The sequence below is a fragment of the Flavobacterium arsenatis genome (assembly GCF_031456785.1).
GTDB classification, from domain to species: domain Bacteria; phylum Bacteroidota; class Bacteroidia; order Flavobacteriales; family Flavobacteriaceae; genus Flavobacterium; species Flavobacterium arsenatis.
Window position 1 is genome coordinate 1 of sequence record NZ_JAVDVI010000012.1, and the last position, 57,671, is coordinate 57,671.

Below are 57,671 nucleotides of genomic sequence, written 5' to 3' on the forward strand. Positions count from 1 at the left end.
GATGCTGATCTCCCTCACATTATAACCGCTGAGGTCGAAATTGTCGTTCTTCTCATCGTTGTTAGGGGAGATACCTTTTTGGATCTGACAGCCGACATTGTTCACAGTGATTGGCTCTGTAACAGCACAGCCATCAGCGGTAGTAATTGTAACAGTAAACACTCCCGGTGCTTTAAGCACAATAGCATTTGGCTCGGCTGTGTTTTCAAAACTTGTGCTATTAGGCCCTGACCATGTGTATGTTGCTGTCAAAGGATCAAATGAACCGTTCAACGGAATTGCTACGAGGCGATACGCACCCATATCGCAACCTTGCTCAAAATCTACTTCAATTGCTGTTGTGTTTTCTCCAACAGTTACATCAAATGGAGATATACAACCAAAAATATCTACTTGTAAATTATATGTTCCTACTTCAGTAGCGCTGAATGTTGCTCCTTGTCCTGTTGTTCCACTTGGAGAAGTCCAAGTGTAAGTTGCATTTGGAGAATTAATGTCAAAATTAATCGCTGTAAAGGATAATGTAACTGCTTGGCTTGGACATATTATATAAGGCTCACCTTCAAATGTTATCTGCCAATCTGCAACACTATCTCCAACTGTAACTGTTTCTGGACCGCTGATACAACCTTGAATATCTACCATCACGGAATAGACTCCAGGTGTATCAATTAGGATAGAGTTGTTTGTTGAAACTACTTCACTTCCATCTGTTAAGGTATAGGTATAAGTAACTGGGAATCCTGATGGGTTATTAGTTACATTCACAGAAAGCGTTCCTGTTTCATCTGGACACAAAGTTGCAGGAGCGGTCAAGTCAAAGAACCATGTTGTATTTGCATTTGTAATCTCAAATGTTTGGGTAGCAGTACAACCTGAATTGTTTACCGTTACTGTATACGTTCCATAACCTGCTTCTCCATTGATGGTTAATGAACTTGATGTTGATGCAAGTGTTTCTGTACCAAATGTCCAACTATAACTAACTGCGCTTGGATCAAAACTATCATTGGTTGGAGCAACTGTAACTGTTGTACTTCCTTCCGGACAAAATTCTTTTGTTCCCAATACAATAAATTGTGGTGTAAGATCTTGGACAATTAATTGGAAATTAACGATCTGGAAACATGGAGTTCCTAAATAATTTACTCGGACATAAATAGTCTGACCATTTACACCTGGGAAATTCTCTAAATCTTCTGCTGGTATTGCATTCTCCAAAACATTGTTTTCAGCATCCTCAATTGTCAAGAAATAAAGAATTTCGTGAGTTCCTGGAGCAAAAGGCGCTAGAATTACAGGAGTGTTTAAAGCTAAATTGAAAACTCCATTTCCTGAAGCATTACAATCAACCAAATTTGACGGAGTTCCTGCAGGAAGATCTGTAAAGAATTCAACTTTTACTAAATCTGTTGCAAAACAAGTAGTGGTATTGAATTGTGCTTCAATAGAATAATCTCCTGGCTCACAAACTAACAAAGTAGGCCCTGTTTCACCTGGTATAATTTCACCGTTTAAGAACCAATTGATGGTATAGTCAGCAGGATCTAATTCAGAATCGATTGTTACGCAATCCCCTTCGCAAGGTGCGTTTCCATTAGCCTGAAGAAAATCTTCTCCAAGATCTACATCTCCAATTTTGAAATTTTCAATAAATACAGCTGAATCATAAGAACCATCTGATCTATCTGCAATAACCAATTTGATATGATATGTTGTTCCTGGTTCAACTTCTGAAAAAGCAGTTAGCTTTACAGTTACTCCTTCAAAATTAACTGGAGCTCCCAATGGATTTAACCCTCCAGGAAGAATCCCATAATATTCTCCAAATTGGTTTGGATTCATCGAAGGACAAGTCTGTCCGGCAGGATTAAACAGAGAATCTCTGACTGTTACAACTGAAATTGGATCACCTGCTTCTGTTATAGCCAAATTAGTTTTAACACCAGTAGCTGTATTTGTCAGGATAAAAGCAAATGAATCACTGTAAGAACATTGAAATTGTCCGTACTCTTCTGAAGCAAATATAAAGTCGAAACTAATTTCATCACTTAGAGGTACAAAATCGAATTCTAGTCTTGTGGCATTTCTGGAAATCATTGGTAATCCTGTAGCTTCAAGAATGATAGCTTCTAATTCTGCATCTCCTTGATTATACCACCCATCTGACGATTCACTCAAATTTGATGTATTAGGTCCTGGAGCACTGTTTGCATTTCCTGTAGATAAAACGATACCCTCAAATAATTCAAACTCTGAAGCATCTTTATTGAAATATCCTATTCCGTTTGGTCCTCCAAAATTACTTCCTGTTGAATAGGTAATGTTGCTTACGGTCGCACAATCAGTATCAAACAATATGTCTTGAACTAATTCCTGTACTGTATACTGAGTTGTACTTGTTACAATTGGTGGTGGGATTCTTCCGACACATAAATCGAAAGTAATATCTTCTAATCTATTTGAAACCGACCAAACTCTAATTTTGTAAGTCGCTCCGATCTCTAAATTATTTACAACTGTCTCATCATTATTATTACAAGCTACAAATACCATATTTCCACATTCATCACCTTTGTATAATGAACTATTCAAATCGGTTGCTGTTCCCTGAATGTTTGTAAATGATATAATTTGAATTGTACTGTTTGCCACAAATTCAAACCAAACATCATCGTCTTCATTTCCAGGACAAGAACTCGTCTGTGGAGATGCTGTAGCACCAGTAACACTAGCTGATACAAATAGGTTACAAATTACCCCATTATTAACAGGCACTTCTATTGCAGTAGCACATTCATCATTAGTAATCGGATCTGGAGTGGTGATACACAATGTAAAAGTTGCATTTCTAGGATTATTAGCAGTACCTGTTTCCCTGGTGTAAACCCTGATTTTATACATTGTACCAATATTTAAATTGTTTGCAACGCTAACATCTGGGTCACTGCAATACAGCTGGGTCAAATTATTGCATTCGTCTCCAACATATAATGCGTGATCAAGTGTTACTGGTGTTGCAGGTACATAACTAACCACATTGCTAAAAGTTATAATATGAATTGTTGATGTAGCTATAAAGCTATACCAAACATCGTCGTCTTTACCTCCAGTGCATGTTATTGCTTCTGCAGACAAAGTTGCTCCTAATGTGTTTCCTGTTACTGATTCGGCACAAACACGTGTAGGGTTTACCGGAACTAGTGTTGCGGCACTACACTCATCATTTACTGGTTTAGTTATAAATGTTCTTGGATTTAATATTGTCCAAGTGCTTATGTCTGTAGGTGAACAAATTGCTCTAACGTAATAGGTATAAGCAGTATTAGGTAATAATCCTTCAATTGTATAAGGGTTTTCCCCAACATCGGTTAAATAATAACCAGCAGCACCTGTATTTAGAGGAGTATAGTTTACAGGAGGAGTTGCTCCAATGGTTGGAACCGCATAAATTTCCCATTGTTGTTCAGATCCGCCAGCTGTCCAGCTAAGTTCAGCAGTTGTTTGAGTAACACTGCCAACCGTAACCAAAAGATCCGTAGGTTTCGGACAAGTTGGAGGCACACAATGTCCTAATATATCATCTGAATAAAGAACTGTCAATGGTGTTCCTTCACCCGGTAATTTTGTATAGACAATATCGGTAAATGGATTTTGGATCGAAACACCAATCGATTCAGGTTGAGTTCCTGCAATATTCCAATATAAATCAATTGGAACATCATTACATAAAAAAACTTGTACACCATTGGCATTGTTGACTAAAGAAGCTCCAAGAGTTGCAACAACGATTCCATTTTGTCTAACTTGCATTCTTGCCGAACTCCAGCTATTACCAATTGTGCTGGTCAATTTAAATCTGTATAAACATTTGTCTGTTTCGGCACAAGTAATAGTATTGAATACTATAGGTCCCGTCCAAGTACTTGGGTCATTTCCTCCACAGATAGCTCTTACATAATAATAATAGATTGTGGCTGGATCAAGATCTGTTGGTGTCAAGGACAATGCTCCTGTTAGCCCTGGATAATATTTATCGCCTGCCGCTAAAACAGGAACTACGCCTGGAGCGGCTGGAGCTTGTGCTTGAGGTCCTGCTTTTAATAATAATACTTCCCATTCTGTCGCAACACCACCTTCTGCCCATAATAGTTCCGCACTATTCATAGTTATACTTCCTGCAGTAACGGACTGGTTGATTGGTTTTGGGCAGGTTGGCAATGTTGTAAAAGTATGAATTGCCGACCATGGTGAATTGAACGGTGAACAAACTACTCTAACGTATACATCATAAGTTGTATCTGCGTTAAGTCCGTTTGGGATTGTATGCGAAAAAGGTGCCGCTGGTCCATTCACTCCTGTTTCCATCGGGGTTGACAAAGCTGTAGGAGCCGGTTGTCCTGTTGGAACATAGTAAATTTCATATCCTACATTCTCTGTTCCTGGAGCTGTCCAGTTTACAGTTGCACCAATCGTTGTTACGAATGTTGTCCCAACAGCCGTTGGTGCTATATCACATCTGGGTACATCACATTCTACTACACTGTTATAAATTACAGTTCCTGCACTACCAACTCCTGCTGGTTTTGTGAAGATTGTTTGCCCGAATGAATTAATAACCGATATGATACATTGTTGTGGTTGCGAACCTGCAGTTAGCCAGAATATATCAAATGGAACATCATCACACATTGTTACTGTAACATCAACTGGTCCACCTCCTGAAGGAAATGTTCCTCCAATCGTGTTTGGTGGCGTCGATGCTGGAAATATCGGAAGAACAATACCGTTCTGTCTGATCTGCATTCTTGCACCATTCCAACCATTATTAGCAGAATCGGTCATTCTAAAGGTATAAGTACATTGATCCTCAACGGCACAAATTGCAGTATTGAATACAAATGGTCCAGACCAAGCACTATAAACACCCGGAGAACATTCGGATCTTACCCAATATTGATAAAGATGTGCTGCATCTAAACCAGTTAGAGTCATACCTGCCACGCCATCGTTATCTAAGAATTCAATATATTGTCCTGGTGCATTTGGTATAGGCTGACCAGCATCTTGAACAGCAATCTGCCATGCGGTTGAAGTTCCTACTTCTGTCCATGTTGCTGTTCCTCCTTCAAGAGTAGCATTTGCTTGGTCAAAACCTAAAGTTGTTGGCTTCTCACAATTTTCATATTGTATAATAAGATTATAAGGAAATGTTTGAGTTGGTGCTCCTGAAGATATTACAATATAATAATCTTCTCCTGCAACAACAGGAAAGTCATCAATAACCCTTGCTGTTGATGAAGTACTTGCGGCACCTGCCATACAAGCAACACCTATGTCTGCACATTCATTATACACAAAAACGGAAGTTCTTGCCGCTCCTGGTGTCAAAGTTATGCTTATCATTGATCCAACCGGAGCATCAGAAGGAACTTCTAATCTATAAATAACATCGTTCCCCGTTAGATAATTCGTATTTGCTGGTGTAGCGCCACAACTTGTTCCTTGTGAAGCAGTGATGAAATTTTGAAAATTACCCGTATTTGCATCCGTTTCATAAGGAAGTGTAAGTATCGTGATAGGGTCATTACATACAGTACCAAAAGGGTAGGTATTAAAAAAGTACGGACCTGTCCATTCACTGAAAACATTTTCTTCACATTCTGCTCTAAGCCAATATTTGTAACCTGTGTCTTCTGTTAACCCTGTTGCAATAAAATTAAGTTCACCGCTTGAAGTATCTAAAACAAGTGGACTATCGTCTTCAGGTTGTGAAGCTTCCGCAGGTACTAAAGCATATTGATAGTTAATCGCACTTCCCTGATGTGCCCAAGTAAGATTTGCCGATTGTGATGCTATATCCGTAGCATCAAGTGCAGAAGGAGGAAAACACGTCGAAGTTACATTAACATCATCGATTACCCATCTATCTCCCCCTAGTCCACTTGTAGTTTGGGTATGAACTCTAACAAAAGCGATATATATTTCCTGATCGGTTGCCAATAAAGGGGTAAGATCCACGATTTTTTCTTCAAAATCATCAAAAACCACATTCATTTCTGGCTCTGTCCAGCTCTTTAACAATTGATACTGTGAAATATCACCTTGGCTTGCGACATCAGTATTAGTAGAATAACGCACCTCATATATAGTACCTTGGTTACCCTGAATGGTCTGATGAGCCTGAAAACGCAATTGTCCGTTTTCTGGAACGGTAATTAAATGCGTAATCAAGTAATCTCTGGAAGTATTGCCTTGACCAATTTCTTCGTTACTGATGAACATCGATTGAGTTCCATTTACAATAGCCGCCGAAGCATTAACCAATCTCCAACTTTGACCAGTACCCACACCATTATCTGCCCTAATCCAACCTGTGGGAAGTCCGCTAGGATAGGGGGTTATTTCATCGAAATTTTGCGGTAACTCCTGCGAAAACCCTATCAGGCAACACAAAAGAGTTAATAATAGAAAAGTAATTTTTTTCATAAAATGAAAATTTAGGTAGTTTAATATAGTTTCGTAGTTTAAGAACTTCAAATTTAACAAAATTTAAGAATAATCTAGCTTAAAATAGATATTTAACTAATTAGTTTTCAGTTGTTACAAATAAGGCTTAACCTTCTTGCATACTGTTAAAACGATTAAGATTCTTATTATGCCAAAATAGATTTCCATAAATGTTTTGAACATTTCCTATATTTGAATTTTAAAAAACGAATAATGCAATTACCCAAAAATAAGAAAATATATTTTGCTTCCGATCAACATTTTGGAGCTCCAACTCCCGAGATGAGTTTCCCCCGAGAACAACATTTTGTAATGTGGCTTGATGAAGTAAAAGTAGATGCAGAAGCCATTTTCTTATTGGGCGATTTGTTCGATTTTTGGTTTGAATATAAAACCGTTGTTCCAAAAGGATTTGTTCGCGTTTTAGGAAAACTGGCCGAAATCCGCGACAGTGGAATTCCCATTTATTTCTTCGTAGGCAATCATGATTTATGGATGTCGGATTATTTTGAGAAAGAGTTGAACATTCCTGTCTATCACGATAATAAGGAGTTTATTTTTGGAAACAAAACGTTCCTTATTGGTCATGGAGACGGAAAGGGTCCTGGCGACAAAGGCTACAAAAGAATGAAAAAAGTATTTACAGCTCCATTCTCAAAATGGCTTTACAGATGGCTACATCCTGATGTCGGTATGAAATTGGCCCAATATCTTTCGGTGAAAAACAAGCTTATTTCTGGTGATGCCGATGTGAAATTTCTAGGAGAAGAAAACGAGTGGTTGGTTTTATATGCCAAACGCAAATTGGAAACCAAACATTATAATTATTTTATTTTTGGACACCGCCATTTGCCGATGAAAATTTCTGTTGGAGAAAATTCAGAATATGTAAATCTGGGCGATTGGATTGGCTACTTTACGTATGGTGTTTTTGATGGTGAAAATTTTGAATTAAAAGAATATAAAAATTAATTCATCCCTACTCCATACATATATTCTTCTAGTTTTATTTTGAACAAAGTGCCTTCCACAAGGTCTTTAATTGAGTCGAGTTCTTTCATGGAAACGGCTAAATCAATTTGTGAAACCGGAGTTTTGAGCAAAAATTTGGCACAGCGGTATTTCATTTCGCAATTTTCGCAACAGCTGTTTCTTTTGCAACTGTCTTCAATTAAGACTGCAAAATTTTCCAATTCCGAAACTGTGAAATAGAAACCAGTTTCTTTGAAAACCAATTGAATCTTTTCTGATTTTATGGTGTTTTTTTCCTTCCAATAAAAGGACATCCCAAAGTTGTTGTAATAAATTTGCTCAATTCCTTTCATAACTACATTCAATTTGAAACAAATATAAGTTTTTATTTATATTGATTCTAAATAGAATTGTTAAAGTTGGATTTAGCAAATAGATTTATTTTGAAACTACTGATTCCAACGGCGAAGCTAGCCTTGATGGAAATGGAAATCCTTTTGCTTGAAAATGTATTTTTTCCTGACAGAAAAGAGCGACCAACGGAAGCTCCTTTTGTGTCTTGGAAAAAATACATTTTCAAGCAAAAGATTGTAATGGAAAGCGAGAAAAGCTCTTAAAATCAATAATGTTCTTTGATGTCTTTCAGTCGAAGTTGCAAGGAAACATTGCCGTTCCACTCATTCTCGTCGATGCAATAAACGGCCTGAAATGGTTGACGGTTTGTGGTAATGTCTAGTTTATTTCCGAGTCCGAAACCAATTCCGACAAGACCTTCGGAGTTATTTTGCTTGATAAAAAGTCGGATGTGTTCTTCGGCTTGACCTATTTTTTTTCCAAAGCCAGTGTCAATTAGATTTGTAGTAAGAAAAACAGGTGTCATATTCAAAGGCCCGAAGGGCTCAAATTGTTTGAGAATCCGGATGAATTTTGGCGTAATATCGGATAGATTTATTTCGGCATCAACCGATATTTCAGACGTCAAAGAATCTTCGTGAATGGTGTTTTTGACGATTTCTTCGAAGGCATTTTTGAAATTTTGATAATTCTCTTCTTTTAAGGTCAAGCCTGCGGCATACATGTGACCGCCAAATTGTTCAAGGTGTTCCGAACAGGCTTCGAGTGCATTATAAACATCAAAACCTTTCACTGAACGAGCCGATGCCGCTAGTTTATCGCCACTTTTAGTGAACACCAAAGTAGGACGATAATAGGTTTCGATGAGCCGGGAAGCGACGATTCCGATGACACCTTTGTGCCAAGATTCGTGATAGACAACTGTTGAGAATCGTTTATCTTCAGCATTATCCTGAATTTGATTTAAAGCTTCGATCGTGATTTGCTTGTCGAGTTCTTTTCGATCTGCATTGTATTTTTCGATTTCTGAGGCAAACTGAACGGCCTGTTCGAAATCGAATTCCGACAATAATTCAACCGCATGATTGCCGTGTTTGATTCTCCCTGCTGCATTTATTCTTGGTGCGATGATGAAAACGACATCTGTAATATCCAAAACTTTTTTCTTCACTTGATGAATCAACGCCTTGATTCCTGGTCGAGGATTGGAGTTGATGACTTCGAGTCCAAACTTGGCTAGAATCCTATTTTCACCCGTCATGGGAACAATATCGGCTGCAATTGCAGTTGCAACCAAATCCAAATAAGGCAATAAATCTTCGATAGATTCACCTCTGTTTTTGCCTAATGCCTGAATCAATTTAAAACCGATTCCGCAACCACACAATTCGTCATAAGGATAGTTGCAATCTTCCCTTTTTGGATCTAAAACAGCTACAGCTTCAGGCAAAAATTCACCTGGACGGTGGTGGTCACAAATGATAAAATCGATGCTTCGTTCTTTGGCGTAAGCCACGTGGTCGATGGATTTTATACCGCAATCTAATGAAATTATCAATGAAATTCCGTTGTCATCGGCATAATCGATTCCTTTGAAGGAAACGCCATAACCTTCGTCATAACGGTCTGGAATATAGGTGGCAACATTTGGATAATAGGATTTCAAATAAGAGGCAACAAGCGAAACGGCTGTTGTTCCATCAACATCATAATCGCCAAAAACCATAATATTTTCTTTGTTTTCGATGGCTTTTTCGATTCTTGAAACGGCCAAATCCATATCTTTCATAAGGTATGGGTCATGCAAATCCTCTAAGGATGGTCGGAAGAATTGTCGGGCATCTTCATAGGTCTCGATGCCACGTTGCAATAAAAGTGAAGCAATATTTTCTTCAACATTTAGGGCTTGAGCCAAGGTTTTTATTTGGCTTGTTTCTGGTTTTTGTTTGATTGTCCAACGCATTTTTGTATGGCTTTAAATTATTTATTTTCTATTGTTATTGTTTATTTCGGAATTTGAACCATTAAGGAATTAAGAAAAATTAAGTCTATGTTTGGCTTAATGAAACTTACTATCTTAATGGTTTAAAACAAGTGCTTCTCCTTCAAAATTGATTCCATCCCAACCGGTTTGCATAAAATTTCGGATGTTTTGATGGTCGGTTCCTACTGGATTTTGCAGAACATCTTCAAAATAATAGGCTCCGAAACAAGCCAATGTTGCATCTTTTGAAAGATTTTGAAGTTTTGCAAAGGCAAATATTTTACAAGAACCGTTATTTTCTCCTACCTTATTATATTGGTTTCCGTTTTGGAAAGCTGTTGGTGTAAAATTGTAGTTTCCCTCAATAACCTGAATCGTATCTTGAAAGTTTATTGATTTTGGATGTTCTTGAAGTTGGTTTAAAAAAGCGGTAATTGTCATTTAGGATTTCAAATAATTAATTTTCACTTCTACTTTTGCAAATTGACGGAACATTTCCATCACGCCACAATATTTATCTACCGAAAGAGAGACGACTTTTTGCAGTTTTGCCTCGTCTAAATCAGTTCCGAAAAAATTATAATTTACCCGAACGGTATGATAAAATTTTGGATGTTCCTCGGTCAAATCGCCTTCGACATCAATGGTAAAAGTATCGATTTCGACCTTCATTTTCTTTAGTAATGAAGCAATATCAATTCCCGTACAACCCGCCAGTGAAGCCAACATCATCGATTTTGGTCGCAAGCCATTGTTGTTGCCTCCAAATTCAGCATCAGAATCCATCTTGATTATTCCGCCAGGATTTGTAGCTTCGAAAGCCATTTCTCCCAGCCATTTTGTATGTACTTGATGTGTATTCATAATTTAAAGATATAAAGATTGAAGGATTTAAAGATTAAAAAAAAATCTTAAAATTAAAATCTGTTCTAATGCTTGAAATCTGTGTTGATTATTTAGTAGATTTTCCAGCAACCACCACAACAATCTCCCCTTTTGGCGGTTTGTTTTCAAAATGCGTGAGAACTTCTTTTGCCGTTCCTCGGACATTTTCTTCGTGTAGTTTTGATAGTTCCCTTGAAACACAAATTTGTCGGTCTTCGCCAAAATAGGTGATGAATTCCGCTAAGGTTTTCAATAATTTATGAGGCGAAACATATAAAATCATCGTTCGGGTTTCTTCGGCTAAAGCCAAATATCGGGTTTGTCTTCCTTTCTTTTCAGGAAGAAATCCTTCGAAAATAAATTTATCGTTTGGCAAACCGCTATTCACCAAAGCCGGGACAAAAGCTGTTGCACCAGGCAAACATTCAACGGTTATATTATTTTCGACACAAGCTCTTGTAAGTAAAAACCCAGGATCGGAAATCGCCGGAGTTCCCGCATCCGAAATCAAGGCAATGGTTTCACCGGCTTTTAATCTTGAAATTAAATTCTCAACCGTCTTGTGTTCGTTGTGCATGTGATGGCTGTGCATGTGTGTTCCGATTTCGAAATGTTTCAGCAGTTTTCCGCTTGTTCGAGTGTCTTCAGCCAAAATCAAATCGACCTCTTTCAAAATCCGGATTGCACGAAAAGTCATGTCTTCGAGATTGCCAATTGGCGTTGGAACTATATATAGTTTTGACATTTACTTATTTATCTTTTGCCACAGATTTCAAAGATTCCTACAGATTTCAAAAATCCTTTTTAATCCTTAAATCTGTGGCAAATAAATTAATATTTCTATTGATTATTTAAACTTTTGCTCTACCACTTCAAGAAAACGCTCTTCAAAATCTTCTTTTCCTTTCCAATCGTTATAATCTGGTTTTACCAAATCTTCGATGAAATTTTTGGCGTCTTGAAACGTATTGAAGGTATTCAATTGAGAGATAACTCTATTGAAATCCTCATTGCTCCCGCCAAAAAGCTGGCTAACAAATCCAACTTTATCATTTAATCCAAAAGTGATTCCTTTTGTGATTTTGATGCCTTCATATTGTGGAGCTTCTGGAAAATTTTTTTTGACCGATTGCTCCACTTGCACGTCTTTTGTTTCTTCAATTTCTGGGACAACTTTCGCATTTACTGGTTCTGGTTCTTCATCGCTTTTTTCGATTTCAGCCTTTACAAATTCTAATTCTTTGTAATCAGAACCCAAGAAATCTTCAAAAATAATCTGATGTCCAGATTCTTTGGCCACTTCTTCAACATCTTCTTTCTTATCAAAAGCCAATTCAAAAGTAGGTTCAAAAAGATGTTCTTTTTTCTCCTCTGTTTTGGTTTGTGCTGAAGTTTCAACTTGTTCTTCCTCTTCAACCGAGGTTTCTTCTTTCTCAGCCAAAGTTGGTTCTTCTTCGTCTTCACTTTCGGCAACAGCCTCTTTTTCTACTTCCGAAACTTCTTCTTCCGGAGTTTCCTCTTCGGCAAGTTCTGAAGGTTCTTCATCTTTATCTTCTTCAACAGAAGACTCTTTTTCTTTTTCAACCTCTATTGACTCTTCTTCGTCTTCACTTTCGGCAACAGCTTGTTTTTCTGCTTCCGAAACGTCTTCTTCGGGAGTTTCCTCTTCAGCAAGTTCTGAAGGTTCTTCACCTTTCTCTTCCTCTACTTCTTCTTCTGGAGTTTCATCCGCTGTTTCTGTTTCGTCTTCTTCTACTTCCGAAACAACTTCTTCGGGAGTTTCAGCTTCCATTGTTTCTTCCACTTCTTCATTCACAGACGTTTCTTCTGCAACAACTTCTTCTTTTTCATCAAAAGTCGCTTCCAATTTTTCTTCGACTTCCTTGTATCCGATAGTTGGCTTTACATCACCAAAATTTTCTTCCACAAACTTCAAAACCGATAATTTCTCATACAGTTTTTGTGTTTCTTGATGCAGTTGCACCAATTCTGATTTGTTTTTAAGCTTTAAAATTCGGTGTGCAATGCTGATTAATTCGGCTTCCAGCTTTTTTTTCATAACTTTTAATATTATAGTAAGTAAGGCGCTTCTTTTTTAATAAATTTGTTTTCATTACAAAGTAAAAAAAACTAATCCTTTTTAAGGCTGAAAAATACAAAATGTTTCTCGAAAATACAGTAAATCATAAAGAACAATTTGGTTGGATTGAAGTAATCTGCGGTTCGATGTTTTCGGGCAAAACCGAGGAACTCATCCGAAGGCTCAAAAGAGCTCAATTTGCCAAGCAAAAGGTCGAAATTTTCAAGCCATCTATCGACACAAGATACCACGATGAGATGATTGTTTCGCACGACACCAACGAAATCCGTTCGACTCCAGTTCCCGCTGCTGCAAACATCAGGATTTTGGCTCAAGGCTGTGATGTGGTTGGGATTGATGAAGCCCAGTTTTTTGATGACGAAATTGTAACGATTTGCAATGATTTGGCCAATTCAGGAATTCGAGTAATTGTTGCTGGTCTCGATATGGATTTTAAAGGAAATCCTTTCGGACCAATGCCTGCCTTGATGGCAACTGCTGAATATGTAACAAAAGTGCATGCTGTTTGTACTCGAACGGGAAACCTCGCCAATTATAGTTTTAGAAAAACAGATAACGACAAACTCGTCATGCTAGGTGAAACCGAAGAGTATGAACCTTTGAGCCGTGCTGCTTATTTTGAGGCGATGAAGAGAAATCAGGAGTAGTTTTTAATCTTCAAAAAAACAATCTTTATCTATTTTAATTTTATACGGATATATTTATTATATTTGTACGTATAAATTAATTCTTGTTTTTATGGATACCAAACTCACCTTAAAATTAGATAAAAACGTGATCGAAAGTGCTAAGGAATATGCTGCAAAACAAAAAGTTAGCGTTTCGTCTATTGTAGAAAGTTACTTTAAAACAATAATTTCTAAAGAAAACAAAAATGATAGTGTGCAAATTTCTGATTTTGTAAAAAGTTTATCTTTAGAAAATGGCGGAATTCCTGCTGATTTTGATTACAAAAAAGACAGACAAGAGTATTTGATAAAAAAATATAATTCTTTATGAGAGTTTTTTTAGACACTAATGTAATGATTGATTTAATTATTAAAAGAGAACCTTTTTATTATGAAATTGCAGAAATTACAACCAATGCCGAAAAAAACGAACTAACTTTATTTACCTCTTCGTTATCTTTTGTAAATACGTTTTACATAGCCTCTAAAGTAAATACAAAAGAATCTGTATTAGAAATTTTACGAAAATTTAGAATCATTTGTAATGTTTCTATAATTGACGAATTCAATATTGATAAAAGTCTAATTTCAGGTTTTTCAGATTTTGAAGATGCTGTTCAATACAACAGTGCATTGCATCATAATTGTGATTGTATCATTACAAGAAATAAAATTGGCTTTAAAAATTCTAAAATTAATGTAATAACTCCAACTGAATTTTTAGCTTCTCAACTTTAAAACAATCTTTTTGGCACTTTCAATCCAACATATAATTCCAAAAATCGGAGCCGAATATCACGGGAAAAATCCTGATGCAACAATAGACAACGTTTCAATCGACAGTCGTTCGTTGCAAAACAATCCATTAACCTTATTTTTTGCATTGGTTGGTCCGAATAATGACGCTCATATTTATATAGATGAACTCATTGGAAAAGGCATCCAGAATTTTGTTGTGACAAATATTCCGAAAGATTTAGGTGGCAAAGCCAATTTCTTAAAAGTAAAAAATACTACCGAAGCCTTGCAACAATTCGCTGTTTTCTACCGAAACCTCTATTCATTTCCGGTAATTGGAATTACGGGAAGCAACGGAAAAACCATCGTCAAGGAATGGCTGAATTTTCTTTTGAGCCCAGATTATAATATTATCAGAAGTCCGAAGAGTTACAATTCGCAAGTTGGAGTTCCACTTTCTGTGATTTCAATCAATGAAAAGCACAATCTTGGGATTTTTGAAGCCGGGATTTCCACCATTAACGAGATGCAGAAACTCGAACCTATCATCAGACCAACCATCGGATTACTGACCAATATTGGTTCGGCTCATGATGAAGGTTTTGCCAATTTGGGCGAAAAAATAAAGGAAAAACTCAAGTTGTTTGTTGATGTTGATGTGTTGATTTACAACAAAAATAAGACGATTGATGCCTTTATAAAAAACTCAAAAACGTTTACCTGGAGTTGCAAAGACAGAAATGCCGATGTTTTTATTTCGAAAAAAACCATTCTTGACAAGACACTTTTGCATATTGATTTTGGCGACCATCATTTTGACCTAAAAATTCCTTTTTTAGACGATGCTTCGATAGAAAATGCCATCCAGTGTATGATGATCCTGTTACATTTTGGCTACGACTATAAAACGATTGAAAGCAGAATGGAATTGCTCTATCCTGTCGAAATGCGACTGAAAGTCAAAAACGGCATCAATAATTCGACTTTGATTGATGACAGTTACAGCTCGGATTTTCAATCGTTGAAAATTGCCTTGGATTTTCTTGAAAGCCAAAAACATCACAAGAAAAAAACCTTGATCCTATCGGATATTTTTCAAAGCGGTTTGGACAAGGAAGAATTATATGCCAAGGTTTCGCAATTGATTATTTCCAATAAAATCAATCGTGTAATTGGCATCGGAAGTACGATTTCTGAATTTAAAAATAAATTTCTGAACAGCATCACTTTCAAAAATACCGAAGATTTCATCAATGCATTCGATACTTTATCTTTCGGAAATGAAACCATATTGATCAAAGGAGCACGAACTTTCGAATTCGAGAAAATCGTGGCTTTATTGGAAGAGAAAACACACGAAACGGTTTTGGAAATCAACCTCAACGCCATCAGTCACAACTTGAATTTCTTTAAATCGAAATTAAATCCTGAAACCAAATTAATGGTAATGGTAAAGGCTTTTGGTTATGGAAACGGCGGTTTTGAAATTGCAAAATTATTGGAACATCATAAAGTTGATTATTTGGGTGTGGCTTTCGCCGATGAAGGAATTTCGCTTAAAACGGCTGGAATCACGACGCCAATTATGGTTTTGAATCCCGAAAATACTAGCTTTCCTTCGATTATCCAATATCAGTTGGAACCCGAAATTTATTCTGTAAAAGGATTGAATGCCTTTTTGAAAATTTCAGAGCAAAAAAAATTGTATCATTATCCAGTACACATCAAACTGGATACGGGAATGCACCGTTTGGGATTTCAAGAAAATGATTTGCCTGAATTGATTGCGACTTTAAAAAACACACCTTCTATAAAAGTGAAAAGTATCTTGTCGCACATGGCAACAAGCGACGATTTGAATCAAAAGCAATTTGCCCTTTCGCAGATTGATTTGTTTGAAAAATTATCTTCAAACTTGATGCAGGAATTAAAGATAAATCCGATTCGACATATTTTGAATACTTCGGGAATTTCAAATTTTACCGAAGCTCAATACGATATGGTGCGTCTCGGAATTGGACTTTATGGCATTTCAAATGATGCAGAAGAACAACATTATCTTGAAAATGTGAGTACTTTAAAATCAATTGTCTCACAAATCCGAACCATTAATGAAGGTGAAAGTGTTGGCTATGGCCGAAGATTCATGGCTGAAAAAACCACAAAAATTGCTACAATTCCGATTGGCTATGCCGATGGAATTTCCAGAAGTTGGGGAAATGGACTTGGTTTTGTGACCATCAATCATCAAAAAGCCTATATCGTTGGAAGTATTTGCATGGATATGCTGATGGTGGATTGTTCTGAAATCAATTGCAAGGAAGGCGACCAAGTGATTATTTTCGGCGAAAGCCCAACTGTAAATCTGATTGCAGAAAAAACACACACAATTCCTTATGAAATCCTAACCAGCATTTCTCAAAGGGTAAAAAGGGTTTTCTATAGAGAATAACAGCAGTAAATTATGAATGTTAGTCGAAGGTTTTGAATTTTTAATTAAATTAGCTATCCAATTAACTTAAAACAAAAAATATTATGGGAATGATGTCAGAATTTAAAGCCTTTGCAATGAAAGGCAATGTGGTTGACCTTGCTATCGGGGTTATCATTGGTGCTGCTTTTAGCAAGATTGTTACTTCGTTTATTGAAGATGTAATTACACCACTTTTATTGAAACCTGCTTTAGAGGCTGCAAATCTAACGAAATTAGAAGAGCTTACCGTTTTTGGTTCGGTAAAATACGGTTTGTTCCTTTCAGCGGTTATTAATTTTATAATTGTTGCTTTCGTATTGTTTTTAGTGATCAAAGGAATCAATGCTTCCAGAAAGAAAGAAGCAGAAACTCCTGCTGCACCACCAGCTCCAACAAATGAAGAAAAACTATTGATGGAAATTCGTGATGCTTTGAAAAACAGACCTTAAATATTTCCGCTACATTATATATTCTAATTTAAACCACGTCTTTTGGCGTGGTTCTTCTTTTTGTAAATTTTTAAAACAATTTGTTATATTTTTTAAATTCGTTTTTTTAATTGTTTTATTATCTACTTTTGCATTCAGAAAATAAAATCATTTACCTTAATAAAATATCAATATGAAAGTTGCTGTGGTTGGAGCTACCGGAATGGTTGGCGAAGTAATGCTTGAAGTTTTAGCAAAAAGAAATTTTCCTGTAACCGAATTGATTCCAGTGGCATCCGAAAGATCTGTGGGAAAAGAAATCGAATTCAAGGGAACGAAATATAAGGTGGTTGGTTTGCAAACGGCAGTTGATATGAAGGCCGATATCGCTTTGTTTTCGGCAGGTGGAGAAACTTCTTTGGAATGGGCTCCAAAATTTGCCGATGCAGGAACTACTGTTATAGATAATTCTTCAGCCTGGAGAATGCATGCTGATAAGAAACTGATTGTTCCAGAAATCAATGCTGGTGAACTGACAAAAGACGACAAGATTATTGCAAATCCAAACTGCTCGACGATTCAAATGGTTTTGGCTTTGGCTCCTCTGCATAGAAAATATAACATTAAAAGAATTATTGTTTCTACTTACCAATCCATTACAGGAACTGGTGTGAAAGCCGTTCAGCAATTAGAAAACGAATATGCTGGAATTCAAGGCGAAATGGCATATAAATATCCAATTCACAGAAATGCCATTCCACAATGTGATGTTTTTGAAGACAACGGTTACACAAAGGAAGAGATGAAATTGGTTCGCGAAACCCAGAAAATTTTAGGTGATAAAACCATTGCCGTTACTGCAACTGCCGTGAGAGTTCCAATCGTTGGAGGTCATAGTGAAGCTGTAAATGTTGAGTTTTCCAATGATTTTGATGTGAATGATGTTCGCCAAATCTTGCACGAAACGGATGGTGTTGTAGTTCAAGACAACACGGATACTTATACCTATCCGATGCCAAAATATGCACAAGGAAAAGATGAAGTTTTTGTGGGAAGAATTCGTCGCGACGAAAGCCAGCCGAACACTTTAAATATGTGGATTGTTGCCGATAATTTAAGAAAAGGAGCAGCTACAAATACGGTTCAAATTGCGGAATATTTGGTGGCGAATGGCTTGGTTTAGGAAAATTAAATTTTATAAATAATGAAAGCTGTGATTGAGAAGTCACGGCTTTTTTATTTTAAAATAAATTCGAACTTCGATTATCAAGAAATGTGACCAAAAAAAGTGTATTATTTACGATTGAATAAATCAAGGAATTGACACCGTCAATTGAACATTTTCGATAACCAAAAAATTTAGACTCTGGACAAATATCGTTATTTGCTAAAATGTTCTCCAGCAAATTATCAACCCTATTTTCAAAATTTGTTATCTCTTTCAATGACCATTTTTCAAAAAGATAATCAATTGTACCTAAATATGAATTTAAAGCCGTTTCAGACTAGACAATTTCCATTAAGAAATTTTGCTGTTTATATATTCTCTGATTATTTGTTTTGCTTCAGCGTGAGAATATGTTTTACCATTAGAAATATCTTCTGAACCATCTTTAATGGATTGTTTTTGATTATCAGTCAGGTTAACTGACCAATCATCATCGTGTTCTGATTTATATTTTAAATAATCAACAAACTTATCCACCTCTTGAATCAAATCATCAGGAAGCAATTTTATTTTTTGACTTAATTTTAAGGCTATTGTTGAATCCATTTCAATTCATTTTTGAAATATTATTATATCAAAGATAGTGCTATTTATGAATAAAAAATAATTTTCATCTACCCTGAATCTTCTTAAAATATGTTAAAACAATACATTTTACTTTTCTCTTCCCTACCTTTGCATTTGGATGAAGAAAAAATTTGCCATACTAAATCTATCTTTGATGATAACCGTATTGTTCGCGATACTGTTTCAATCACTGCATTCGTATGAGCATATTTTAGAGGAAAAAGCAACGTTCACGCATCTTGATTCCTCCAAAAAAGATGTTCACGCAAACAATCACAACCACGAGAAATGTTTTGTCTGCGAATTTACTTTTAGCAATTTCATCGGAACAGAATTTACTTCTTTTCAATTTAAAACTTCTTTTGAAGCTATAGCTTATAGCTTTTTTTATACTGAAACACCTTCCGTTTTTTCAGGAAGCCAAGCTACTCTTCGGGGTCCACCTGCATCTATCTGCTAATTAATTTGGAGCATCTCGCTCTTTCTCGGACAGTTTTCTTCTGAAAATTAGTCCTAATTATCATTTTAGATTTTTCAAAAAACCAATGCGTTATTTCATAGCACTTGTTTTCCTATTTATTGGAAACCAATCGTTTGTATATTCCCAAAACAAAGTAAGCGGGAAAATTACGAATGAAAAAAACGAACCGCTTGCTGGTGCTCATATTCATGCAGGTCAGAACTTTACCGTCAGTAATCCCGCAGGAGATTTTGCGATCGATCTGCCTTTCGGCGAAAATTATATCGTGGTCTCTTATGTTGGATATAAAACGGTTACTGTTGTACAAGATATTGATGGAGATGTGGAGTTGAATATTCAATTAAAGGAAGACATTTCTGCTCTCTCGGAAGTTGAAATAAAAGACAAAAACATCAAGACCAACACTACTTCCGACAGGAAAGAACTCAAGATTGCCCAACTCGAAAAATACAGCAGTGGTAGTTTGGGGGATGCCTTGAAGGAAATCAGTGGTGTATCTTCCTTGAAAACGGGAAATACAATTGTGAAACCTGTCATCAATGGTTTGCACAGCAGTCGGGTTTTGATCATCAACAACAATGTTCGTTTGGAAGACCAACAATGGGGATTGGAACATGCTCCAAATCTCGACATCAATACGGCCGGAAAAGTTTCGGTTATAAAAGGTGCTTCGGGATTGCAATATGGGGGCGATGCAATTGGTGGCGTGGTGATTATTGAGCCGTTACCCATTCCTGTAAAAGACACCATTTACGGAAAAACCATCTTGAACGGTGCTTCAAACGGTCGAGGCGGAAGTGTTTCTTCTTCGCTTTTTAAAGGCTATCAATCAGGTTGGAACTGGAATTTGCAAGGCACTTTCAAATATCTTGGAGATGTTGAAGCTCCGGATTATATCTTGTCAAATACTGGAAACCGTGAAAAGAATTTCTCGGCAGGATTGGGATATAAAGGTGAAACTTCCGGATTTTCGGCTTTTTTGAGTTATTATAATGCTACAATTGGCATTTTAAGGGCTTCCCATACCGGAAACCTTGCCGATTTGGTGAACGCCATCAACAGCGGAAAACCATCGGTAATCAACGATTTCACGTATAACATCAATGCTCCAAAACAGGAAGTGCAACATTATTTAGGCAAACTGAACTATTTTCATACATTTTCTGATTTCGGGAAACTGACTTTGCAATATGCTTTTCAGTTGAACAACCGTTTGGAATATGACATCAGAAGAGGCGATTCCAGAAACAAACCTTCTCTGGATTTGTCGTTATCGACACATTCTGTGTTGGTAGATTTGGAAACTTCATCGAGTGAAATTTCAAAATATAAATTTGGAATCAGTGGTGTTTTTCAAAACAATTTTGCAGATACTGATACTGGAGTTCGTCCTTTAATTCCCGATTATGACAAATATGAAGCGGGTGTTTACGGAATTGGCACTTTTGCCTTGAGCGAAAATTTAGAGCTTGAAACTGGTTTTCGTTATGATTTCAGCCGAATTGATGCTACTAAATTCTATCTTCAATCCAGATGGATCGAACGGAATTATGATGCTGATTTTTCAGACATCATCATCGGAGAATTTGGCACACAATGGAAGACGAATCCTGTTTTTACCTATCATAATTTCTCGGGAAGTGTCGGAACCAAATACCAAATCAACCGCAACTTGAAATGGTTTACCAATTTGAGTTTAGCCAGCAGAAGTCCCAATCCTTCAGAATTGTTCAGTGACGGATTGCATCATTCTACAGGACAAATTGAGTTGGGAGATTTGCGTTTGGAGAAAGAAAAAGCGATTAAAATATCGACCGCTTTGGCTTATGCTTCGGATAAATTTGCTTTCGAAGTAAATCCCTATCTGAATCTCATTAATGATTTCACCTTGCTGGAACCAACTGGTTTGGAGCAATCCAACAGAGGAGCTTTTCCAGTTTGGGAATACCGTCAAGTCAATGCAAGAGTTCTGGGAATTGATGTCAATGCAGATTATGATTTTGCAAAAAACCTCAACTACCATTCAACATTTGCCTACGTTTATGGCGAAGACCAAGACAATAAGGAAGCCTTGATCGATATGCCGCCTGTAAATTGGAATAATTCAATTCAATTCAAAAAACAAGACTGGCACAATCTCATTTTAGGCTTAAAAAGCGAATTGGTTTTTACCCAGAAACGCTATCCTGACAATGATTTTATTGCTGATGTTCCTGTTGATGGGGAATTTGTTCCGACTTTGGTAGAAATCAGCCAACCGCCAAAAGGCTACCATCAATTGCATTTCAGCTCTGAAATGAGCTTTGCGACTTTTGAAAAATCTAAGATTACAATCGGATTCAATATCCAAAACATTTTCAACACGAACTATAGAGATTACCTCAACCGTACACGTTTCTATGTGGACGATATGGGTCGGAATTTCACGGTTCAATTAAAATTCAATTATTAAAAATTAAAAATTTACAACAAATGAAAACCCTTAAATTAGTACCATTCGCTTTAATCGCCTTGCTTTCTTTCAACTCTTGTTCAAATGATGACAACTCAAGTCAACCTGTAAACGAAGAAGAAGTAATCACGACCGTAACTGTAACCCTAACTCCCGAAGGCGGAGGAACTCCAGTGGTTTTGACGTCGAGAGATTTGGATGGAGACGGTCCTAATGCTCCAGTAATTACATCAACAGGAAGCATCTCGGCTTTGACTACTTACAACGGAACGGTTTCCTTATTAAATGAATTGACTAGTCCAGCCGATAATATTTCATTAGAAGTAGAAGAAGAAGGAGACGAACACCAGTTCTTTTTCAGTGCAACTGGAGGCTTATCTGGAACTTTCGCTTATGCTGATGAAGACGTTAATGGAGATCCTATTGGTTTGAAGTTTAAATTTACGGCTTCTGCCAATCCACAATCTGGAAATTTGACCGTGATTTTAAGACACGAACCAAATAAAGCTGGAGCAAATGTTGCTTCAGGAGATATAACAAATGCTGGTGGCGAAACTGACGTTCAGGTTACTTTTCCTGTAACTGTATTATAAATTTCGCAATCAAAACCCTTGTAAACCGTTCAGAAATGAACGGTTTTTTTTATTCCTGCATTTTTTACCCTCTTAATTGTCAATAGTTTACAAATTTATTGTTAAATTTATGGAATTAATAATCCTTTAAACACTTTATTATGAATTCAATGTTTACTAAAATCGTAAGAATCTTTCTAGGAATAATTCTTGTACTATCAGGATTGAACAAACTTTTCGAAATTGTTCCAACTCCAGCAGGTAATTTAATTGAATCGTTCGGACAGGTAGATTATATTTTTCCTGTTGTAGCCGTTCTTGAAATCCTTATTGGAGCAATGCTCTTGGCAAAAAAGTGGATTGCCTTTGCCTTGATACTTTTAGCTCCAATTGCCATCAACATTCTTCTCTTTCATTTCTATCTCAATTTTTCTGGTATTGTTCCTGCGATTGTCATTGCTACTCTAACCGGAATCTTGATTTATAAACATTGGTCTCAATATAAACCGTTATTTAACTAATCTCTAACAATGGTTTTTGCTATTTTTGTGAAAACCAAAATTTTCATCAATGAAAAAAACAATCGTAACCTTGGTTGTATCTGTATCTATGACCTCATTTGGACAAATCAATTATCCCAAAACAGAAAAAAAAGTAGTAGAAGACACTTATTTCGGAACCACTATTAGAGACCCATATCGTTGGCTTGAAGACGATAAATCGGCCGAGACAGCTTCTTGGGTGAAAGCCGAAAATGAAGTAACCTTCAATTACCTCGAAAAAATTCCTTTCAGAAAACAACTAAAGGAAAGAATGGAGAAACTTTGGAATTATGAAAAAATTTCGGCTCCGTTCAAAAGAGGAAATTACACCTATTATTACAAAAATAACGGACTGCAAAATCAATCCGTGATGTACCGAAAAGACAAGAATGGCAAGGAAGAAGTTTTTCTGGATCCGAATACATTTTCGGCAGATGGTTCTACCTCTTTGGCAAGCGTTTCCTTTACAAAAGATGGTTCACTTGTAGCCTATTCGATTTCTGAAGCAGGAAGCGATTGGAACAAAATCACGATTTTGGATGCCGTTTCCAAGAAAAAACTGGAAGCCGAAATTGTGGATGTAAAATTCAGCGGAATTTCGTGGTACAAGAACGAAGGTTTCTACTATTCTAGCTACGATAAGCCAGAAGGAAGTCAATTATCTGCGAAAACCGACCAACATAAATTGTATTTTCACAAATTAGGAACGGCACAAAAATCCGATAAGGTGATTTTTGGCGACCAGGAAAAAAGAAGATACGTTGGTGGTGGCGTTACTGAAGACAACAACTATTTGATTATTTCAGCCTCTACTTCCACTTCTGGAAATGAATTGTACATCAAAGATTTGAGCAAAGCTGATAGCAAGATTGTAACGATTGTTGACAATTTTGAAACCGACAACAGCATCATTGAAAATGTAGGTTCAAAGCTGTACATCATCACAAACAGAAATGCTCCAAACCAAAAAATTGTAACCGTTGATGCTTCCAATCCAACTCCAGAGAACTGGAAGGATTTTATTCCTGAAACTAAAAATGTACTTTCGGCCAATACTGGTGGAGGATATATTTTTGCAGATTATATGAAAGATGCCGTGACGCAAGTCTTGCAATATGACTATAACGGAAAATTAATCCGTGAGGTGAAACTTCCTGGCGTTGGTTCGGCCGGAGGATTTGGTGGTAAAAAGGAAGAAACGACTTTGTATTATTCGTTTACCAATTATACCACTCCAGGAACCATTTATTCGTATGATCCAAAAACTGGAACTTCAAAGGAATATGAAAAACCAAAGGTTGATTTCAATTCAGCCGATTATGAAAGTAAGCAAATTTTCTATACGTCGAAAGACGGAACAAAAGTTCCAATGATCATCACCCACAAAAAAGGATTGAAACTTGACGGTAAAAATCCAACCGTTCTTTATGCTTATGGTGGATTCAACGTGAGCCTTACGCCTTCTTTTAGCGTAGCAAATGCCGTTTGGTTGGAGCAAGGCGGTATTTATGCTGTTGCGAATTTACGCGGTGGTGGAGAATACGGAAAAGAGTGGCACGATGCCGGAACACAGTTGAAAAAGCAAAATGTTTTTGATGATTTCATCGCTGCAGGCGAATATTTGATTGCTCAAAAATATACTTCATCTGATTACTTGGCAGTTCGTGGAGGTTCAAACGGAGGGTTGCTGGTTGGTGCTGTTATGACACAAAGACCAGACCTGATGAAAGTCGCTTTGCCTGCCGTTGGAGTTCTGGACATGTTGCGTTATCACACTTTTACGGCTGGAGCCGGATGGGCTTATGATTATGGAACCGCAGAAGATTCTAAAGAAATGTTCGATTATTTAAAAGGATATTCTCCGGTTCATAATGTAAAAGCAGGCGTGAAATATCCAGCAACTTTAGTAACAACGGGCGATCACGACGACCGTGTGGTTCCAGCTCATAGTTTTAAATTTGCCGCCGAATTGCAAGACAAGCAGACAGATCCTAACCCTGTTTTAATCAGGATTGAAACAAACGCTGGTCACGGAGCTGGAAAACCAGTTTCTAAAACCATCGAAGAAATTGTGGATATTCAAGCCTTTACGCTTTACAACATGGGCTTTAAAGAATTGCCTAATAAGATATAAAGAAATTTTGTCCCAAAACAAAAGCATCCGTCATAATTGGCGGATGCTTTTATTTTAAAGATAATTTGCTCAACAAATCTTCTGAAATTTCATCGATATACATACCGTAGGAAGTAACCAAGATTCCCTTTGTGCCGTCATTGGATTGAATTCCGTAAACCGTTGCCTCCTCATCCGGACTTGAATCGCCTTCATAGCGATAGACTTCCGTGATTTCAAAATCGTCCTTATGGTATTTTTTTGAATTTGCTGTAAGAGCATTCTCTTCAAGATTAAAATCAACCGTGAAACCTGCCGATCGAAGTTGCTTTATCGCTTCCAGGACTGTAGCGTATTTGTAATTTGCACTCATAGTTTGTAGAATTTTGGATGCCTAAATTTAAGGAAAAAAAAGAACTTGGACTGTTTTAATCCAACAAATACCCAACACCTATCGAACCATAAAAATAATCCTCAATAACATTATTCTTCGCTTCTCTTCCTCTAAACAAAAAAGAATACGACAAATTCCAATGGTTTTTTCGGTACTTCAATCCGGCTTCTCCGTTAAATCGAAAAGGCTCCAAGGGGAAAGTCACCGGGCTATTGTCATTAAACATACTTCCTTGAATCGTAGCATCATAGGCCTGATAATTGACTTTCGGCGAAGCATAAAAATAAAATTCGCTTTCTTCCTTATAGTTTCTATCAGCCCGAAGCGAGCCATCGTATAAATTGGAATTGTAAACCGGTAATAATTTTTTTAGACTGAATCGAAAAACAGGACCAACAGTTACCGAATTAAAAATAGTTCCCACACTTGCCTCACCTTGAAATTGTGCATCAATCTGGGTTTCTTTCTTTGGGAATAATTTCACCGAATAAAAAACATTTGCCTGTATCGCAAAAGCATTCTTGATCTGATATTGCCATCCGTAAACATTCCGATATCCAAAAAGATCGTGAAAACCCCTTTGCACTTCCTCGCCTAAGGCATTCGGACCGACATATCCAATTTGTCCATTGATTTTCAGTACCGATTGATTTTGATAAAAGGTATTCAAACTCGCTTCTGCAAAAAGATAACCAGCAAAAGGCCTGTCGTTCTTGTAAAAATCATCCGCTCGAATCGTTTGCGGATTATAAATGTATTGTCCTAAACGAAACTCAACAATTTTTTTATTGACTTTTTCTTTTTCATTTGAAATAAGATAGCGGTAGAAAAACTCAAATCCGTTGGTGTAATATTTGTCATTCACTGTTGAAACATAGAGGTCGTTATCGAAAACAATTCCGATTTCGGTTGGTTTTTTTTGTGCCAAAACCGAGCAAGACACAAACACAAACAGCAGGAGTGACTTTTTCAGCATAATTTAGTACTCTAGTTTCACGTACTGCATGTGCTTCATGATTCGGCTTTTCCGTCTTTCAATATAACTTGAAGAATTACTGGCCTTGAACTTTCTAGGATTAGGAAGAATTGCCGCTATTCCTGCCGCTTCTCTTTTGGATAAATTATGTGCACTTTTCCCGTACCAATGATTTGCAGCCGCCTGAACGCCATAAACACCACTTCCCATTTCGATACTGTTCAGATAGACTTCCATGATGCGTTCTTTTCCCCAGATTAATTCAATCAAGACTGTAAAATAGGCTTCAAGTCCTTTTCGGAGATAGCTTCGTCCTTGCCAAAGAAAGACATTTTTGGCTGTTTGTTGCGAAATCGTACTTCCGCCTTTTAGCTTTTTCCCTTTCTCATTATTCTCCATTGCTTTTTCGATGGCATTGAAATCGAAACCATAATGAGCGAGGAAATTGGCATCTTCGCTGGCGATAACTGCTTTTTGGATGTTTGGGGAAATTTCTTCCAACGGCACCCAATCGTGACTGCACGTCATTTCCTTTCCGTCAGCTTTTTGTTCCAAAGCCCGGATTCCCATTAAAGGCGTGAACGGAACGGGAACAAACTTGAAAACAACCACTAAAAAAGTAGAAATCACGAAGAAGTAAAGCATCGCTTTCCACAAGAATCTGAATATTTTTTTTATCATAAGTACATCTTAAAATTCCAATCTACAATATCCAAAAAACAAATAAATTTCAATTTTATAAATTTCAAACCCTTTGATAATAAACAAAGTATAAGTTTCTAGGTTTGAAAAATTGAGATTTCGAGTTTTGGAGCTTATTTGTTTTTTGGATATTGTAGATTGGAGTTTATTTTACCAGTTCTGCCAATTCTGTTCCAATCAAACTTCCAATTGCCACTCCCATTCCTCCTAACCTCACACCACAATACACATGTTCGGAAATTTGCTCGACAATGGGGTTTTTGCTCGAACCTATTCCCATGATGCCACTCCATCGGTGTTCAATTCTGAAATCGGTGTTTGGCAAAATTACTTCTTTTAGCAATTGCTCCAATTTATTTTGGATGATTTCTGTCTGTCCGAGTTCGGTTGTGGTTTCGCCTTCAAAATCGAGGTTTCGGCCTCCGCCAAATAATATCCGGTCGCCAATATTTCGGAAATAATAATAGCCTTTGTCCAAATGGAACGTTCCTTTGATGTCAAGATTTGGAATTGGTTGCGTGATTAATACTTGAGCTCTTGCTGGTTTTACGGCTCCATTGGTCAAGGAATTTGCAAATCCGTTGGTGGCAAAAAGTAGTTTTTTGGTTTGGAAGGTAAAATCCGCGAGTGCTACTTCTACTCCATTTGCATTTTCATTATAAGACGAAACGGTTTGCTGGTTGAGAATCAAAATATCTTGCGAAATCGCCATTTTCAATAACGCCTGCATCATATTTCCTGTGTCGATTTGGGCTTCAAAAGGATTGAAAATCAAATAGTCATTGACATTCTGAAAGCCAAAACGGTCGATTTCTTTGTTGAAAACATCGGCTTTGAAAAGTGGCTTCAATAGTTCATTTACAAAAGGCATTTTCGAAAGGCATTCTTGAAAACCGTTTTCATCGTTCTTCAAAAACAATTCATATCCGCCATAAGGTTTGAAGTCTATCGTAGTGTCGCCCAATCTTTTTCGTAGCAATTGCAAACCCTGCCAGCGTTTTTGAATCAGGTTTATAACTTCTTCCTCTGAATGTGATCTTAAATCATCAATGATTTCTGAAAGGCTTCCGAAACAGGCAAAACCTGCATTTTTCGTACTTGCTCCTTGCGGAAGCATTCCTTTTTCGAGCACCAGGATTTTACTTTCTGGAAATTTTTCACGAAGTCGCAAAGCGGTATGAAGTCCGACGATGCCACTTCCAACGATGGTGTAATCAACATTTGTGAACCAGTTTTTGAGTTCCCAATAGCTTAGATTCATTTGGTTTTATTTTCTAACAAAAATAAATGATTTATTTCTTTTTTGGTTTTGTATTTGAGAATTGTTTAGTGTTAAATCCCCTGAAATAACAACAATTATTTTAGGTTTTTTGTCATTCCGACGAAGGAGGAATCTCAACAATATAGAGCAACTAACGGAGATTGCTTCGCCAGTTCGCTTCGCTCGTGTCCTCCTCCGTCGGAATGACAAAATCATGGAGGTTGATTCGTAAGTTTGCTCGCGTGAGGGATTGCAGTGGAAATCCTTTTCTTTTTTTTCTTTAAAAAAGAAAAGATTGTAACGGAAAGCCCGACAGCATTTTCAAAAAGGCTATGGACAAACTGGATTTGCCTTTTTGAAAATGGTGACACGCCCTAATTATCGTGATTGTTTGAGGTTTTGGTAAATTATAAGTACTTTTAAGGCCTTATAAAACCTGTGATATGAACAAAAAATTATTGCTTTTAACCGTGATTATAATGAGTATGAATGCTGTTGCACAAAATGTAATGACACCTGAATTGTTGTGGAAACTGGGACGTGTTGCTCCACTTGGGATCTCGAAAGATGGAAAAAATATCGTTTATAAAGTTTCGATTCCGTCGGTTGAGGAAAATAAATCGAATTCTAAGTTTTATACGGTTCCTGTGAATGGCGGAAATGCGGTTGAAGTGAAGGATTATGAGTCGCTTTTGAAGGACAAGAATGTTTCGGCTGATGGGAACTATATTTTGTATTCTGAAGAAGTGAAAATTGAAAAAGTGCTTGGAGAGGATTTTTATCCGGCTTTGGACAAATCGAATGTTCAAATTTATGACGCTTTGGATTACCGTCATTGGGACACTTGGAACGAAGGAAAACATAACCACGTTTTCTATAAATCGACGGCCGAAGGTGCTGTTGGAATTGATGTTTTGAAAGATGAACCGTTTGATAGTCCACAGAAGCCTTTTGGTGGTGATGAGGATTTTATTTGGTCGCCTGATGGTTCGAAAATCGTTTATGTTTCGAAGAAAAAAGTGGGAACTGAATATGCCATTTCAACGAATACGGATTTGTATGAGTATGATTTGGCATCGAAAACCACCAAAAATTTAACCGAAGGAAATTTGGGTTATGATACTGCCCCACAGTTTTCGCCTGACGGAAATTTGACGTGGTTGCAAATGAAACGCGATGGTTATGAAGCCGATAAAAACGACATTATCGTCAACTTTAAAGGAATGAACCTGAACTTGACTGCTAGTTGGGACGGAACAGTTGATAGCTTCACTTGGAGTGCTGATGGAAAGAAAGTATATTTTTTGGCTCCTGTTGACGGAACAAAACAACTGTTTGAGGTGAATTTCCCTGGCTTGACTAAAATCGCCATCAACGTAATTCAACTTACAAAAGGTGATTTTGATGTGAATGATATCGTTGGTTTTTCAGGTACTTCGGTGATTGTAACCAGAACAGATATGAACCACGCCTCGGAGATTTTTTCTTTTGATTTGAAGAAGAACACTTGGAAACAATTAACAAAAGTTAACGATGAAACCTACAGCAAACTAGCTTTAAGCAAAACCGAAAGACGTTATGTTACTACAACAGATGGGAAGAAGATGTTGGTTTGGGTAGTGCTTCCGCCGAATTTTGATCCTAATAAAAAATACCCAACTTTATTATATTGCCAAGGAGGACCACAAAGTGCCTTGACACAGTTTTATTCCTTCCGTTGGAATTTTCAGGTGATGGCTGCTCAAGGGTATATCATAGTTGCACCAAACCGTCGGGGAATGCAAGGTCACGGTGTAGAATGGAACGAGCAAATCAGCAAGGATTGGGGCGGACAAGTGATGCAGGATTACCTTTCGGCAATTGATGATGTAGCAAAGGAAAAATATGTGGACAGCAAAAGATTGGGTGCCATTGGTGCGAGTTATGGAGGCTATTCTGTTTTCTATTTGGCCGGAATCCACAACAACCGTTTTAAGACATTTATCTCACATTGTGGTGTTTTCAACCTAGAAAGTATGTATGGCACAACCGAGGAAGTCTTCTTTAATAATTGGGACCACGGCGGTGCTTATTGGGAAAAAGACAATGCTGTTGCTCAAAAGACTTTCACACAGTTTAACCCTATCAAAATGGTAGAGAAATGGAATACGCCAATCCTGATCATACAAGGCGGAAAAGATTATAGAGTTCCAATCGGGCAAGGTCAGGAAGCGTTTCAAGCTGCTCAATTGAGAGGTGTTAAAAGTAGGTTTGTGCTGTTTCCTGAAGAAAACCATTGGGTTTTGAAACCTCAAAATGCCCAGGTTTGGCAAGGGGAGTTTTTTAAATGGTTGAAGGAGACGTTGTAATTATTTTGAAAGTTTCTTCTTTCAAACCCACTAAAATACTGTTAAAATAGTCGTTTCCTTGTAACAATCGCTATTTTTAAGTCACTAATTCAAAAATCTAACAACTTACAACTATGTATAAAAATTCTATTCGCCCGTTTGTTCTTGCAGCTGCTTTATTTGCAGGTTCGGTTTCGGGATTTGCACAGGATAATCTTGTAAATGCATTAAAAGTAAATGCTAGCGATAATAGCAAAGCTTCCTTTAAATTTACCGATGTAATCAACCTTGAAAATACTTCTGTAAAAAACCAAGGTTCCTCTGGAACGTGCTGGAGCTATGCCGCCAATTCGTTTATCGAATCAGAAATGGTTAGAATGGGCAAGAAACCGGTTGAAATTTCTCAAATCTATTCGGCAAGAAATACCTATATCGAAAAAGGAAAAATGTATGTTCGCATGCACGGTGCCGTAACCCTTGGAGATGGTGGTGCTTTGCACGATGTAATGAACATGTATAAAAAATACGGTGCGGTTCCTCAATCGGTTTACACAGGTTTGAATTATGGTACCGATAAAAATAAATTCGGTGAAATGGCTGCTTTAACGCAAGGTATCTTGGAAGCTGTAGTAAAAAATCCGAATGGCGAGTTAACGCCAACTTGGGAAAGAGCCTACACGGCCGTGATTGATTCTTATCTAGGTCAAGCTCCGAAATCTTTTGATTATAACGGAAAAAAATATACTCCTGAGAGTTTTGCCAAGGAAGTTATTGGCATCAATCCTGATGATTATGTAGAAATTTCATCGTTCCAGGAATATCCTTATTATACAAAAAATGTGCTTTTGGTTCCGGACAACTGGTCGTTTGATCAAGTGTATAATGTGAAATTGAACGAACTTACAGACATCATCGACAACGGTTTGAAAAACGGATATTCTGTGGCTTGGGCCGGAGATGTGAGTGAGAAAACATTCAGCTGGAAAAACGGTGTTGCTTTTGTATCCGACAAAAAATTTGATGACATGACAGCCGAAGAAAAAGCAGACTTGTTTAATGGGCCAAAAAAAGAACAGGTAACCACAGAAGAAATGCGTCAGAAAGCATTCGACAATTATACTACAACTGATGATCACGGGATGCACATCGTTGGGATTTCTAAAGATCAAAACGGTAAAGAATATTACATCGTGAAAAATTCTTGGGGCGAAAGCAACGACTACAAAGGGTATTTGTATATGACCAAAGAATTCGTGAAATACAAAACAACTGCAATCATGGTTCACAAAGGTGGAATTCCTAAAGAAATTGCAAACAAATTAAAAGTATAATCTTTTCCGATTATCCGCTTTAAATCCCGACTCGTTCGGGATTTTTTGTTTTTCATATTTTAACAAATTATACAAATTAATCCTTTTTGTAATTTTTATCTTTGGATTATGGACAACAAAAAAAGCTATATTCCGATAAAAGTATTTGTCAGCTACCTGGCTTTGGCTACATTGGTTGTTGTTGCGGGATGGATTTTATATACCGAAAACAGGGTTTTCTCTTCTACCGAAAACAAACTCGCGTCAGAGAACAACAAGATTCTAAAAGTCAGCAATTTGCTTTCAAATATGTACAAGACGGAAAGTTTTTCGAGGATTACCATACAATCCAATTCTGATGTGGATTTTCGAAACTACTTGATGCAGACCGATTCGCTCAAAGCTGAAATTGATTCGCTCAAGAACCTCGTTCAAAATGACTATCAGATTACGTTATTGGACAGTGTGAAATTGCTTCTTTCCAAGAAAACAGCTAATATTCAACAACTTAGCATCATTAAAAATCAATCAACAGATGATGATGCCGTTCAGAAAGCCATCAATAAAATTTCCTATATGGAAGGTACTTTGAGAAAACTAAATCTGAATGATTTCTTCAACGATCCTTCTTCATTGAAGGATTATGAAAAAAAAGTATATTCGGATTTTGTGGATTACATGAACGAAAATATTCCGAGCGACAACACCAATACTTTGAGCCAGAAAGTGCTCGATTCGATGCTTATTGCTTCAAAAGCGGCCTTGAGTGATGTGGTTAGAAAAACTTCCAAAAAACAGGAGTCCTTAAACATTCAGGAAAATGAATTGCTGCAGAACGAACTTTCGATTTCCGAACAGCTCCGAAAAATCTTGAGTGTCATCGAGAGGGAAATCATCATCAATACCACAAAAAGTAATGCCGAAAAAGAAGCCGCTTTAAATAAAACCAACAAAGTAGTAACAATTGCTGCAGGAGTTGGATTTGTATTGACCATCTTTTTTTCGATCTTAATTCTGAGCGATTTCTCCAAGACACAATCCTATAAAAACCAGCTGGAAATTGCCAATTCTAAAACGGAAACATTGCTAAAAAACCGTGAACAATTGATTTCAACCGTCAGCCACGACTTGAAAACACCGTTGAGTACAATTGTCGGATATGCCGAATTATTGGGCAATTCCGACCTCAACAACAAACAATCCTATTATACCAAAAACATCAAGGGCTCGTCTGAATATATTTCACAACTCGTTCAGGATTTGCTTGATTTTACCCAGATTGAAGCCGGAAAAATAACCATCGAGCACATCCCGTTTTCATTGAAAGAAATCGCTATTGAAGTTGGAAAAAGCATTCAATCGGTTTACGAACAAAAAAATCTGGAACTCATTCTTGACATCGATAAAAAATTCAACCAGCGAATTGTTGGCGACCCTTTTAGATTGCGACAAGTGTTGACAAATCTTATTGGAAATGCCTTCAAATTCACCGAAAGAGGTTTTATAAAAATTGAAGCCAAAACATCTGACAATAAGGCGATAATAAGGGTTGAAGATTCGGGAATTGGAATTGAAAAAGACAAACAGCAACTTATTTTTGAAGAATTTACGCAAGCCAATGATGGAATCGAAAAGAAATATGGAGGAACTGGATTAGGCCTGACGATTTCTAAAAAAATGGTTGAAATTTTGGGAGGAAACCTTTCGCTTGAGAGTGAATTTGGGAAAGGAAGTATCTTCGAAATAACACTTCCGTTGGAATTTGAAGATGCCGCTTTCAAAAAAGAAAAGATTACCGAGCTTCCAAAACCAAATAATTTAACCGCAATTGTAGTAGATGATGACGTGAATTTATTGAATCTGACGGTCGAAGTCTTGAAACAACACCACTATAATGTCTTGCATTTTACAGACGCGAGAGAAGCTTTGAAAACAATCAAAACCAAGAAATTCGACTTTATCGTTACCGATATTCAAATGCCAGAAATGGATGGTTTTACGTTTTTAGAAGCTTTAAAAAACCACGAAGACTATCAACAACAACCCGTGATTGCCGTTACTGGACGAACGGATTTTGGAGAACATATTTATAAAAATGCTGGATTCACAACTGCTTTGAGAAAACCCTATTCTCCTAAAATTCTATTGAATGTCATCCATTCAGTTTTTAATGATACAGAAATTTTGATTGATGAAGATGTGCCGGAAAACGGACATGAAAAAGAATATTCATTGACCTCGCTCAAAGCGTTTTTGCCAAATGAAGAGGAAGCTTTAAAAGACGTTCTGATTTCTTTTATTGCTTCAACAAAAGAAAATTTAGACCAATTAGAACAGAGTTTTTCCGAAGATGATTTGCCAAAATTCAAGGAAACCTCGCACAGGATGTATCCAATGTTCAAGCAAATCAAAGCCGAAGAAATAGCATCAATCTTGCAAGATTTTGATTTGAAAACACTTTCCGAAGATGAAATCCGATTCAACCTTGAAGTTTTAAATCTGAAAATTGAATCACTTTTCCATCTCATACAACAAGAAAATAATCTAGTCTAGGTTGTATAATTTCAATTTGTTGTAAAGTGTCTTCCTATTGATTTGAAGCAATTTTGCAGCTTCCGATTTATTATTTTGGGTTTTGGCCAAAGCATTGATGATGGCATCTTTTTCATTATCCGACAATGAAAACTGGGATTCGTCTGCTGTTTCCTGTTGAAATAATTCCGAAGGCAAAACTCCTTTTTCGATAAAATTTCCTTGCGATAAAAGTGTAGCTCTTTTGATGATGTTCTGAAGTTCACGCAAGTTTCCGGGCCATTTATAGTTTTGGAAAATGGTCATCACTTCTGATGAAAATCCGATGATGTCTTTGTTCAATTGTTCGTTTGCCTTTTCAAGGAAGAAATCCGCAAAAATCATCAAATCCTCGTTTCGTTCTCTCAATGATGGAGAATGAATCGAGAATTCATTTATTCTGTGGTACAAATCTTCACGGAAATCGCCTTTTTTCACAGCTTCACGCAAATCTTCGTTTGTTGCAGTAATGATTCTTATGTCGACTTCAATTTCCTTATTGCTTCCAACAGGTTTGATTTTTCTTTCCTGCAAAGCCCTCAAAAGCTGGATTTGATTTTCGTAGGACAGATTTCCAATTTCATCAAGGAAGATTGTTCCACCGTTTGCCGCTTCAAAATAACCTACTTTATCATTTATTGCTCCAGTAAAGGAACCTTTTAAGTGACCAAAAAATTCACTTGCCGCCAATTCTTTCGGAATGGCTCCACAATCTACTGCGATAAAATTATTGTTTTTTCTGATACTGTTTTGGTGGATGCTTTTCGCGATGACTTCCTTTCCTGTTCCACTTTCACCAATAATCAAAACCGACATATTTGTTGGACTAACCAACTGAATATATTCTGCCAGTTTTTTTGAAGCAGGAGAAATTCCGGTAATGAACTCGCTTGTTTGAACAGCTTTTCTTGGTTTTGGAAGAGGCTTTTCTTTTATAACTTCTTCGATAGTTTCTTTTTGAAGTGCATTCGAAACCACCAGCAAAACTTCCTCTGGATTAAAAGGTTTCGAGATATAATCGGAAGCGCCATTTTTAATAGCTTTTACGGCAGTATTTACATCGGAATAACCTGTCATTAGAATCACCGGAATTTGAGGAAACTCCTTTTTAAATTCAGACATCAATTGGATTCCGTCGTAATTTGGTAATCTTAAATCGGTAATAATAAGGTCAAAATTATCCTTTTTGACTTTGTTTTTTGCTTCTTCTGCAGTGAAAGCTGTTTCTACGCTATAGTCTTTCCTTATAAGAAAGTTTTCCAACATCTTACAAAAAGAAACATCATCTTCGACCAATAGGATTTTTGACATGGGGGTTCTAACTTTAGGCTAATATAAAATTATTAAAAAGGTTTTTTCTTAAAAAAGTTCTAAAAAAAAGAGAGACCCACTGAGTGAATCTCTCTTAACAAAAACAAAATCATAAGTTACCCTAACTTATTTCTTAATCCAGTTTCCATTGGCATCTGCATAAACAGTAGCCTTTTGGTCAATAACTGTTATATCTAATCTGTACTCTTTATTTGCATTGACATAAGCTCTGTCAAGAGTTGCATCTGGATAAGAGGTTTTCAAAGCTGTTTTCACGGCTTCTGGAAGCTCTTCTTTTTTAATTTCTTTAAAATCTTCTTGACTAAAGATAATTTTTTCCGTATTTATGATTGGTGTTGAAGTTGCAAATATGGAAAAACTTCCTAAAATTACTGCAACAACTAAAATTAATTTTTTCATGATATGGGGGTATTTTGAATTATTAATGTTGTTTGATGTTTAGAATAATGAAATTATCGTACCAAAACACGAAAACATCCTATGATGATCTTAAACTACTGTAAACAAAAGGGTTTTCATTTTTTTTCAAGTATTCCTACAATTCTAAAAATGTAGAAAATGGGTATTTGAGTGTGTAAAAATTACCCAGATGGTTGCTCAAACATTTTATAAAAAAACCTCACATTGCTGTGAGGTCTGAATTCTGAAATTGAATATCAATTTATTTAGGGTCATTCATTTTGAAATCGTCCATGAATGCAGTGGTATAATCTCCGGCAACATATCTTGGATCGTCCATCAATTGCCTGTGGAACGGAATTGTTGTTTTGATTCCTTCGATTACGAATTCGTCCAAAGCACGTTTCATCTTGTTAATTGCTTCTTCTCTGGTTTGAGCCGTTGTAATCAACTTTGCAATCATAGAATCGTAATTTGGTGGGATTGTATATCCTGAATAAACGTGAGTATCCAAACGAACACCATGTCCTCCTGGAGTATGCAAAGTTGTAATTTTTCCTGGAGATGGACGGAAGTCGTTGTAAGGATCTTCGGCATTGATACGACATTCTATAGCATGAAGCTGTGGCAAATAATTTCTTCCAGAAATTGGAATACCTGCTGCAACCATAATTTGCTCACGAATCAAATCATAATCAATAACTTGTTCTGTAATTGGATGCTCTACCTGGATACGAGTATTCATCTCCATAAAGTAGAAATTTCTGTGTTTGTCCACCAAGAATTCTACCGTTCCGGCACCTTCGTATTTGATGTATTCTGCAGCTTTAACAGCGGCTTCACCCATTCGATTACGCAAATCGTCGGTCATAAATGGAGAAGGCGTTTCTTCTGTCAGTTTTTGGTGACGTCTTTGAACCGAACAATCTCTTTCGGAAAGGTGACATGCTTTTCCGTAAGAATCACCCACAACTTGGATTTCGATATGGCGTGGTTCTTCGATGAGTTTTTCCATGTACATTCCGTCATTTCCAAATGCTGCAGCAGCTTCCTGACGAGCACTTTCCCAAGCTTTGTGAAGATCTTCTTCTTTCCAGATGGCTCTCATTCCTTTTCCACCACCACCTGCAGTTGCCTTCATCATAACAGGATATCCTATTTCTTTGGCCACTTTTACAGCTTGTTCATACGATTCTAAAATCCCTTCAGAACCTGGAACACAAGGAACTCCGGCTTCGATCATAGTTGATTTGGCAGAAGCCTTATCTCCCATTCTATCAATCATTTCTGGAGAAGCTCCGATGAATTTGATTCCGTGTTCCTGACAAATTTTCGAAAATTTAGCATTTTCAGAAAGGAAACCGTAACCCGGGTGGATTGCATCAGCATTTGTAATTTCTGCCGCTGCAATGATATTAGACATTTTCAAGTAGGATAAATTACTTGGCGGAGGTCCGATACAAACCGCTTCGTCTGCAAATTTAACGTGAAGACTTTCTGCATCGGCAGTAGAATAAACAGCAACGGTTTTGATGCCCATTTCTCTACAAGTCCTGATGATGCGAAGTGCAATCTCACCTCTATTTGCAATTAATATTTTTTTAAACATCTTTTTTTAATTAGAAAATTAGACAATTTGAAAATTAGATAATTATGACTCTTTTGAAGATTCTTGAAAGAAATCTTCAATCTAAAATCTAAGATCTAAAATCTAAAATTAAGAAGGATCTACTAAAAATAATGGTTGATCAAATTCTACTGGAGACATATCGTCTACTAGAATTTTTACGATTTTTCCTGAAACTTCAGATTCAATTTCGTTGAATAATTTCATTGCTTCGATTACACAAAGAACATCACCTTTACCGATTGAAGATCCTACTTCAACAAAAACTGGCTTGTCTGGAGATGGCTTTCTGTAGAAAGTTCCAATAATTGGCGATTTGATTGTGATGTATTTTGAAGTGTCATCAGCTGCAGGTGCTGCTGGAGTTGCAGGTGCTGCTGGAGCCTGCTGAGGAGCCGCTGGGGCTTGTGCCAACGCTTGTTGGATTGGCGCTTGCTGTAAATAAGTGATCTCTGGAGTGTTTCCTTCTAAAGTTGTTCTGATTGTGATTTTCACATTGTCAACTTCTAATTTTACTTCGGCAACTCCCGTGTTTGCTACAAATTTGATTAGGTTTTGAATTTCTTTTAAATCCATGATATCTTATTTTTAGTTATAGTTTGTTCGTTATTTAGTAAGCCCATTTCAAATAGATCGATCCCCAAGTGAATCCTCCTCCAAAAGCAGCAAAAATGATGTTATCGCCTTTCTTGAATTTTTTCTCGAAATCGAATAGCACTAAAGGTAAAGTTCCAGAAGTAGTGTTTCCATATCGTTCGATATTTACCAATACTTTATCTTCCTCTAAACCAATTCGGCTTGCAGTTGCATCAATGATTCTTTTGTTTGCCTGATGTGCAACCAACCAGTTCACATCATCTTTGGTAAGATTGTTTCGTTCTAGAATTTTTTCGCTAACATCAGCCATTCCTGAAACGGCATATTTATAAACCGTTTTTCCGTCTTGAAAAACAGTATGCTGTTTGTTGGCAACAGTTTCGGCAGAAGCTGGAAGAATAGAACCTCCTGCATCAATCTTTAAATATTCTCTTCCAATTCCGTCACTTCTCAAAAATTCATCTTGAATTCCTAATCCTTCATGGTTTGGTTCAAATAAAACGGCTCCTGCTCCATCTCCAAAGATGATACAAGTAGCACGATCCGTATAATCAATGATTGAAGACATCTTGTCTGCTCCAATTAATAATACTTTTTTATATTTTCCTGATTGAATGTAGGCTGAAGCGGTTGACATTCCGAATAAAAATCCAGAACATGCGGCCTGAAGATCATATCCAAAGGCATTTGTTGCTCCAATTTCAGTAGCAACATAAACGGCAGTCGAAGCTACCGGTAAATCGGGTGTAGTTGTAGCAAGGATTACCAAATCAATTTCTAACGGATCAATATTTCCTTTAGCAATTAAATCTTGGGCGGCTTTTATAGCAAGGTAGGAAGTTCCTAAACCTTCTCCTTTTAATATTCTTCTTTCCTTAATTCCTGTCCTTGAAGTAATCCATTCGTCATTGGTATCGACCATTGTTTCAAGGAGTTTGTTTGATAAAACAAAATCAGGAACATATCCTCCGACAGCAGTAATTGCGGCTGTAATTGTACTCATAGGGATGCTTGTTTGTTTTCTGAAAATCGAATCAGAAAAGTTGTTGAAATTACAAAAAAATTTCTAAACCTAAATGTTTTGATTCTAGTTATTTAACACGAAAGTTTTAAACAACAAAAAAAACTCTCACGGGGGAGAGTTTAAATTTTAACTGCTAAAATGTATTATGCAACAGCAACAGACTTGTCTATAACAACTTGTCCTCTGTAGTACATTTTACCTTCGTGCCAGTAAGCTCTGTGGTACAAATGTGCTTCTCCAGTTATTGGACAAGTAGCGATTTGAGCAACTGTAGCTTTGTAATGAGTTCTTCTCTTATCTCTTCTTGTTTTCGAGATTTTTCTTTTAGGATGTGCCATTTTACTATATTATTTATCCGTTAATAGTTGTTTTAATTTGTCCCAACGTGGGTCGATATTCTCTTCTTCTTTAACCTCTTTCTTTTTTTCTTTGACTGTGAGTTCTTTCAGTTTCTTTAAGGCTTCTGTATCTAAACTTCCGTCTTTTATTCCTGGATGAACTCTTTTTAATGGAATCGAGAGCACAATCATTTCATAAATATATTGACTTATATCTATCTGATGTTCTCCGTGAGGCAATATCAACAACTCATCATTGTCGTTATTAAATTCCTCCCCGAACTGCACCACCAATCTCAATTTGCCTTTCACTGGCATATTAAACATTTCGCTCGTCAAGTCGCAAGGAACATGAACCGTACCTTTATGCTTAAAATTAACCTCAAGCATGGTACTTTTCTTTTCCAAAACTACATTTACTTTGATATCCGAACTTTCAAAGTCATCATATCCAAAGTGATCGAAGAACTTTTTATTTATTTGATACTCAAACTGGTGTTTTCCCAACTTTAATCCTATAAAAGGAATTAAATATTCATTTAACTGCTTCATGGTATCAACAATTTGTCCCAAACTTGGGAGTGCAAAGATATAAATTTATCGCAAAATCAAAAGGGTTATAAACATTTTTTTGTTTATAAGTGTTTTTCCTTTGTTTTCAATGGTTTTTTACTGATTTCGGCATATTCATTTCTTGATTTGTAAATATCAAGAGCCAAATAAACCGCTTCCTTGAACGAATTATAATCTGCAATTCCTTTTCCTGCAATATCATAAGCCGTTCCGTGATCGGGTGAAGTTCGGATTTTATTCAAACCTGCTGTGTAATTCACTCCATTTCCAAAAGACAATGTCTTGAACGGAATCAATCCTTGATCGTGATAGGCTGCAATTACAGCATCAAATTTTTCATATTGGCCACTTCCAAAAAAACCATCGGCAGGATAGGGTCCGAAAACCATTGTTCCTTTTTCAAACATCTTTTTTATTACTGGCTTGATGATTTCATCATCTTCTTTACCAATAACTCCACCATCTCCAGCATGAGGATTCAATCCTAAAACGGCAATTCTTGGTTTGTTGATACTGAAATCTTGAATCAACGATTGTCTTACAGTTTCAATTTTCTGACGGATTAAAGCCTCTGTTAAATGCGAAGCGACTTCGTTTACCGGAATATGATCAGTCAACAATCCTATTCTTAAATTGTCCTGAACCATCAGCATCAAGGCATTTCCTTCCAACTCCTGATTCAGATAATCGGTATGCCCTGGGAATTTAAAATCTTCCGATTGCACATTATATTTATTGATTGGAGCTGTCACCAAAACATCAACCAACCCTTCTTTTAGAGCATTTGTTGCTGCAACAAAAGACTTAATTGCAAATTTGCCAACCGTTTCATCGTTTACGCCATATTCTAGCGTAAAACCTTCACGCCAAACATTCAGCACATTGATTTTTCCGGTAAGAATCTGATCGAGCTTGTCAATACCGTGAAGCATTGTGGTCGATTCGAAACTTTTTTTAAGAAAGGAAAGTGTCTTTACATTGGCAAAAATAACCGGTGTACACATTTCGAGCATTCTTGCGTCTTCGAATGTTTTCAGTACTATTTCGCTTCCAATACCGTTTAAATCTCCGATTGAAATTCCAACGATTATATTTTCTGCTTTTTTCATTCTCTTCAGGTTATTTATTGCTAATTTTGATGTGCAAATTTAGTAAAATAAAACAAGAAATGTTTACAGGAATCATAGAATCACTCGGGACGGTTAAAGAAGTTCGAAAAGAAAACGATAATCTGCATCTTACCATCAGTTCCTCCATCACAAATGAATTGAAAATCGACCAAAGTGTTTCACATAATGGCGTTTGCCTGACGGTTGTTGCCTTAAATGAAGATGCTTATACGGTAACTGCCATCAGAGAAACCATCGAAAAAACAAATGTTGGCGATTGGCAAACTGGAGATATAGTAAATCTCGAACGTGCCATGAAATTAGGCGACAGATTGGACGGACATATCGTTCAAGGTCACGTGGACCAAACAGGAATTTGCAAAAGTGTTGAAAATGCAAACGGAAGCTGGTATTATACGTTTGAATACGATGAAAACTGGAACAACATTACCATAGAAAAAGGTTCGATTACCGTTAATGGCGTAAGCTTGACGGTTGTCAATTCGAAGAAAAATGAATTTAGTGTTGCCATTATTCCTTATACATATGAACATACCAATTTTAAAAATTTTAAAGTGGGTACGAAAATCAATTTAGAATTTGATGTTGTGGGAAAATATGTGGCGAGATTGCATAATTTAAAAAAATAAAAAACAGTAAAATAATTTTGAAAAAATACCAATTATTGGTATTTTTGAAAACAAAGAAAAAATGGCTAAAAACACTTCCATATTATTAGGCGAATATTTCGAAAATTTCATCAGCGAAAAGATTGCTTCTGGAAAATATGCTTCAGTGAGTGAAGTCGTGAGAACGGCCTTACGTGTTTTTGAACAAGAAGAAAACAAAACCAAATCCTTGATCACCGAATTAAAAATTGGAGAAAAAAGTAAGCTGGTTGAAGATTTCGACCGAAAAGAAAACCTGAAAAAATTACACGCCAAGTATTCTGAAAATGGCTTATAAAATTAGTGAAAAAGCAATCGAAGACATTAATTCGATTTGGATTTACACAGCCGAAAACTGGTCGAAAACTCAAGCTGATCGCTATTACAATCTGATTTTTGATGAAATTGAATTTATAGCTGACAACTTCGAATCGGGAAAAGATTTTGATGCTGTAAGAAAAGGGTATCGCTACTCAAAAGTGAAATCGCATTTGATATTTTACAAGAAATCACAAGGTGGAATGATTGAAATTATCAGAGTTTTACACGAAAGGATGGACATTGAATCTAGATTGAAAGAATAAACAAATATTCCTAAATAAATTATTTCATTAAACTAAATTTACAACACAAAAAAAACTATTTTTACGAAAAATAAGTGCCTTACATTATATGAAAGAAAAGATGAGTTCAGAGAAAGAAGCAAAGTTAAAAGCTTTACAGCTAACACTTGACAAATTAGACAAAACCTACGGAAAAGGTACGGTGATGAAAATGGGAGACAAAGCCATTGAGGAAGTAGAAACTATTTCGTCTGGTTCATTAGGTCTCGATTTAGCCCTTGGTGTAAACGGTTATCCAAAAGGTAGAATTATAGAAATATACGGTCCGGAATCTTCAGGAAAAACGACTTTGACGCTCCACGCGATTGCCGAAGCTCAAAAAGCAGGCGGAATTGCAGCCTTTATTGATGCAGAACACGCTTTCGACAGAAACTATGCAGAGAAATTAGGTGTTGACATCGAAAACCTTATCATATCTCAACCGGACAATGGAGAACAAGCTTTGGAAATTGCTGAAAACCTAATCCGATCTGGAGCAATAGATATTGTCGTTATTGACTCGGTTGCAGCATTAACTCCAAAAAGTGAGATTGAAGGCGAGATGGGAGATTCAAAAATGGGTCTTCACGCCAGATTGATGTCGCAAGCCTTGAGAAAACTGACAGGAACCATCAGCAAAACACATTGTACCGTTTTCTTCATCAACCAGTTGAGAGAGAAAATTGGTGTTATGTTTGGAAATCCTGAAACAACAACCGGGGGAAATGCCTTGAAGTTTTATGCTTCGGTCCGTTTGGATATTCGTCGTTCGTCTCAAATTAAAGATGGCGACAATGTTATTGGAAACAGAACCAAAGTGAAAGTCGTTAAGAACAAAGTGGCTCCACCGTTTAAAACTGCCGAATTCGACATCATGTATGGCGAAGGCGTTTCTAAAACGGGCGAAATTCTTGACTTGGCTGTTGAGTTTGAAATCATCAAAAAAGCAGGATCTTGGTTCAGCTATGGCGAAACCAAATTAGGGCAAGGTCGTGATGCTGTGAAAGCCTTGATAAAAGACAATCCTGAATTGGCAGACGAGCTTGAAGTGAAGATTAAAGCTCAGATAAAAGAAAACAATGCTTAACATTAAAAAACATCCTGTCAAACGGATGTTTTTTTTTACGTTAAACGCAACCTAACAGCAGGATTTACATCTATTACAAAATACATACCCAGAAATTTAATTTTCAAATGAAAAAGATTGCATTGCTTTTATTAGCAGTTATTACAATAAGCTCTTGTTCTCTAGAAGAAAATAATGAACCTCAGTTTTATTATGAAGTCCTTCCGGTAGAAAGTTTTGTGGTGCCTCAAAGTGTGAGAGTTGGAGAAAATTATGAGATTTTAATGACCTATAAGAGGCCCTCAAATTGTCATGTTTATGAAGGTTGCTATTACAAGACCGAAGGCTATACCACAATAGTAGGAATACAAACTTATGTTCTAGACAATCCCGATTGTCAGGAACTGTCATTGGAAAATCAGCAACCGCTTGAAACAAGTTTTATTTTTACAGTTGAAGGCATCCAAAATTCAATTCAGCCTTATATTTTTAAATTTTACAAAGGAAAAGATTCAAACGGAAACGATATTTTTGAAGAAGTATCAATTCCAGTTACCTATAATTAACACCGAAAACGCCCGTGGGTTTAGAACAACTCATTTCTGATTGCAAAAAAAATGACGCAAAGGCTCAGGAACAATTGTATAAATTGTTTTCTGCAAAGTTTTTTGGTGTCTGTCTGAAGTATTCAGCCAATTATGCTGAAGCCGAAGACAACTTGCAAGACGGGTTTATAATTATATTCAAAAAGATTGACCAGTTTAACTTCAAGGGTTCGTTTGAAGGCTGGGCAAAACGGATAATGGTGAACAATGCACTTCAAAAATACCGAACGGGTGTGCGTTTTTTAGAAATTGTAAACGAAGAAATTCCAGAAGAAGAAACCCTAGAAATTGACGACGATAACATTTCATTAGAATTTTTAATGAGTATTATTCAAGAGCTTCCCGATCGTTACAGATTGGTTTTCAACCTCTACGTTCTTGACGGATATTCCCACAAGGAAATTTCAGATATGCTGGAAATTACTACCGGAACCACGAAATCAAATTTGGCAAGAGCCAGAGCGATTCTAAAAGAAAAAATTGACCTTCACACAGGAAAAAAAATAGTACCATCAGCGAAATGAACGATAAAAAAAACATAGACAGACTGTTTCAAGAGAAATTCAAGGATTTCGAAGTGGAGCCAAATGAACAGATTTGGATCAACATTGACGCAGCATTACGGGAAAAGAAAAAACGAAGAGTCGTACCAATATGGTTCAGGCTAACTGGAATTGCCGCCGCTTTAATTTTGGGATTCTTTGCATTTACTTTTTTGTTTAATGATTCAACTTTTGTTGAAGAAAATCAGGTTGTGATTGGAAACGAAAAACAACCAAACAACAACAATTCTATTGAATCTCCGGAGAACGAATCAATTGTAAATAGTGAAAATTCTAACGACACCAATGGTTTAGAAAACACGGAGAATACGATTAATTCATCATCCATAAATCAAAAAAAGAAGGACCTAAATGAGGCAACATCAGAAAGTGATAATGCCGTTGTGAATCAGACCGGATCTCATAAAAACAAAAAAGAAAAGGTCAATTCTGGTATTTCTCAAGAAGAAAACAATGCAGTTGCCACTACTTCAACTACAACTGAAAAATCTTCTACAAAAAAGAAAAAGATTAGAAATTCAATTGCTCCACAAAATCAAGAGGATGCAGTTGTGGATGTGGGCTTGAAAACTGAAAAAAGCAAAAAAATTGTAGAAAATGCGAATTCAGAAAAAACAAATTCTAATTCTAACGCTTCAGAAAATAATGCGGTTGCAAACAATGAATTGAAGCTAGGAAAAAACGAAAAAGCATCACAAAACAACAACATTAAAAGTAATAATTCAATTTCTAAATCAGAAGGAAATAATGCGGTTGCGATTCAAGATAAAAAAAATCCGGACAACAGTTCCGTTCAAAATACTTTGGAAGATAAATTTTTGAAAGACGAAAAGTCAAACACAACTATTGCTGTTAATCAAAAATCAACTATCGACCAGAATAGCATCAATAATGATAATTTTACAACAATTGATGTTGCCAAAAAAGATTCCACAGCCGTTGCTACTGTAGAACCCAATGCACTGGAAGAATTGCTAAAGAAAAATGAAAAAGAAGAGAAGATGATTGCTGAAGCTAAGATGAATAGGTGGCAAATAACATCAAATGTTGCCCCTATTTATTTCAGCTCAACTTCAAATGGTTCGCCAATTGATGGTCAATTTGCAGAAAACAGCAAGTCGTATGAAAACAATTTAAGCTTTGGTGTTGGGGTGAATTATGCTGTAAACAAGAAAATTTCTGTAAGAACTGGAGTCAATAAATTTACTTTAGGATACAACACAAATGATGTTGTTTTCTTTGCCGCAATGGATCAAGTTAGTTTTGCAAATGTTGCAAGTTCAGCAGCGGGTTCAACAATCCAAGTTCTTAGTATGAATAACTCGGAAGCTTTACGTCCTTTTAATAATGGCATCCAGAACACAAATGAAGGCACAATGACACAACGAATGGGTTATTTTGAAGTTCCTGTTGAGATGTCGTATAAATTGATCGACAAGAAATTCGGAGTCAATCTGATAGGTGGTTTGAGTACGCTATTCCTTAATGAAAATGAGGTTACTGTTGCTTCATCAACAATGTCGGCTAGTTTAGGAAGGGCAAAAAATTTAAACGATGTTCATTTTAGTACAAACGTTGGTCTAGGTTTCAGATACCGCTTCTTGAAATCCTTTGAGGCCAATTTCGAGCCTATGTTTAAGTATCAAATCAACACCTTCAATAAAGATGCCGGTAACTTTAAACCTTATTTTATAGGTCTTTACTCTGGTGTCAGCTTTAATTTTTAGTTTTATTTTGTTATTTGTTTTGGTCTTTGTTATTTCGGGATAACAAAGTAAAGTACCCCAAAAGCTATTTGCTATTTGGGGTATTTTTATGAAAGGAAGTAAAGTTTTGCCCCTAATTATTATGGCTTTTAAATAGTAAATAAAAGTCATCTTCTTCAATCGATTAAAGATCGAAATCATTCTGAAGCTAAACTTTTCATTTTATTCGATTCATTTGTTAAAAAATCTTTTTAAAGGAATAAAATTAAAGCTTTTGGGTAATTTAATTTCTTTTTACGTTTGTTTTTTTATCTTTGGATTTGAATAACTTCATACCTTTTTATATGTCAGTAAAATCAGAATCGTGGGGGTCTAGAGTAGGATTAATTCTTGCAATGGCAGGAAATGCAGTAGGACTTGGTAACTTTCTTAGATTTCCGGTTCAAGCGGTTCAAAACGGTGGTGGAGCTTTTATAATTCCCTATCTTGTTTGTTTTTTATTGATGGGAATTCCGCTTTTATACATCGAATGGGCTTCCGGCCGATTTGGTGGAAAATTTGGAAACCATAGTACTCCTTATATTTTAGACTCCATGGTGAAGGGAAGAATCCTGAAATACATTGGTGTTTTTGGAATTTTTACAAATGTTGCCGTTGCCGCCTATTATTGTTATATAGAATCCTGGACAATGTCCTATGTATATCATTCTCTTGCCGGAACATTCGAAGGAATGAGCCAAAGTGGAGTTGCAGGTTTTTTTAATTCTTATGTAGATGTTGCCCAATCTACGACGGGAATACCTTTTGAAGCGATTATTTTTTACGTTTTATGTTTGCTACTCAACACCTATATATTATCCAAAGGATTAGGTGGAATTGAAAAAGTTGCTAAAATCGGAATGCCACTTTTAATAATCTTCGGTGCCATTTTGGCTGTAAGAGGGTTAACTCTCGGAACAAGTGGTGCTTCAGAATTATTTCCAGATGCAAATGCTTGGGACGGTTTAAACTTTTTATGGACACCTCAATACAGTTCGCTTTTAGATTTAAAGGTCTGGATGGCTGCTGCTGGACAAATCTTCTTTACCTTATCCGTTGGTATGGGAACCATTCATTGTTATGCCGCTTATATGAAACCTAAAGACGATATCGCATTGAATGCTGTTTCTGCTGGTTTTATGAACGAATTTGTAGAGGTGGTTTTAGGAAGCTTGATCGTTATTCCTATTGCCGCTGGATATCTAGGTTTGGATTGGGTTAAAGAAAATGCAGGATTTGGAATGGCTTTTCAAACAATGCCTTATCTCTTCCAACAATGGGGACCTGTTTTAGCCGCATTAGCTGGATTATTTTGGTTTGGATTATTGTTTTTTGCCGGAATAACTTCCTCTCTGGCTATGGGAACTCCATGGATGGGTTTCATGCGGGACGAATTCAACTGGGGAAGGAATAAAGGAGCATGGTCTTTTGGATTGCTAATTTTAGTGATGGGATTACCAACCGTTTTATTCTTCAAACAAGGTGTTTTTGATGAATATGACTATTGGGCTGGAACCGTGAGTTTGGTTGTTTTTGCAATGCTCGAAACCATTTTGTTCTCCTGGATATTTGGAATGAAAAAAGGATGGGCCGAAATTACAAGTGGTGCCGATATTAAAGTTCCGTCTATTTATAAATTCATCATTAAATTTGTAACACCTATAATGCTTATAATCATATTTTTAGGATCTTTATTTAAGCCTTTAAACAACGATTGGTCTGGAAATTTTTCGAGCTTTTTTTCTGGAAACGGATGGAAATTAGATAATGGTTCAATCATCAAAACAATTACTCATGCAGGTATTCGAGAAAAAATTTCTTTGGCGACAGATCCTGCCGTTATCGGCCAATTGGAAGAAAACATCTTCTACATCAACATTGCCCGTTTTTTACTTTTAGGATTGTTCCTGTTTATTAGTTTTCTAGTCTATGTGGCTTTCCAAAAAAGAAGACGCGAAGGAAGAGCTACATTATAAATTTAATCATCATACAATATGAATACAGAAGCTTTAATTACAATGTTGCTGACACAAGGAATTGTGATTGGTTTTACGGCCTATTTCTTCTACAAGGTTTTGACTATAAAACCAAAATCTGAGCCTGATTCTTATTCAGAAAACGATGAGGAAGATGTAGATCAGCATCAATAGCATCAAAACCAAAATCCAACACTAAACCAAGTGTGATGATCCTTGGTTTCTGGCGACCAAGTGTGCTTGATTTCTATAGGTCCGATTATGGTTTCTAGTCCGTAACCAAATGCATATCCAGAATATCTAGGCTTTTCGTACCACTCATCTGAATCAAAAAGGTTATCGCCAATGTTGGCGTAATTGGCAGAGAAATTCAAATGGTTTTTCTTGAAAATTTCATAATCCAATGTAAAAGTACTTTTTAGATAACTGTCGCCCGAAATACTCAACGGTTCATATCCATAAAAATGCTTAAAATTGTTGATTTCGTTGAAGCCGTATCCTCCTAAAACGAAATCAAGGAAAGGAATTGTTCCTTCTCCAACCGTAAATCCTCCTTCTGCCTGAAGGACGAATGTGAATTTATCTGTTATGGATTGTGCAAAACCAAAATCGCCTCTTACATAGGAAAAACGGTTGAAATCGCTTTCCAAGTTTGAGGAATAAATATAACTCTGAATATCTCCCGAAAAATACCATCCCTCGGTCGGGAAATAAAAATTATCCAAAGAATCATATTTTATGTATCCCAAAGCATTCAAATAGCGGTTGTTTTCAAAACCTATGGTGGCATCTTCAAAAGTTTGAGAAGTAACTTCTATGTTTTTTAACTCCAATCCAACCCCTACAATAAATTTTTGCTTGAAAATAGTTTGAAAATAAATCTGATTCGTGAAATCTTCAAAATCTACATTGATTGAACTCAATCCTAAACTTCCAAATATTTCTTCGCCATCATCTGTATAAATATTTCTGCTAAAGCTGTTGTACCTGGACTTAAATCCGAAACTCCAATAAAAACCATTGTCAATATAATAATCAAAATTATACCTAAAATTATCCCCCAGAATTACATCCAAGGAAGCGACATCGTTTTTAAAAAGCAATTTCTTTTTGGTGAAATTAATCAGAACGGCACTCTTGTATAGATCATCATAATGAAGCCCGAATCTTAAAAAGGTTTTGGTTGGGTTTTCAATCAAATTCAAATTAAAAACATCCACCCCGTCTTTTTCTTCAAAATAATATCCCATTGAACTAAAGTTTTGGGTGGCATTCAGGTTGTCAATCCCAACTTTCAAATCATTGTAGGTAATTTTGTTTCCTGCATTAAAACCTAATTTTCCCAACACATAAGCACGGGTATAATTGTCTAATTCATTGATGTTTATTTCTTTTATCGAAAGCGTGTCAACGGCACATTTCTGGATTGATTTCTTTTGTTTATTGAAACCGCTACCGATAACCTTTAGCTTTTCATAGACAGCAAATCCGGCTTCTTCTCCCTTTTTTATGATTTCGCTTCCTTCATCAAAAGAAATAACGGTGTAGTTTTTTATATCGGGTTTTATGTAGATTTCCGTCTGTCTCTTCTTCTTATTCATCTTATTAATCATTTGAAGATTAGATATTTGAATCAGAATTCTTGTAGCGTTATTTAAAGATTCCCTGTCTTTTAGATCGTCCTGAACATCGACACCAATGATAATATCGGCACCTAATTTCCGAACCTCATCAATGGGATAATTATTGGCAACTCCTCCATCAATAAGCATTTGGTCGTCAATTAAAACAGGGGAAAACAGCGACGGAAAAGTCGCACTTGCCAATATAGCCTGGGAGAGATAGCCTTTATCCAGCAGCACTTCTTCGCCGGTTTCTATATTGGTTGCGATGCATAAAAACGGAATTGGAAGCTTGTTAAAATCCCTGACGTGTCTAACATTGTGCGTTAGTTTATTCAGCATATTGTATATGTTCAAACCCTTCGAATAGGCATTTGGAACCCCAATCTTGAAATTCTCGAACGGAAGCGAAATGGCATACATCTCATCGTTCTTTTTCTCATAAAAATTCTTCGAAGCCCTTGGAATAAAATCCCTTACAACGGCATCAAAATCAGTCACCTTAAAAATCGAATCTATCTGATGTGCATTGTATCCTGAAGCATACAATCCGCCGACAATGGCTCCCATGCTTGTTCCTCCGATATAGCTGATTTCTACTCCTGCTTCTTCCAAAACCTTCAAAACACCAATGTGTGCAAGTCCTTTTGCTCCACCACCACTTAAAACCAATCCTATTTTTGGCTTTTTATCATTGTCGGGTTGCTGTGAAAATGCATTGACGCAACTACACAACAGAACAATAAATAGAATGCTTTTTTTCATCGTATCAGATTAATTATTAGAGGTTTGGTAAAAGTCTGAAATTTTTTTGGCTTTTGAAAGTCCTACGACTTCGGATATTTCTTTTTCGGTTGCCAATTTCAATCTTTTAACAGATTTGAAATGTTTTATTAACGTCTGCATCGTTTTCTCGCCAATTCCAGGAATGCTTTCTATGGATGAATTCAAGGCGGCCTTGCTACGTTTGTCGCGATGAAAAGTGATTCCAAATCGGTGTGCTTCATTTCGTAATTGTTGGATGACTTTCAGCGTTTCGGATTTTTTGTCCAAATATAAAGGAACCGAATCGCCAGGATAAAACAGTTCTTCCAAACGTTTTGCAATCCCGATGATGGCAATTTTTCCTCTTAAATTTAAATCATCTATACTTTTCAAAGCCGATGAAAGCTGTCCTTTTCCACCGTCTATAATAATCAGTTGTGGCAATGGTTCATTTTCATCCAAAAGGCGTTTGTATCTTCTGTAAACCACTTCTTCCATCGAAGCAAAATCATTTGGTCCTTCGACGGTTTTTATATTAAAATGACGGTAATCTTTCTTGCTCGGTTTTCCGTCCTTAAAAACCACACAAGCGGCTACGGGATTTGTTCCTTGAATATTAGAGTTATCAAAACATTCGATGTGGCGAGGTTCTTCATGCAATCGTAAATCCTTTTTCATCTGAGCCATAATCCTATTGGTATGGCGATCTGGATCTACTATTTGCATCTGTTTCATTTGATCCATCCTGAAAAACTTTGCATTTCGGATCGATAGTTCCAAAATTTGTTTCTTGTCACCCAATTGCGGAACAGTCACTTTAATATTTTCACCCAAATCCACTTCAAACGGAACAATGACTTCTTTTGATAATAAATGAAAACGTTCCCGCATCTCGATTATTGCCAATTCCAAAAGTTCTTCATCGGTTTCATCGAGTTTTTTCTTGAGTTCCATCGTATGAGAACGGATAATTGAACCATGAGAAATTTGAAGGAAATTCACATAAGCGGCAGCTTCATCGGATATAATCGAAAAAACATCCACATTTGTAATTTTCGGATTCGCCACCATCGATCGCGATTGATAATTCTCCAAAACCTCAATCTTTTCCTTTAATTTTTGAGCTTCTTCAAACTCCATATTTTGAGCCAAAATGGTCATTTTCTTTTTAAAATCCTTCAAGCTTTCCTTGAAATTTCCTTTTAAGATTTCCCTGATGGCATCTACTTCTTGCTGATAGTTTTCTAATGATTCATGACCTTCACAAGGTCCTTTGCAGTTTCCAATGTGAAATTCCAAACAAACTTTGAATTTTCCGCTTTCGATGTTTTTCTGATTCAAATCATAATTGCAGGTTCGAAGCGGATATAATTCCTTTATCAAATCCAAAATCGTGTGAACGGTCTTGAAACTGGTATAAGGTCCAAAATATTCCGAACCATCTTTGATCATTCTTCTGGTAGAAAATATTCTCGAAAAAGGTTCTTTTTTAATGCAAATCCACGGATAACTCTTGTCGTCCCGAAGCATTACATTGTACCTTGGCTGTAATTTTTTGATGAGATTGTTCTCCAACAACAAAGCATCCGTTTCGGTTGGAACCACGATGTGTTTTATGGTTACAATCTTCTTTACCAAAACGTTAGTCTTCGCGGTATCGTGAATTTTATTGAAATAGGAAGAGACTCTTTTGCGTAAATTTTTAGCTTTGCCAACATATAAAATCTTTCCTTCCTTATCATAATATTGATAAACTCCCGGGCTGTCGGGCAAGGTTTGGATTTGTAAATTTATTGGAGGTAAAGTCATAAATGCAAAGTTAATGAAATGTGATGACGAAATGCCTCGTAAATTGTTACCACATTCAGAATTTAACTACTTTTATGTTTTTGAAATTTATATGAAGAAATCCAAACCAACGCCAATCATAATTTTAGGTGAAACCATCCTTCCCGGAGAAAGCAAAACCATCAATATGGAAATTGCGAAACTCCATACGACAACCAAATTGAAAATCCCAATCATCATCGAACGCTCGAAAATTGACGGACCAATTGTTCTTTTTTCGGCCGGAATCCACGGAGATGAAATCAATGGAGTTGAAATTGTGAGGCAAATCATCATCCAAAAAATCAACAAGCCCAAAACGGGAACCATTATTTGTATTCCTGTCATCAATATTTTTGGGTTTGTAAACAAATCGCGTGAATTTCCCGACGGAAGGGATTTGAATCGGGTTTTTCCAGGAAGTAAAACAGGCTCGCTTGCCTCACGATTTGCCTATCATATTCTCAAAGAAATTATACCTGTCATCGATTATTGTGTCGATTTTCACGCTGGTGGAGCAAGCCGTTTCAATGCACCACACATCAGGATTGTTCCCAATAACGAAGAATTGAAGAAACTCGCCGATATTTTTGATGCACCTTTTACTTTGTATTCCAAAAACATTGCAGGCTCATTTCGAAATTCCATCGAAAAACTCAACGTGAAAATGTTGCTTTTTGAAGGCGGAAAATCGCTAGACATCAACAGTGATATTGCTCAAGAAGGTGTAAATGGAGCCAAACGTGTTTTGGATTATTTAGGGATGCTAAACCCAAAACAAAAAGCATTGCAAAAGGAAACGCCAACAATTTATATCGAAAAATCGAGCTGGGTTCGGGCGAATCGTTCGGGTTTGTTTTTGGATTATAACAAAATTGGCTGTTATGTCAAGAAAGGCTTTGTTTTAGGAGTCATTACAGATCCTTTCGGGAAATTCGAGCAAAAAGTAAAAGCTCCGAACGATGGTTATATCATCAATGCCAATCATTCTCCGATTGTATATCAGGGAGATGCTTTGTATCATATTTCTAGTGCTTTGAGTGAGAACTTGGAGTGATTTTGAACACAGATTTTATTTTGTATTTTCTCTTTCGGCAATTTTTTGTTCGATGAATTCTTTGTGACGTTTAACTTCAGATTTTACTATTTTATCAATTTCTGAATCTGTGAGTCTAATTAATTTCTCTTTTTCTAGAATTATGTCGTAATCATTTCTGGTTACTTTATATGAATTATTCTCATAAAATTGAATTTGATAGGATACAGAAAAATCAGAATCTAAATTTTCAAATCCTTTCAATTTAGAATATATAAATTCCGCAGTTATATCTTCTAGTATTTTATCGTTGTTTATATAATCTTTCACATGTTTATTGAACCCAATAATATCCATAAAAACATTTTTATCTCCCGTAGAAAGAGAAAAAGACTCACTTCGATAAAGTTTTTTAAACTTACTCATATTAAAAAGCAAATCATCAAATAATTTAAAAACTGATTTAGAAAATAAAAGTATAGTACTGTTTTTCGTTTCGTCTATAGAAGTCAACCTTTGTTCCAATAAAGCAATTTCTTTATCCAAATCATCAGGTTCTTCAACACTTTCGCCTTTTGCTCCAGCAATCATTATTTGTAGAGAACGAACTAAATTTTGAGCGATATACTTGATAAATGCCTCAATATTTCCTGCATCTGCAAGTTGCAAGGCTATAAAATAATTGGATTTATCTTCAGTTTTGATGATTACAGGAGGAAAACCAAATTGCATCAAAATAAAATTCATCAAGATTCGGGCAGTTCTTCCGTTTCCATCGTCAAAAGGATGAATTCTGATGAACTTATAATGAAATTCTGATGCTAAAAATATTGGATTTACGTCTTTTTCCTGAATTTTTTCCTTGTACCAATTCAGCAAATCCGTCATTTTTGCAGGAGTTTCTTCGGGTGTTGCAAAATAGAAAATCTCGCCCGTTACCGTCTGAACGTGGTTTGGAGAAGTTTTATAACTTCCAACATTGATTCTTTTTGTTGTTGGTTTTCCATCTGGAGTTATGGCTGGTTTCTCCGAAGATTCTTTTAATAAAAGTACGTGCAATTCTCTGATGAAATTTTCTGTCAAAGGCCGTTCGCCTTTGATCATATCAATAACCCAATCTATTGCCTCATTGTGTCCTGTAATTTCAAAATGGTCTTTCAAAGCTTTGCCTTGAGCGGTAACACCAAATAGAATCAGTGCTTTTGTTTCGCCATAAGTTAGCGAATTCCCTTCCAGATGGTTGGAATGATAGTTCCAGTCCAAACGGAATTTTTGCATTATTCGGTCTTCTTGTTCTTTATCAATCGGACGTAAATTATCCAACTCTTTTTTAAGATCTAATGCTTGTATAATTTCTTCCATTTGGGAACACGATTTGAATCAAACAAATTTAACTTTAAATCTATCAGAAAACAAATACTCGAAAATGATTTGATTTTTTTACTTTTATCAAATGAATAAAAAAGAACTCCGAATCAAATACAAGGAATTAAGAAAAACGCTTTCCGAAGAGGAAATTGAAGAGAAGAGTTTGGCTGTAGCCAATAAATTAATACACCTTCCGATTTGGGAAAAGAATTATTTTCATATTTTCCTTCCGATTACCGAGCAAAAAGAAATCGATACCGAATTCATACTCCATCTTTTGGCGGGAAAAGACAAGGAAATTATTGTTTCCAAAAGTGATTTCAAAACCCGAAAAATGACCCATTTTCTTTTGACGGATAACACCCGAATCAGGAAAAATGAATATAATATTCCCGAACCTGTTGATGGTTTGGAAGTTCCTTCAAGTAAAATTGAGGTGGTTTTTGTTCCGCTTTTGGCTTTTGATAAAAACGGACATCGTGTGGGGTATGGAAAAGGGTTTTATGACAAATTCCTTTCAGAATGCAAGGATGATGTCTTGAAAATAGGATTGTCTTTCTTTGAAGCCGAAGAGGAAATTAGTGATGTTTTTGAAAGTGATGTGAGGCTTGACTTCTGTATCACTCCAGATGAAATCTATTTTTTTAAATAAAAACAGACTATCTTTATAAAAATAAAAAACTATGAAAATTTCCTTTTTAATAAAAATACTTGCATTCGTTTTCATTACCAGCTTTGCGGTTTCAAGCTGTAGCTCTGGTATTGGAATAGGAATCCCGAACAAGTCCTCCAAAAGGGTGCCTCCTGGCAAAGCCAAGAAAGCTTCTGGATCTAAAAGTGCCAAAAAATTTGCCCCTGGACAGAACAAATAAGTCTACTTACTCCAAATTATTCTTGAAAAAAGTATCCTGTTCATTATGATTTGGTGCGAAAGCTCTCTTGTTGAAGAAAATCAAGATTCCAACTCCTGTAGAAATCGCCATATCGGCTATGTTGAAAATAGCATTGAAGAAGGTAAATTCTTTTCCGCCCCAAATGGGCAACCATTCTGGCAACACATAATCTTCGATGATGGGAAAGTAAAGCATGTCAACCACTTTTCCGTGAAAAAGTGTTCCGTAAGGATCACTTGAAAACAAGGTGGCTGTTTGTCCGTGACTGTGATCAAAAATAATTCCGTAGAAAACCGAATCAATAATATTTCCGAAGGCTCCGGTAAGAATAAGTGCAATTGCTACAATCAGATAATTAGAACTCTTGTTTTTTACCGATTCGTGTAGCCAATATCCGATTCCGCAAACGGCTAATAATCTGAAAAGTGTTAGGAATAATTTTCCATAAGCTCCAGGGATTTCAACTCCCCAAGCCATTCCTTCATTTTCTATGAAAAATATTTGGAACCAATTTTGCCCGAAAACCTTGATTTTCTCTTCGAGCATAAAATGAGTTTTTATGTATATTTTTGATATTTGATCGATTACCAACAATAAGATAACCAACAAATAAGCTTTCTTTAATGACATTTTTAGGTTTTTGAATTGCAAAAGTAACGAAATTCCAAACATCAGAAAGAAATTCCAAAAAAGAAATTCCAAATTCCAATGGATTGCAAAGGCAATTATTGAAATTTGGAATTCAGAATTTGGTGCTTTCGCTGAATTATCTCTGAAGGTTCTTCGCTTCGATGCTCATTGTTGCGTGAGGAACAATTTTCAGCCTTTCTTTACCGATTAATTTTCCTGTTACTTTACAAACACCGTAAGTCTTGTTTTCGACTCTGAAAAGGGCATTTTTCAAATCGCGGATGAATTTCTCCTGACGGATGGCCAATTGAGAATTCGCCTCCTTAGACATGGTTTCGCTACCTTCTTCAAACGCTTTGAATGTTGGCGACGTATCATCCGTTCCGTTGTTCAAATCGTTCATATAGGCACTTTTAATCAAATCTAAATCCGATTGTGCTTTGTGTATTTTATTTAAAATTATTTCTTTGAACTCTGCTAAATCAGCATCCGAGTATCTTGCTACTTCATCTACCATAAGTGGGGTTATTTTGTAATTAATAATCTTGTTTTTATATCATCAAACTCAATTTCTATTCCATTTATTACATTCTTCTCAAAAATCAATGTTTCAGTCAATGTTTCCGATTTGATGTAATCTTCATTGGCTACAACAGCGTCATACAATTTGCCTGTTTCAGCTATATTATTTATCTCT

At 36.4% G+C, this 57,671-nt stretch carries 54 protein-coding genes (1 of these 54 running past the window's edge); 28 read left to right on the top strand and 26 right to left on the bottom strand.

Annotation, left to right across the window (positions count from 1 at the left end):
* Positions 1 to 6,489, bottom strand: a 6,489-nt coding sequence (locus tag J2X31_RS13000) for a choice-of-anchor L domain-containing protein (RefSeq protein WP_310027247.1), incomplete at its 3' end; no start/stop codon positions are given.
* A 234-nt stretch (positions 6,490 to 6,723) separates the two neighbouring features.
* Here J2X31_RS13000 and J2X31_RS13005 point away from each other — a divergent pair.
* Entirely contained in the window at positions 6,724 to 7,482 is a 759-nt protein-coding gene (locus J2X31_RS13005) for a UDP-2,3-diacylglucosamine diphosphatase (RefSeq protein WP_310027248.1), read from the top strand.
* Here the strand turns inward: J2X31_RS13005 and J2X31_RS13010 are convergent.
* Positions 7,479 to 7,835 carry a hypothetical protein gene (locus J2X31_RS13010; protein WP_310027249.1) on the bottom strand — a complete coding sequence of 119 codons (357 nt, stop codon included), beginning with the start codon at positions 7,833 to 7,835 and terminating at the stop codon, positions 7,479 to 7,481. The genes J2X31_RS13005 and J2X31_RS13010 overlap by 4 nt on opposite strands.
* A gap of 90 nt (positions 7,836 to 7,925) precedes the next feature.
* Between J2X31_RS13010 and J2X31_RS13015 the strand changes: the two genes are divergently transcribed.
* Positions 7,926 to 8,099, top strand: a complete 174-nt coding sequence (locus tag J2X31_RS13015; RefSeq protein WP_310027250.1) for a hypothetical protein — start codon at positions 7,926 to 7,928, stop codon at positions 8,097 to 8,099.
* Between the two features lie 2 nt (positions 8,100 to 8,101).
* On the opposite strand, the gene recJ is transcribed toward J2X31_RS13015, so the two are convergent.
* The 5 genes from recJ to J2X31_RS13040 form a co-directional block, all read right to left on the bottom strand.
* Entirely contained in the window at positions 8,102 to 9,799 is a 1,698-nt protein-coding gene (gene recJ / locus J2X31_RS13020) for a single-stranded-DNA-specific exonuclease RecJ (protein WP_310027251.1), read from the bottom strand.
* 114 nt (positions 9,800 to 9,913) lie between these two features.
* Positions 9,914 to 10,261, bottom strand: coding sequence for a HopJ type III effector protein (locus tag J2X31_RS13025; protein ID WP_310027252.1), 348 nt, complete (start codon positions 10,259 to 10,261; stop codon positions 9,914 to 9,916).
* Entirely contained in the window at positions 10,262 to 10,684 is a 423-nt protein-coding gene (locus J2X31_RS13030) for an OsmC family protein (RefSeq protein WP_310027253.1), read from the bottom strand.
* An 88-nt stretch (positions 10,685 to 10,772) separates the two neighbouring features.
* Positions 10,773 to 11,450 (bottom strand): 16S rRNA (cytidine(1402)-2'-O)-methyltransferase, encoded by a 678-nt coding sequence (gene rsmI / locus J2X31_RS13035; protein ID WP_310027254.1) that lies wholly within the window; start codon positions 11,448 to 11,450, stop codon positions 10,773 to 10,775.
* A gap of 102 nt (positions 11,451 to 11,552) precedes the next feature.
* Positions 11,553 to 12,764, bottom strand: coding sequence for a DUF8457 domain-containing protein (locus J2X31_RS13040; RefSeq protein WP_310027255.1), 1,212 nt, complete (start codon positions 12,762 to 12,764; stop codon positions 11,553 to 11,555).
* Positions 12,765 to 12,865: 101 nt separating this feature from the next.
* Between J2X31_RS13040 and J2X31_RS13045 the strand changes: the two genes are divergently transcribed.
* From J2X31_RS13045 to J2X31_RS13070, 6 genes are all read left to right on the top strand, one after another.
* A complete protein-coding gene (locus J2X31_RS13045) occupies positions 12,866 to 13,453 on the top strand; it encodes a thymidine kinase (protein WP_310027256.1) in 588 nt (195 codons plus the stop codon).
* A gap of 91 nt (positions 13,454 to 13,544) precedes the next feature.
* Positions 13,545 to 13,805 (top strand): DUF6364 family protein, encoded by a 261-nt coding sequence (locus J2X31_RS13050; RefSeq protein WP_310027257.1) that lies wholly within the window; start codon positions 13,545 to 13,547, stop codon positions 13,803 to 13,805.
* Positions 13,802 to 14,212 (top strand): type II toxin-antitoxin system VapC family toxin, encoded by a 411-nt coding sequence (locus J2X31_RS13055; protein ID WP_310027258.1) that lies wholly within the window; start codon positions 13,802 to 13,804, stop codon positions 14,210 to 14,212. The genes J2X31_RS13050 and J2X31_RS13055 overlap by 4 nt, the downstream gene beginning before the upstream one ends.
* A 10-nt stretch (positions 14,213 to 14,222) precedes the next feature.
* A complete protein-coding gene (locus J2X31_RS13060) occupies positions 14,223 to 16,664 on the top strand; it encodes a bifunctional UDP-N-acetylmuramoyl-tripeptide:D-alanyl-D-alanine ligase/alanine racemase (RefSeq protein WP_310027259.1) in 2,442 nt (813 codons plus the stop codon).
* An 83-nt stretch (positions 16,665 to 16,747) separates the two neighbouring features.
* The gene (gene mscL / locus J2X31_RS13065) at positions 16,748 to 17,134 is read left to right on the top strand and encodes a large conductance mechanosensitive channel protein MscL (RefSeq protein ID WP_310027260.1); all 387 of its coding nucleotides are present in this window, start codon (positions 16,748 to 16,750) and stop codon (positions 17,132 to 17,134) included.
* A 172-nt stretch (positions 17,135 to 17,306) separates the two neighbouring features.
* On the top strand, positions 17,307 to 18,296 hold the full coding sequence (locus J2X31_RS13070; protein ID WP_310027261.1) for an aspartate-semialdehyde dehydrogenase: 990 nt from the start codon (positions 17,307 to 17,309) through the stop codon (positions 18,294 to 18,296).
* 336 nt (positions 18,297 to 18,632) lie between these two features.
* On the opposite strand, the gene J2X31_RS13075 is transcribed toward J2X31_RS13070, so the two are convergent.
* A complete protein-coding gene (locus J2X31_RS13075; protein WP_310027262.1) occupies positions 18,633 to 18,887 on the bottom strand; it encodes a DUF2281 domain-containing protein in 255 nt (84 codons plus the stop codon).
* 139 nt (positions 18,888 to 19,026) lie between these two features.
* On the opposite strand from J2X31_RS13075, the gene J2X31_RS13080 reads away from it, so the two are divergent.
* The 5 genes from J2X31_RS13080 to J2X31_RS13100 all read left to right on the top strand — a co-directional run bounded on the left by J2X31_RS13080 (position 19,027) and on the right by J2X31_RS13100 (position 25,089).
* Positions 19,027 to 19,368: a hypothetical protein gene (locus J2X31_RS13080; RefSeq protein WP_310027263.1), complete on the top strand. Its 342-nt coding sequence runs from the start codon at positions 19,027 to 19,029 to the stop codon at positions 19,366 to 19,368.
* 85 nt (positions 19,369 to 19,453) lie between these two features.
* A complete protein-coding gene (locus J2X31_RS13085; protein WP_310027264.1) occupies positions 19,454 to 21,841 on the top strand; it encodes a TonB-dependent receptor in 2,388 nt (795 codons plus the stop codon).
* A 20-nt stretch (positions 21,842 to 21,861) separates the two neighbouring features.
* Positions 21,862 to 22,434, top strand: a complete 573-nt coding sequence (locus J2X31_RS13090) for a type 1 periplasmic binding fold superfamily protein (protein WP_310027265.1) — start codon at positions 21,862 to 21,864, stop codon at positions 22,432 to 22,434.
* Between the two features lie 140 nt (positions 22,435 to 22,574).
* Complete coding sequence (locus J2X31_RS13095; RefSeq protein ID WP_310027266.1) at positions 22,575 to 22,934, top strand: DoxX family membrane protein; 360 nt, start codon at positions 22,575 to 22,577, stop codon at positions 22,932 to 22,934.
* Positions 22,935 to 22,983: 49 nt separating this feature from the next.
* Positions 22,984 to 25,089: a prolyl oligopeptidase family serine peptidase gene (locus J2X31_RS13100; RefSeq protein WP_310027267.1), complete on the top strand. Its 2,106-nt coding sequence runs from the start codon at positions 22,984 to 22,986 to the stop codon at positions 25,087 to 25,089.
* Positions 25,090 to 25,138: 49 nt separating this feature from the next.
* On the opposite strand, the gene J2X31_RS13105 is transcribed toward J2X31_RS13100, so the two are convergent.
* The 4 genes from J2X31_RS13105 to J2X31_RS13120 form a co-directional block, all read right to left on the bottom strand.
* Positions 25,139 to 25,441, bottom strand: coding sequence for a hypothetical protein (locus J2X31_RS13105; RefSeq protein WP_310027268.1), 303 nt, complete (start codon positions 25,439 to 25,441; stop codon positions 25,139 to 25,141).
* Positions 25,442 to 25,496: 55 nt separating this feature from the next.
* Complete coding sequence (locus J2X31_RS13110) at positions 25,497 to 26,438, bottom strand: lipid A deacylase LpxR family protein (RefSeq protein ID WP_310027269.1); 942 nt, start codon at positions 26,436 to 26,438, stop codon at positions 25,497 to 25,499.
* A gap of 3 nt (positions 26,439 to 26,441) precedes the next feature.
* On the bottom strand, positions 26,442 to 27,119 hold the full coding sequence (gene mtgA, locus J2X31_RS13115; protein WP_310027270.1) for a monofunctional biosynthetic peptidoglycan transglycosylase: 678 nt from the start codon (positions 27,117 to 27,119) through the stop codon (positions 26,442 to 26,444).
* A 166-nt stretch (positions 27,120 to 27,285) separates the two neighbouring features.
* Positions 27,286 to 28,401 (bottom strand): NAD(P)/FAD-dependent oxidoreductase, encoded by a 1,116-nt coding sequence (locus J2X31_RS13120; protein WP_310027271.1) that lies wholly within the window; start codon positions 28,399 to 28,401, stop codon positions 27,286 to 27,288.
* Between the two features lie 443 nt (positions 28,402 to 28,844).
* Here J2X31_RS13120 and J2X31_RS13125 point away from each other — a divergent pair, with 443 nt between their 5' ends.
* The 3 genes from J2X31_RS13125 (at position 28,845) to J2X31_RS13135 (ending at position 34,591) form a co-directional block, all read left to right on the top strand.
* The gene (locus tag J2X31_RS13125; protein WP_310027272.1) at positions 28,845 to 30,749 is read left to right on the top strand and encodes a S9 family peptidase; all 1,905 of its coding nucleotides are present in this window, start codon (positions 28,845 to 28,847) and stop codon (positions 30,747 to 30,749) included.
* Between the two features lie 113 nt (positions 30,750 to 30,862).
* A complete protein-coding gene (locus J2X31_RS13130; RefSeq protein WP_310027273.1) occupies positions 30,863 to 32,059 on the top strand; it encodes a C1 family peptidase in 1,197 nt (398 codons plus the stop codon).
* A gap of 108 nt (positions 32,060 to 32,167) precedes the next feature.
* Positions 32,168 to 34,591 carry an ATP-binding response regulator gene (locus tag J2X31_RS13135; RefSeq protein WP_310027274.1) on the top strand — a complete coding sequence of 808 codons (2,424 nt, stop codon included), beginning with the start codon at positions 32,168 to 32,170 and terminating at the stop codon, positions 34,589 to 34,591.
* Here the strand turns inward: J2X31_RS13135 and J2X31_RS13140 are convergent.
* The 8 genes from J2X31_RS13140 to pdxA all read right to left on the bottom strand — a co-directional run bounded on the left by J2X31_RS13140 (position 34,583) and on the right by pdxA (position 41,608).
* The gene (locus J2X31_RS13140; RefSeq protein ID WP_310027275.1) at positions 34,583 to 35,920 is read right to left on the bottom strand and encodes a sigma-54-dependent transcriptional regulator; all 1,338 of its coding nucleotides are present in this window, start codon (positions 35,918 to 35,920) and stop codon (positions 34,583 to 34,585) included. The two genes, J2X31_RS13135 and J2X31_RS13140, sit on opposite strands and share 9 nt — an antisense overlap.
* Positions 35,921 to 36,046: 126 nt before the next feature.
* Entirely contained in the window at positions 36,047 to 36,340 is a 294-nt protein-coding gene (locus tag J2X31_RS13145; protein ID WP_310027276.1) for a hypothetical protein, read from the bottom strand.
* 262 nt (positions 36,341 to 36,602) lie between these two features.
* Positions 36,603 to 37,949 (bottom strand): acetyl-CoA carboxylase biotin carboxylase subunit, encoded by a 1,347-nt coding sequence (gene accC / locus J2X31_RS13150; RefSeq protein WP_310027277.1) that lies wholly within the window; start codon positions 37,947 to 37,949, stop codon positions 36,603 to 36,605.
* 108 nt (positions 37,950 to 38,057) lie between these two features.
* Complete coding sequence (accB, locus tag J2X31_RS13155; RefSeq protein WP_310027278.1) at positions 38,058 to 38,543, bottom strand: acetyl-CoA carboxylase biotin carboxyl carrier protein; 486 nt, start codon at positions 38,541 to 38,543, stop codon at positions 38,058 to 38,060.
* A 34-nt stretch (positions 38,544 to 38,577) separates the two neighbouring features.
* Positions 38,578 to 39,567: a beta-ketoacyl-ACP synthase III gene (locus J2X31_RS13160; RefSeq protein WP_310027279.1), complete on the bottom strand. Its 990-nt coding sequence runs from the start codon at positions 39,565 to 39,567 to the stop codon at positions 38,578 to 38,580.
* A gap of 164 nt (positions 39,568 to 39,731) precedes the next feature.
* Complete coding sequence (gene rpmF / locus J2X31_RS13165) at positions 39,732 to 39,926, bottom strand: 50S ribosomal protein L32 (protein WP_007137315.1); 195 nt, start codon at positions 39,924 to 39,926, stop codon at positions 39,732 to 39,734.
* 9 nt (positions 39,927 to 39,935) lie between these two features.
* A complete protein-coding gene (locus J2X31_RS13170) occupies positions 39,936 to 40,478 on the bottom strand; it encodes a YceD family protein (protein ID WP_310027280.1) in 543 nt (180 codons plus the stop codon).
* 83 nt (positions 40,479 to 40,561) lie between these two features.
* Positions 40,562 to 41,608 (bottom strand): 4-hydroxythreonine-4-phosphate dehydrogenase PdxA, encoded by a 1,047-nt coding sequence (pdxA, locus tag J2X31_RS13175; protein ID WP_310027281.1) that lies wholly within the window; start codon positions 41,606 to 41,608, stop codon positions 40,562 to 40,564.
* Positions 41,609 to 41,667: 59 nt separating this feature from the next.
* Between pdxA and J2X31_RS13180 the strand changes: the two genes are divergently transcribed.
* From J2X31_RS13180 to J2X31_RS13220, 9 genes are all read left to right on the top strand, one after another.
* Positions 41,668 to 42,258 carry a riboflavin synthase gene (locus J2X31_RS13180; RefSeq protein WP_310027282.1) on the top strand — a complete coding sequence of 197 codons (591 nt, stop codon included), beginning with the start codon at positions 41,668 to 41,670 and terminating at the stop codon, positions 42,256 to 42,258.
* A 61-nt stretch (positions 42,259 to 42,319) separates the two neighbouring features.
* Positions 42,320 to 42,574 (top strand): type II toxin-antitoxin system ParD family antitoxin, encoded by a 255-nt coding sequence (locus J2X31_RS13185; RefSeq protein ID WP_310027283.1) that lies wholly within the window; start codon positions 42,320 to 42,322, stop codon positions 42,572 to 42,574.
* Positions 42,564 to 42,860, top strand: a complete 297-nt coding sequence (locus tag J2X31_RS13190; RefSeq protein WP_310027284.1) for a type II toxin-antitoxin system RelE/ParE family toxin — start codon at positions 42,564 to 42,566, stop codon at positions 42,858 to 42,860. Before J2X31_RS13185 ends, J2X31_RS13190 begins: the two co-directional genes overlap by 11 nt.
* A gap of 100 nt (positions 42,861 to 42,960) precedes the next feature.
* Positions 42,961 to 43,965, top strand: a complete 1,005-nt coding sequence (gene recA, locus J2X31_RS13195) for a recombinase RecA (protein WP_310027285.1) — start codon at positions 42,961 to 42,963, stop codon at positions 43,963 to 43,965.
* Positions 43,966 to 44,072: 107 nt separating this feature from the next.
* Positions 44,073 to 44,510 carry a hypothetical protein gene (locus J2X31_RS13200; protein WP_310027286.1) on the top strand — a complete coding sequence of 146 codons (438 nt, stop codon included), beginning with the start codon at positions 44,073 to 44,075 and terminating at the stop codon, positions 44,508 to 44,510.
* Between the two features lie 14 nt (positions 44,511 to 44,524).
* On the top strand, positions 44,525 to 45,073 hold the full coding sequence (locus J2X31_RS13205; RefSeq protein WP_310027287.1) for an RNA polymerase sigma factor: 549 nt from the start codon (positions 44,525 to 44,527) through the stop codon (positions 45,071 to 45,073).
* Complete coding sequence (locus J2X31_RS13210) at positions 45,070 to 46,839, top strand: porin family protein (RefSeq protein ID WP_310027288.1); 1,770 nt, start codon at positions 45,070 to 45,072, stop codon at positions 46,837 to 46,839. Before J2X31_RS13205 ends, J2X31_RS13210 begins: the two co-directional genes overlap by 4 nt.
* Before the next feature lie 323 nt (positions 46,840 to 47,162).
* The gene (locus tag J2X31_RS13215) at positions 47,163 to 48,833 is read left to right on the top strand and encodes a sodium-dependent transporter (protein WP_310027289.1); all 1,671 of its coding nucleotides are present in this window, start codon (positions 47,163 to 47,165) and stop codon (positions 48,831 to 48,833) included.
* An 18-nt stretch (positions 48,834 to 48,851) separates the two neighbouring features.
* Entirely contained in the window at positions 48,852 to 49,007 is a 156-nt protein-coding gene (locus J2X31_RS13220; RefSeq protein ID WP_310027290.1) for a hypothetical protein, read from the top strand.
* A 2-nt stretch (positions 49,008 to 49,009) separates the two neighbouring features.
* On the opposite strand, the gene J2X31_RS13225 is transcribed toward J2X31_RS13220, so the two are convergent.
* Entirely contained in the window at positions 49,010 to 51,220 is a 2,211-nt protein-coding gene (locus tag J2X31_RS13225) for a patatin-like phospholipase family protein (protein ID WP_310027291.1), read from the bottom strand.
* Between the two features lie 9 nt (positions 51,221 to 51,229).
* Positions 51,230 to 53,029, bottom strand: coding sequence for an excinuclease ABC subunit UvrC (gene uvrC, locus J2X31_RS13230; RefSeq protein WP_310027292.1), 1,800 nt, complete (start codon positions 53,027 to 53,029; stop codon positions 51,230 to 51,232).
* Positions 53,030 to 53,120: 91 nt separating this feature from the next.
* Between uvrC and J2X31_RS13235 the strand changes: the two genes are divergently transcribed.
* On the top strand, positions 53,121 to 54,104 hold the full coding sequence (locus J2X31_RS13235; RefSeq protein WP_310027293.1) for a succinylglutamate desuccinylase/aspartoacylase family protein: 984 nt from the start codon (positions 53,121 to 53,123) through the stop codon (positions 54,102 to 54,104).
* Between the two features lie 15 nt (positions 54,105 to 54,119).
* Here the strand turns inward: J2X31_RS13235 and J2X31_RS13240 are convergent, their stop codons facing one another.
* Complete coding sequence (locus J2X31_RS13240; protein WP_310027294.1) at positions 54,120 to 55,445, bottom strand: Fic family protein; 1,326 nt, start codon at positions 55,443 to 55,445, stop codon at positions 54,120 to 54,122.
* A gap of 91 nt (positions 55,446 to 55,536) precedes the next feature.
* On the opposite strand from J2X31_RS13240, the gene J2X31_RS13245 reads away from it, so the two are divergent.
* Both J2X31_RS13245 and J2X31_RS13250 read left to right on the top strand, forming a co-directional pair.
* Complete coding sequence (locus J2X31_RS13245; protein WP_310027295.1) at positions 55,537 to 56,103, top strand: 5-formyltetrahydrofolate cyclo-ligase; 567 nt, start codon at positions 55,537 to 55,539, stop codon at positions 56,101 to 56,103.
* Between the two features lie 31 nt (positions 56,104 to 56,134).
* The gene (locus tag J2X31_RS13250) at positions 56,135 to 56,323 is read left to right on the top strand and encodes a hypothetical protein (RefSeq protein ID WP_310027296.1); all 189 of its coding nucleotides are present in this window, start codon (positions 56,135 to 56,137) and stop codon (positions 56,321 to 56,323) included.
* Positions 56,324 to 56,329: 6 nt separating this feature from the next.
* Here J2X31_RS13250 and J2X31_RS13255 read toward each other — a convergent pair whose 3' ends face one another.
* From J2X31_RS13255 to ileS, 3 genes are all read right to left on the bottom strand, one after another.
* Positions 56,330 to 56,974: a lipoprotein signal peptidase gene (locus J2X31_RS13255; protein ID WP_310027297.1), complete on the bottom strand. Its 645-nt coding sequence runs from the start codon at positions 56,972 to 56,974 to the stop codon at positions 56,330 to 56,332.
* A 136-nt stretch (positions 56,975 to 57,110) separates the two neighbouring features.
* Positions 57,111 to 57,491 carry a TraR/DksA family transcriptional regulator gene (locus J2X31_RS13260; RefSeq protein ID WP_310027298.1) on the bottom strand — a complete coding sequence of 127 codons (381 nt, stop codon included), beginning with the start codon at positions 57,489 to 57,491 and terminating at the stop codon, positions 57,111 to 57,113.
* A gap of 8 nt (positions 57,492 to 57,499) precedes the next feature.
* Positions 57,500 to 57,671: the 3' end of an isoleucine--tRNA ligase gene (ileS, locus tag J2X31_RS13265; RefSeq protein WP_310027299.1), read on the bottom strand. Its footprint extends 3,482 nt past the window's final position; only the last 172 of its 3,654 coding nucleotides appear in the window; the start codon falls outside the window, past its right edge; its stop codon occupies positions 57,500 to 57,502.

Excerpts from the sequence above, each read along its gene's own strand:
- J2X31_RS13005 (WP_310027248.1), top strand. The coding sequence starts at position 6,724 with ATGCAATTACCCAAAAATAAGAAAATATATTTTGCTTCCGATCAACAT.
- J2X31_RS13010 (WP_310027249.1), bottom strand. The coding sequence starts at position 7,835 with ATGAAAGGAATTGAGCAAATTTATTACAACAACTTTGGGATGTCCTTT.
- recJ (WP_310027251.1), bottom strand. The coding sequence starts at position 9,799 with ATGCGTTGGACAATCAAACAAAAACCAGAAACAAGCCAAATAAAAACC.
- J2X31_RS13025 (WP_310027252.1), bottom strand. The coding sequence starts at position 10,261 with ATGACAATTACCGCTTTTTTAAACCAACTTCAAGAACATCCAAAATCA.
- J2X31_RS13030 (WP_310027253.1), bottom strand. The coding sequence starts at position 10,684 with ATGAATACACATCAAGTACATACAAAATGGCTGGGAGAAATGGCTTTC.
- rsmI (WP_310027254.1), bottom strand. The coding sequence starts at position 11,450 with ATGTCAAAACTATATATAGTTCCAACGCCAATTGGCAATCTCGAAGAC.
- J2X31_RS13040 (WP_310027255.1), bottom strand. The coding sequence starts at position 12,764 with ATGAAAAAAAAGCTGGAAGCCGAATTAATCAGCATTGCACACCGAATT.
- J2X31_RS13045 (WP_310027256.1), top strand. The coding sequence starts at position 12,866 with ATGTTTCTCGAAAATACAGTAAATCATAAAGAACAATTTGGTTGGATT.
- J2X31_RS13050 (WP_310027257.1), top strand. The coding sequence starts at position 13,545 with ATGGATACCAAACTCACCTTAAAATTAGATAAAAACGTGATCGAAAGT.
- J2X31_RS13055 (WP_310027258.1), top strand. The coding sequence starts at position 13,802 with ATGAGAGTTTTTTTAGACACTAATGTAATGATTGATTTAATTATTAAA.
- mscL (WP_310027260.1), top strand. The coding sequence starts at position 16,748 with ATGGGAATGATGTCAGAATTTAAAGCCTTTGCAATGAAAGGCAATGTG.
- J2X31_RS13070 (WP_310027261.1), top strand. The coding sequence starts at position 17,307 with ATGAAAGTTGCTGTGGTTGGAGCTACCGGAATGGTTGGCGAAGTAATG.
- J2X31_RS13075 (WP_310027262.1), bottom strand. The coding sequence starts at position 18,887 with ATGGATTCAACAATAGCCTTAAAATTAAGTCAAAAAATAAAATTGCTT.
- J2X31_RS13080 (WP_310027263.1), top strand. The coding sequence starts at position 19,027 with ATGAAGAAAAAATTTGCCATACTAAATCTATCTTTGATGATAACCGTA.
- J2X31_RS13085 (WP_310027264.1), top strand. The coding sequence starts at position 19,454 with ATGCGTTATTTCATAGCACTTGTTTTCCTATTTATTGGAAACCAATCG.
- J2X31_RS13090 (WP_310027265.1), top strand. The coding sequence starts at position 21,862 with ATGAAAACCCTTAAATTAGTACCATTCGCTTTAATCGCCTTGCTTTCT.
- J2X31_RS13095 (WP_310027266.1), top strand. The coding sequence starts at position 22,575 with ATGAATTCAATGTTTACTAAAATCGTAAGAATCTTTCTAGGAATAATT.
- J2X31_RS13100 (WP_310027267.1), top strand. The coding sequence starts at position 22,984 with ATGAAAAAAACAATCGTAACCTTGGTTGTATCTGTATCTATGACCTCA.
- J2X31_RS13105 (WP_310027268.1), bottom strand. The coding sequence starts at position 25,441 with ATGAGTGCAAATTACAAATACGCTACAGTCCTGGAAGCGATAAAGCAA.
- J2X31_RS13110 (WP_310027269.1), bottom strand. The coding sequence starts at position 26,438 with ATGCTGAAAAAGTCACTCCTGCTGTTTGTGTTTGTGTCTTGCTCGGTT.
- mtgA (WP_310027270.1), bottom strand. The coding sequence starts at position 27,119 with ATGATAAAAAAAATATTCAGATTCTTGTGGAAAGCGATGCTTTACTTC.
- J2X31_RS13120 (WP_310027271.1), bottom strand. The coding sequence starts at position 28,401 with ATGAATCTAAGCTATTGGGAACTCAAAAACTGGTTCACAAATGTTGAT.
- J2X31_RS13125 (WP_310027272.1), top strand. The coding sequence starts at position 28,845 with ATGAACAAAAAATTATTGCTTTTAACCGTGATTATAATGAGTATGAAT.
- J2X31_RS13130 (WP_310027273.1), top strand. The coding sequence starts at position 30,863 with ATGTATAAAAATTCTATTCGCCCGTTTGTTCTTGCAGCTGCTTTATTT.
- J2X31_RS13135 (WP_310027274.1), top strand. The coding sequence starts at position 32,168 with ATGGACAACAAAAAAAGCTATATTCCGATAAAAGTATTTGTCAGCTAC.
- J2X31_RS13140 (WP_310027275.1), bottom strand. The coding sequence starts at position 35,920 with ATGTCAAAAATCCTATTGGTCGAAGATGATGTTTCTTTTTGTAAGATG.
- J2X31_RS13145 (WP_310027276.1), bottom strand. The coding sequence starts at position 36,340 with ATGAAAAAATTAATTTTAGTTGTTGCAGTAATTTTAGGAAGTTTTTCC.
- accC (WP_310027277.1), bottom strand. The coding sequence starts at position 37,949 with ATGTTTAAAAAAATATTAATTGCAAATAGAGGTGAGATTGCACTTCGC.
- accB (WP_310027278.1), bottom strand. The coding sequence starts at position 38,543 with ATGGATTTAAAAGAAATTCAAAACCTAATCAAATTTGTAGCAAACACG.
- J2X31_RS13160 (WP_310027279.1), bottom strand. The coding sequence starts at position 39,567 with ATGAGTACAATTACAGCCGCAATTACTGCTGTCGGAGGATATGTTCCT.
- rpmF (WP_007137315.1), bottom strand. The coding sequence starts at position 39,926 with ATGGCACATCCTAAAAGAAAAATCTCGAAAACAAGAAGAGATAAGAGA.
- J2X31_RS13170 (WP_310027280.1), bottom strand. The coding sequence starts at position 40,478 with ATGAAGCAGTTAAATGAATATTTAATTCCTTTTATAGGATTAAAGTTG.
- pdxA (WP_310027281.1), bottom strand. The coding sequence starts at position 41,608 with ATGAAAAAAGCAGAAAATATAATCGTTGGAATTTCAATCGGAGATTTA.
- J2X31_RS13180 (WP_310027282.1), top strand. The coding sequence starts at position 41,668 with ATGTTTACAGGAATCATAGAATCACTCGGGACGGTTAAAGAAGTTCGA.
- J2X31_RS13185 (WP_310027283.1), top strand. The coding sequence starts at position 42,320 with ATGGCTAAAAACACTTCCATATTATTAGGCGAATATTTCGAAAATTTC.
- J2X31_RS13190 (WP_310027284.1), top strand. The coding sequence starts at position 42,564 with ATGGCTTATAAAATTAGTGAAAAAGCAATCGAAGACATTAATTCGATT.
- recA (WP_310027285.1), top strand. The coding sequence starts at position 42,961 with ATGAGTTCAGAGAAAGAAGCAAAGTTAAAAGCTTTACAGCTAACACTT.
- J2X31_RS13200 (WP_310027286.1), top strand. The coding sequence starts at position 44,073 with ATGAAAAAGATTGCATTGCTTTTATTAGCAGTTATTACAATAAGCTCT.
- J2X31_RS13210 (WP_310027288.1), top strand. The coding sequence starts at position 45,070 with ATGAACGATAAAAAAAACATAGACAGACTGTTTCAAGAGAAATTCAAG.
- J2X31_RS13215 (WP_310027289.1), top strand. The coding sequence starts at position 47,163 with ATGTCAGTAAAATCAGAATCGTGGGGGTCTAGAGTAGGATTAATTCTT.
- J2X31_RS13220 (WP_310027290.1), top strand. The coding sequence starts at position 48,852 with ATGAATACAGAAGCTTTAATTACAATGTTGCTGACACAAGGAATTGTG.
- J2X31_RS13225 (WP_310027291.1), bottom strand. The coding sequence starts at position 51,220 with ATGAAAAAAAGCATTCTATTTATTGTTCTGTTGTGTAGTTGCGTCAAT.
- uvrC (WP_310027292.1), bottom strand. The coding sequence starts at position 53,029 with ATGACTTTACCTCCAATAAATTTACAAATCCAAACCTTGCCCGACAGC.
- J2X31_RS13235 (WP_310027293.1), top strand. The coding sequence starts at position 53,121 with ATGAAGAAATCCAAACCAACGCCAATCATAATTTTAGGTGAAACCATC.
- J2X31_RS13240 (WP_310027294.1), bottom strand. The coding sequence starts at position 55,445 with ATGGAAGAAATTATACAAGCATTAGATCTTAAAAAAGAGTTGGATAAT.
- J2X31_RS13245 (WP_310027295.1), top strand. The coding sequence starts at position 55,537 with ATGAATAAAAAAGAACTCCGAATCAAATACAAGGAATTAAGAAAAACG.
- J2X31_RS13250 (WP_310027296.1), top strand. The coding sequence starts at position 56,135 with ATGAAAATTTCCTTTTTAATAAAAATACTTGCATTCGTTTTCATTACC.
- J2X31_RS13255 (WP_310027297.1), bottom strand. The coding sequence starts at position 56,974 with ATGTCATTAAAGAAAGCTTATTTGTTGGTTATCTTATTGTTGGTAATC.
- J2X31_RS13260 (WP_310027298.1), bottom strand. The coding sequence starts at position 57,491 with ATGGTAGATGAAGTAGCAAGATACTCGGATGCTGATTTAGCAGAGTTC.